The 57,671-nt window shown below is 34.5% G+C and carries 47 protein-coding genes (2 of these 47 running past the window's edge); 30 read left to right on the forward strand and 17 right to left on the reverse strand.

Features of this window, described 5'->3' with window-relative positions; translation table 11 throughout:
- The 4 genes in view from bioD to K7G76_RS01845 are tightly spaced (at most 17 nt apart) and all read right to left on the reverse strand, a layout consistent with a single transcriptional unit that may run on beyond the window.
- A protein-coding gene (bioD, locus tag K7G76_RS01830; RefSeq protein ID WP_223032496.1) for a dethiobiotin synthase crosses the window boundary here: on the reverse strand, positions 1-72 show its start. It extends 546 nt beyond the left edge of the window; only the first 72 of its 618 coding nucleotides appear in the window; its start codon is at positions 70-72; its stop codon lies beyond the left edge, outside the window.
- On the reverse strand, positions 69-482 hold the full coding sequence (locus tag K7G76_RS01835; protein ID WP_223032497.1) for a putative signal transducing protein: 414 nt from the start codon (positions 480-482) through the stop codon (positions 69-71). Before K7G76_RS01835 ends, bioD begins: the two co-directional genes overlap by 4 nt.
- Positions 479-1,636, reverse strand: coding sequence for an aminotransferase class I/II-fold pyridoxal phosphate-dependent enzyme (locus K7G76_RS01840; protein ID WP_223032498.1), 1,158 nt, complete (start codon positions 1,634-1,636; stop codon positions 479-481). Before K7G76_RS01840 ends, K7G76_RS01835 begins: the two co-directional genes overlap by 4 nt.
- A gap of 17 nt (positions 1,637-1,653) precedes the next feature.
- Positions 1,654-2,196, reverse strand: a complete 543-nt coding sequence (locus tag K7G76_RS01845; RefSeq protein WP_223032499.1) for a hypothetical protein — start codon at positions 2,194-2,196, stop codon at positions 1,654-1,656.
- 59 nt (positions 2,197-2,255) lie between these two features.
- Here K7G76_RS01845 and K7G76_RS01850 point away from each other — a divergent pair, with 59 nt between their 5' ends.
- From K7G76_RS01850 to K7G76_RS01860, 3 genes are read left to right on the forward strand one after another with little or no spacing between them, the layout of a single operon-like run.
- Complete coding sequence (locus K7G76_RS01850; RefSeq protein WP_223032500.1) at positions 2,256-3,515, forward strand: Y-family DNA polymerase; 1,260 nt, start codon at positions 2,256-2,258, stop codon at positions 3,513-3,515.
- On the forward strand, positions 3,509-3,949 hold the full coding sequence (locus tag K7G76_RS01855) for a LexA family protein (RefSeq protein ID WP_223032501.1): 441 nt from the start codon (positions 3,509-3,511) through the stop codon (positions 3,947-3,949). Before K7G76_RS01850 ends, K7G76_RS01855 begins: the two co-directional genes overlap by 7 nt.
- A 55-nt stretch (positions 3,950-4,004) precedes the next feature.
- A complete protein-coding gene (locus K7G76_RS01860) occupies positions 4,005-5,663 on the forward strand; it encodes an MFS transporter (protein WP_223032502.1) in 1,659 nt (552 codons plus the stop codon).
- A 78-nt stretch (positions 5,664-5,741) separates the two neighbouring features.
- Here K7G76_RS01860 and K7G76_RS01865 read toward each other — a convergent pair whose 3' ends face one another.
- The 4 genes from K7G76_RS01865 to K7G76_RS01880 form a co-directional block, all read right to left on the reverse strand.
- Complete coding sequence (locus K7G76_RS01865; protein WP_223032503.1) at positions 5,742-6,035, reverse strand: F0F1 ATP synthase subunit epsilon; 294 nt, start codon at positions 6,033-6,035, stop codon at positions 5,742-5,744.
- 53 nt (positions 6,036-6,088) lie between these two features.
- A complete protein-coding gene (gene atpD, locus K7G76_RS01870) occupies positions 6,089-7,597 on the reverse strand; it encodes a F0F1 ATP synthase subunit beta (protein WP_223032504.1) in 1,509 nt (502 codons plus the stop codon).
- Between the two features lie 169 nt (positions 7,598-7,766).
- Positions 7,767-9,257, reverse strand: a complete 1,491-nt coding sequence (locus K7G76_RS01875) for an SGNH/GDSL hydrolase family protein (RefSeq protein WP_255572897.1) — start codon at positions 9,255-9,257, stop codon at positions 7,767-7,769.
- A gap of 4 nt (positions 9,258-9,261) precedes the next feature.
- Entirely contained in the window at positions 9,262-12,015 is a 2,754-nt protein-coding gene (locus K7G76_RS01880; protein WP_223032505.1) for a TonB-dependent receptor, read from the reverse strand.
- A gap of 229 nt (positions 12,016-12,244) precedes the next feature.
- On the opposite strand from K7G76_RS01880, the gene K7G76_RS01885 reads away from it, so the two are divergent.
- The 3 genes from K7G76_RS01885 to K7G76_RS01895 are packed head-to-tail and all read left to right on the forward strand — an operon-like array spanning position 12,245 to position 15,098.
- A complete protein-coding gene (locus K7G76_RS01885) occupies positions 12,245-13,567 on the forward strand; it encodes an arylsulfotransferase family protein (RefSeq protein WP_223032506.1) in 1,323 nt (440 codons plus the stop codon).
- On the forward strand, positions 13,564-13,707 hold the full coding sequence (locus tag K7G76_RS01890; protein ID WP_223032507.1) for a hypothetical protein: 144 nt from the start codon (positions 13,564-13,566) through the stop codon (positions 13,705-13,707). Before K7G76_RS01885 ends, K7G76_RS01890 begins: the two co-directional genes overlap by 4 nt.
- A complete protein-coding gene (locus K7G76_RS01895; RefSeq protein WP_223032508.1) occupies positions 13,707-15,098 on the forward strand; it encodes a sulfotransferase domain-containing protein in 1,392 nt (463 codons plus the stop codon). Before K7G76_RS01890 ends, K7G76_RS01895 begins: the two co-directional genes overlap by 1 nt.
- 7 nt (positions 15,099-15,105) lie before the next feature.
- Here K7G76_RS01895 and glmS read toward each other — a convergent pair whose 3' ends face one another.
- The 3 genes from glmS to K7G76_RS01910 are packed head-to-tail and all read right to left on the reverse strand — an operon-like array spanning position 15,106 to position 19,382.
- Positions 15,106-16,953, reverse strand: coding sequence for a glutamine--fructose-6-phosphate transaminase (isomerizing) (gene glmS / locus K7G76_RS01900; protein ID WP_223032509.1), 1,848 nt, complete (start codon positions 16,951-16,953; stop codon positions 15,106-15,108).
- A 6-nt stretch (positions 16,954-16,959) separates the two neighbouring features.
- A complete protein-coding gene (locus tag K7G76_RS01905) occupies positions 16,960-18,549 on the reverse strand; it encodes a DUF4270 domain-containing protein (protein ID WP_223032510.1) in 1,590 nt (529 codons plus the stop codon).
- 23 nt (positions 18,550-18,572) lie between these two features.
- Entirely contained in the window at positions 18,573-19,382 is an 810-nt protein-coding gene (locus K7G76_RS01910) for a glycogen/starch synthase (RefSeq protein WP_223032511.1), read from the reverse strand.
- 108 nt (positions 19,383-19,490) lie between these two features.
- On the opposite strand from K7G76_RS01910, the gene panC reads away from it, so the two are divergent.
- The 10 genes from panC (at position 19,491) to K7G76_RS01960 (ending at position 30,106) form a co-directional block, all read left to right on the forward strand.
- A complete protein-coding gene (gene panC / locus K7G76_RS01915) occupies positions 19,491-20,339 on the forward strand; it encodes a pantoate--beta-alanine ligase (RefSeq protein ID WP_223032512.1) in 849 nt (282 codons plus the stop codon).
- A gap of 13 nt (positions 20,340-20,352) precedes the next feature.
- The gene (panD, locus tag K7G76_RS01920; protein WP_223032513.1) at positions 20,353-20,703 is read left to right on the forward strand and encodes an aspartate 1-decarboxylase; all 351 of its coding nucleotides are present in this window, start codon (positions 20,353-20,355) and stop codon (positions 20,701-20,703) included.
- Positions 20,704-20,719: 16 nt separating this feature from the next.
- Positions 20,720-21,676, forward strand: a complete 957-nt coding sequence (locus tag K7G76_RS01925; RefSeq protein WP_407927948.1) for a lysylphosphatidylglycerol synthase transmembrane domain-containing protein — start codon at positions 20,720-20,722, stop codon at positions 21,674-21,676.
- Between the two features lie 81 nt (positions 21,677-21,757).
- Complete coding sequence (locus K7G76_RS01930; protein WP_223032515.1) at positions 21,758-22,906, forward strand: alpha/beta hydrolase; 1,149 nt, start codon at positions 21,758-21,760, stop codon at positions 22,904-22,906.
- On the forward strand, positions 22,906-24,267 hold the full coding sequence (radA, locus tag K7G76_RS01935; protein ID WP_223032516.1) for a DNA repair protein RadA: 1,362 nt from the start codon (positions 22,906-22,908) through the stop codon (positions 24,265-24,267). The genes K7G76_RS01930 and radA overlap by 1 nt, the downstream gene beginning before the upstream one ends.
- Before the next feature lie 14 nt (positions 24,268-24,281).
- Positions 24,282-24,869, forward strand: coding sequence for a hypothetical protein (locus K7G76_RS01940; protein WP_223032517.1), 588 nt, complete (start codon positions 24,282-24,284; stop codon positions 24,867-24,869).
- A gap of 113 nt (positions 24,870-24,982) precedes the next feature.
- Positions 24,983-28,387, forward strand: a complete 3,405-nt coding sequence (gene ileS, locus K7G76_RS01945; RefSeq protein WP_223032518.1) for an isoleucine--tRNA ligase — start codon at positions 24,983-24,985, stop codon at positions 28,385-28,387.
- Between the two features lie 4 nt (positions 28,388-28,391).
- Complete coding sequence (locus K7G76_RS01950) at positions 28,392-28,772, forward strand: TraR/DksA family transcriptional regulator (RefSeq protein ID WP_223032519.1); 381 nt, start codon at positions 28,392-28,394, stop codon at positions 28,770-28,772.
- 58 nt (positions 28,773-28,830) lie between these two features.
- On the forward strand, positions 28,831-29,445 hold the full coding sequence (locus K7G76_RS01955; RefSeq protein WP_223032520.1) for a DUF4097 family beta strand repeat-containing protein: 615 nt from the start codon (positions 28,831-28,833) through the stop codon (positions 29,443-29,445).
- A 31-nt stretch (positions 29,446-29,476) separates the two neighbouring features.
- Entirely contained in the window at positions 29,477-30,106 is a 630-nt protein-coding gene (locus K7G76_RS01960) for a lipoprotein signal peptidase (RefSeq protein WP_223032521.1), read from the forward strand.
- Here K7G76_RS01960 and K7G76_RS01965 read toward each other — a convergent pair.
- Genes K7G76_RS01965 through K7G76_RS01980 form a run of 4 tightly spaced genes read right to left on the reverse strand, consistent with a single transcriptional unit; the run spans position 30,094 to position 32,915 of the window.
- Positions 30,094-30,657 carry a 5-formyltetrahydrofolate cyclo-ligase gene (locus K7G76_RS01965; protein WP_223032522.1) on the reverse strand — a complete coding sequence of 188 codons (564 nt, stop codon included), beginning with the start codon at positions 30,655-30,657 and terminating at the stop codon, positions 30,094-30,096. The two genes, K7G76_RS01960 and K7G76_RS01965, sit on opposite strands and share 13 nt — an antisense overlap.
- The gene (locus K7G76_RS01970; RefSeq protein WP_223032523.1) at positions 30,654-31,616 is read right to left on the reverse strand and encodes a succinylglutamate desuccinylase/aspartoacylase family protein; all 963 of its coding nucleotides are present in this window, start codon (positions 31,614-31,616) and stop codon (positions 30,654-30,656) included. The genes K7G76_RS01965 and K7G76_RS01970 overlap by 4 nt, the downstream gene beginning before the upstream one ends.
- A 4-nt stretch (positions 31,617-31,620) precedes the next feature.
- A complete protein-coding gene (rimK, locus tag K7G76_RS01975) occupies positions 31,621-32,493 on the reverse strand; it encodes a 30S ribosomal protein S6--L-glutamate ligase (protein WP_223032524.1) in 873 nt (290 codons plus the stop codon).
- Positions 32,490-32,915: an ATP-dependent zinc protease family protein gene (locus tag K7G76_RS01980; protein ID WP_223032525.1), complete on the reverse strand. Its 426-nt coding sequence runs from the start codon at positions 32,913-32,915 to the stop codon at positions 32,490-32,492. Before K7G76_RS01980 ends, rimK begins: the two co-directional genes overlap by 4 nt.
- 121 nt (positions 32,916-33,036) lie before the next feature.
- Between K7G76_RS01980 and uvrC the strand changes: the two genes are divergently transcribed.
- The 10 genes from uvrC (at position 33,037) to K7G76_RS02030 (ending at position 47,599) form a co-directional block, all read left to right on the forward strand.
- Positions 33,037-34,830 (forward strand): excinuclease ABC subunit UvrC, encoded by a 1,794-nt coding sequence (gene uvrC, locus K7G76_RS01985; protein ID WP_223032526.1) that lies wholly within the window; start codon positions 33,037-33,039, stop codon positions 34,828-34,830.
- Complete coding sequence (locus K7G76_RS01990) at positions 34,827-37,058, forward strand: patatin-like phospholipase family protein (protein WP_223032527.1); 2,232 nt, start codon at positions 34,827-34,829, stop codon at positions 37,056-37,058. Before uvrC ends, K7G76_RS01990 begins: the two co-directional genes overlap by 4 nt.
- Before the next feature lie 191 nt (positions 37,059-37,249).
- A complete protein-coding gene (locus K7G76_RS01995) occupies positions 37,250-38,407 on the forward strand; it encodes a homogentisate 1,2-dioxygenase (RefSeq protein ID WP_223032528.1) in 1,158 nt (385 codons plus the stop codon).
- A gap of 13 nt (positions 38,408-38,420) precedes the next feature.
- Positions 38,421-39,581, forward strand: a complete 1,161-nt coding sequence (gene hppD / locus K7G76_RS02000; RefSeq protein ID WP_223032529.1) for a 4-hydroxyphenylpyruvate dioxygenase — start codon at positions 38,421-38,423, stop codon at positions 39,579-39,581.
- 147 nt (positions 39,582-39,728) lie between these two features.
- A complete protein-coding gene (locus K7G76_RS02005; protein ID WP_223032530.1) occupies positions 39,729-40,511 on the forward strand; it encodes a DUF3108 domain-containing protein in 783 nt (260 codons plus the stop codon).
- Positions 40,512-40,519: 8 nt separating this feature from the next.
- Complete coding sequence (locus K7G76_RS02010) at positions 40,520-41,437, forward strand: tryptophan 2,3-dioxygenase family protein (RefSeq protein ID WP_223032531.1); 918 nt, start codon at positions 40,520-40,522, stop codon at positions 41,435-41,437.
- On the forward strand, positions 41,395-42,705 hold the full coding sequence (locus tag K7G76_RS02015; protein ID WP_223032532.1) for a peptidoglycan DD-metalloendopeptidase family protein: 1,311 nt from the start codon (positions 41,395-41,397) through the stop codon (positions 42,703-42,705). The genes K7G76_RS02010 and K7G76_RS02015 overlap by 43 nt, the downstream gene beginning before the upstream one ends.
- 3 nt (positions 42,706-42,708) lie before the next feature.
- On the forward strand, positions 42,709-44,352 hold the full coding sequence (gene pgi / locus K7G76_RS02020; protein WP_223032533.1) for a glucose-6-phosphate isomerase: 1,644 nt from the start codon (positions 42,709-42,711) through the stop codon (positions 44,350-44,352).
- A 162-nt stretch (positions 44,353-44,514) separates the two neighbouring features.
- Positions 44,515-47,058, forward strand: coding sequence for a TonB-dependent receptor (locus K7G76_RS02025; protein WP_223032534.1), 2,544 nt, complete (start codon positions 44,515-44,517; stop codon positions 47,056-47,058).
- Between the two features lie 100 nt (positions 47,059-47,158).
- Entirely contained in the window at positions 47,159-47,599 is a 441-nt protein-coding gene (locus K7G76_RS02030; protein ID WP_223032535.1) for a hypothetical protein, read from the forward strand.
- A 46-nt stretch (positions 47,600-47,645) separates the two neighbouring features.
- On the opposite strand, the gene K7G76_RS02035 is transcribed toward K7G76_RS02030, so the two are convergent.
- On the reverse strand, positions 47,646-48,698 hold the full coding sequence (locus tag K7G76_RS02035) for an endonuclease/exonuclease/phosphatase family protein (protein ID WP_223032536.1): 1,053 nt from the start codon (positions 48,696-48,698) through the stop codon (positions 47,646-47,648).
- Positions 48,699-48,839: 141 nt separating this feature from the next.
- Between K7G76_RS02035 and K7G76_RS02040 the strand changes: the two genes are divergently transcribed.
- Together K7G76_RS02040 and K7G76_RS02045 are read left to right on the forward strand one after the other, a co-directional pair.
- Entirely contained in the window at positions 48,840-51,605 is a 2,766-nt protein-coding gene (locus tag K7G76_RS02040) for a carboxypeptidase regulatory-like domain-containing protein (RefSeq protein ID WP_223032537.1), read from the forward strand.
- Positions 51,606-51,641: 36 nt separating this feature from the next.
- Positions 51,642-53,045: a DUF5689 domain-containing protein gene (locus K7G76_RS02045; protein ID WP_223032538.1), complete on the forward strand. Its 1,404-nt coding sequence runs from the start codon at positions 51,642-51,644 to the stop codon at positions 53,043-53,045.
- Between the two features lie 52 nt (positions 53,046-53,097).
- On the opposite strand, the gene K7G76_RS02050 is transcribed toward K7G76_RS02045, so the two are convergent.
- The gene (locus K7G76_RS02050) at positions 53,098-54,042 is read right to left on the reverse strand and encodes an endonuclease/exonuclease/phosphatase family protein (protein ID WP_223032539.1); all 945 of its coding nucleotides are present in this window, start codon (positions 54,040-54,042) and stop codon (positions 53,098-53,100) included.
- 113 nt (positions 54,043-54,155) lie between these two features.
- Here K7G76_RS02050 and hflX point away from each other — a divergent pair, with 113 nt between their 5' ends.
- A complete protein-coding gene (hflX, locus tag K7G76_RS02055) occupies positions 54,156-55,373 on the forward strand; it encodes a GTPase HflX (RefSeq protein ID WP_223032540.1) in 1,218 nt (405 codons plus the stop codon).
- A gap of 70 nt (positions 55,374-55,443) precedes the next feature.
- A protein-coding gene (locus K7G76_RS02060) for a penicillin-binding protein 1A (RefSeq protein ID WP_255572898.1) crosses the window boundary here: on the forward strand, positions 55,444-57,671 show its 5' portion. The gene runs 22 nt beyond the window's last position; 2,228 of the gene's 2,250 nt are visible here — the first part of the coding sequence; its start codon is at positions 55,444-55,446; its stop codon lies off the right edge, out of view.

Raw genomic sequence — 57,671 nt, forward strand, 5'->3', positions numbered from 1 at the left:
TTCGGTTATTATTGCAGAGGCAATGGTTTTACCTACATCGGTTGATATACCAGTGATAAATATTTTCTTCATTTTATAGGAAACTCGTTCTTACAATTTTCACATTTATAATTATGTCGTGTATGAAACGGTAAGGTGCCAAATAAAAATCCAAACAAAAAAGCAAAAAAGGCTTTGGTGTTTTTAATGGTTGAAAATAACTCTACCTTATCACTATTACATTTAGGGCAGGTAATAGGGTTGCCATCATCGTCCAATGAATATTGATGAATAGAATTTAGAATATGTTTTGCTTGTAGCACATCTTGCGTTAAGACTTTCAATTTAACGCCACCTATGGCATTACTCACCAACGGATCGGTATCAATCGTTAGATGGTCTTGTAAAAACACTTCAATACCTTCGGCTTCAAGACGTCCTTTTACAATCTGTGCTTCTGAAGAATATTGAAATCTAGCTATGGTTTTAAACATGTCGCTCATACATGTGCAAAAGTAGCGAACAACTGTAAGACTTCCGAAATTTCTTGTTTAGAATTATAACTATGAATACAGAATCGTAAGCGTTCATGACCTTTAGGGACGGTTGGAGATAAAATGGGTTTTACGCTAAACCCTTTTTCTTGAATTTTTTTGGCTACTAGTTTTACGTTTTCGTTTCCTGGAACTACCGCACAATGAATAGCTGAATCACTACTGATAAAATACGATGCTAAATCATGGTTATTGACTTCGCTTTTAAAGTGATTGATGTTTTCCTGTAATGATTTAATCGCATTGGTTTTTATTAATTCTAGATATGCCGAATTTATGGTAGCCAATGCATGAGGAGGTAATGCTGTTGTGTAAATCAAGCTGCGTGAAAAATTTACCAAATAAGTTTTAAGTTGCTCACTACACAAAATGACGGCACCATGAGCGCCTAGCGCTTTGCCAAATGTAACAATCCTAGCAAATATCTGTCGTTCAAGACCCAATTTTTGAATCAACCCTTTACCATAGTCGCCTAATACACCAATAGCATGGGCTTCATCCACTACTAGATGCGCATGATAATTGGTACAAAGCTGGGCTAGTGTCTCCAAATGTGGTGAATCGCCATCCATAGAAAACACAGATTCTGTAACCACATAAATAGTAATGTTAGAATCTACTACAGATTCAGAATGCCGTTTTAACAAGCCATCTAAATCACTTAAATCGTTATGTGCAAATTTATAAGCATGGGCATGGCACATACTAATACCATCACGAATAGAAGCGTGAACGTATTCATCATACAAAACAATATCGTGTCGTTGTGGGACACAAGAAAAGAATCCTATGTTAGCATCGTAACCTGAATTAAAAATAAGTGCGGCATCTGCTTTATGAAATTCGCGCAAAACTGTTTCAACAAGTTGATACAGTGCGTGATTACCAGATAGCAACCTAGAACCTGTCGCACCATTTTGCTTGATATGATGGCCCGCCAAATATTCATGAGTTTCATTGAAAATGTTCTCGTTTTTTGAAAACCCTAAATAATCGTTGGACGAGAAATCGACTAATTGATTTTGAACACCAAGTTCTCGTAACGCATTTTCTGTTTTGCGCTTTTCAAGTTTTTCGGTAAGTCGTTTTGGGAAGGTTTTCATAATGTAAAGATAGGATGTTAATCCTTGTAAACAATTTTACCAGAATCTTTAGTAGCTACTTTATCCACCCATTGGAAATTATTAGGAATGGTAGAGTCTAATAAAGGAAGTTTTAATTCTTCGGATAATTCAAAGGCGATTCTAAAAGCATCTTTAAGGTTAAACTCTTCGTATAAATCCCAATGTTTGTTTTTATTATTCCATAAGTTTACTTGAAAAGTACTTGCGTTTACTGCATAAAGTGAAACATAGTCAAATTTAGGCATGGGCTTCCACTTTCCGTACTTGAATACACCGACGGTATATTCTCTTTTAAAACGCTTTTTTTCAAAATCGAAATGACAATTGATTGTATAGGAAAAGTAGATAGCCAAAAATAAACATAAAAAAATGAGCTGCAGATAATCAAAGTGCGCATAGAAGTGTCTTTTTTTTAATGAAAAATCCATGGTTAAAATAAAATGAATAACTAGCCCTATAGCTACAGTATATAACAAAGCAGCAGCAATGCGAAAGGGTAAAGAGTTTTGTCTTTCTATGTAAGTTAATTTATTTGACATTGAAACAAATATAAATAATCACATACTATTTAAAACCGTTTTGTTTTATCTTTATACACATGTATGCTCTAGTCGATTGTAATAACTTTTATGCCTCTTGTGAACGGGTTTTTAACCCCAATTTGCAAGGGAAACCAGTTGCTATTTTAAGCAATAATGACGGTTGTGTTATTTCCATGAGTGATGAAGCTAAAGCTATTGAATTGCCATTTGGCGCACCTATTTTTAAATGGGATGGCTTTTGTAAAGCTAATAATATTCAGGTGTTGTCTTCTAATTATCCCTTGTATGGGGACATGAGCTCCCGTGTTATGGGCATACTTCACCAATTCACACCTGATGTTGAGGTGTACAGCATAGATGAGGCTTTTTTACAATTTAAGGGGTTTGATAATTATGATTTTAATGACTATGGAAATCAAATACGAAAGCGGATTCTAAAATGGACAGGCATCCCAACCTGTGTGGGTATTGCCCCAACAAAAGCGTTGAGCAAAGTGGCCAATAAGATCGCCAGAAAATTCCCCAATGAAACCAGAGGTGTGTATGTTATAAATTCTGAAGAAAGCCGTATAAAAGCTTTAAAATGGATAAAAATAGATGCGGTTTGGGGCATTGGCTATCGCTTGGCAAAACGGCTAAAAGCCAAAGGTTGTAAAACAGCCTATGATTTTACGCAGCTTTCTGATGACTGGGTAAGAAAAACGTTTTCTATAACCGAATGGAAACTCAAAAAGGATTTGGAAGGCAATGCTAAAATATTGTTAGATGAACCTAAAAATAAACGTGCCATTGCAACAACCAGAAGTTTTGATTACACCTATGATGACATTAATTATATAAAAGAACGGGTTTCAACCTTTGCAACCAGTTGTGCCGAAAAGTTACGTAAACAAGAATCCTATTGCCACATGATTATTGTAACCTTAAGTAGTGATAGGTATAAAAAGGATTTAGAACAACATCGAGCCAGTAAACATATTAGTTTACCTTACCCAACCGATTCGTCATTGACTATAAGTACTGAAGCAGTAAAAGCCGTTAATGCTGCTTTTAAAGCAGGAATTAAGTACAAACGCGCTGGTGTTATCGTGGCAGGAATTGTTCCAAGAGATAATTATCAATTGGATATGTTTGAAAGCGAAAACCCCAAGCATAAGCCATTAATGTCTGCAATAGACCGTATAAACAAGAAATATCATGCAGACAAAATAAAATTGGGGAATCAAGATTTAGAACGTACATGGAAAATGCGACAAGAACGATTGTCTCCAAGATATACAACCAATATAAATGACATAATTAAAGTAAAATGCTAACAAAAGAACCCCAAAAACTGACCTTTTTCATTCCAGAGTTTTTAGAAGACTCTGGAGCACTTTTTGTTGATTCAGGAATATCGGCTGGATTTCCATCTCCTGCTGAAGATTTTAAGGAAGAACGCTTGTCATTAGATGAGATGTTGGTTAAAAATAAACTCTCAACTTTCTATGCGCGAGTTTCAGGGCAAAGTATGATAGACGCAGGGTTGGATGATAATGACTTATTGGTGATTGATAGAAGTTTAGAACCTGAACACAATAAAATAGCCGTATGTTTTTTGGATGGTGAGTTTACCGTAAAGCGATTGCGCGTAGAGAACGATGGTGTATGGTTACAGCCCGAAAATGCGAATTACAGGCCCATAAAAATTACCGAAGACAATGAGTTTGTTATTTGGGGGATTGTTACCAATGTGATAAAAAAGGTATAGTAAAGAGTAACTAAAAAATATTATCTTACGGTCATTAAATTAACTAACTAGAACAATGACTGAACAAAAAAACTATAAACAAGCACTGTACACTTTGGTTACAGTGTTTTTCTTTTGGGGCTTTATTGCCGCATCTAATGGTGTTTTTATTCCATTTTGCAAAACCTATTTTGAAATTGATCAATTCCAGTCACAACTGGTAGAGTTTGCATTTTATGGCGCTTATTATGTGGGAGCACTATTATTATTTGTGCTATCTAATGCCAAAGGGAAAGATATTATGAACAGTTGGGGCTATAAAAACGGGATTATTTATGGTTTGATTTTGAGTGCTTTAGGAGCTGTAGTGATGTTTCCAGCCATAGAAGGTGCTCAACCAGGTGAATCTAATGTTTTTTATTATGTACTAGGTGCCTTATTTATTGTTGGTCTTGGATTTTCACTCCAACAAACAGCTGCTAATCCATTCGCCATCGCACTGGGTGACCCAGATAAAGGTGCGAATCGGTTGAATTTGGCAGGAGGTGTGAATTCATTTGGAACGATGATAGGACCTATAGTCATAGCATTAATATTATTTGGATCTACACCTAAGTCTCCCGATGAATTAAGGGAAATGATAGCTAATCAAACGATTACCTTGTCAACGGTTCAGTATTTATATTTAGCAGTAGGAGGGCTGTTTTTGGCAGCGGCAGCATTGTTTTATTTTTCGAAAAAACTACCACAGGCTAAAGCCAATCCAGAGATTATTAAAGCGCCAAAGGCTGTTGGGTCTTTGAGTATCATGACAATATTTTTGGTTATTTGTTTTTATTTGATTTTCGATCAGTATAAAGGAACTCCTGACAATAATTTTATTTTGAAATTATCTATTGTTGGATTGGTTGTAGTTGTTGGTATTTTGTTGATATCTAATATGTTAGCCAAAAAGAACCAAGACGGTTGGGGAGCTATGCGCTATCCACAACTGGTTTTAGGTATGCTAGCTATTTTTACCTATGTAGGTGTTGAAGTAACTATCCAAAGTAATTTAGGGGAATTGTTAAAACATGTAACAGAAACCATTAATAATGTTGACTATAATGCTTTGGGGCTGCCAGCTATGAGTGACTCTCAAATAACACCGTTAATTTCATTGTATTGGGGAGGACTGATGATAGGGCGATGGGCAGGAGCAATTGCTGTTTTTAATCCAGCTGACAAATGGAAAACATGGCTATATATTATTGTGCCTTATGTTGCTTTTGGAGTGGTATTATTTGTGAATTATATTTCAGGATTTGATGTTAGTAGTTTGTTTTTGTTTGCTATTTGTATTGCTATTCAAATTGGAGGCTTCTTCTTAGGAAAGGAAAAACCTGCATTAACTTTAAAAATATTTGGCTTTCTAGGTGTTTTAGCTATGTTGATTGGTTTGTTTACTACAGGAAAACTGGCCTTGTTCGCTTTTATTAGTGGCGGACTCTTCTGTTCAATTATGTGGCCTTGTATTTTCGCTTTAAGTATTCAAGGATTAGGGAAATACACATCGCAAGGATCTTCCTTTTTGATCATGATGATTTTAGGAGGTGCTATTATTCCACCTATACAAGGAAAGTTGGCAGATGTTATTGGTATACACCCATCATATTGGGTTGCGGTAGTATGTTTCTTGTACTTGGTATTCTTTGCACAACGCGTTCAGGGTATCTTGAAAAACCAAGTAGCCTAGTGTTGAATTTATTATTTAATATAAAAACGCCTAATTTAAAAAATTAGGCGTTTTTTATTTTTTGTAGTATTATGAAATTTAATCAGCTAAAATAATAGCTTTATTGTCTTTCATTTCTAAAGTCCCTGACTTTATTTTAAAAGTTAAAACCTTGTTATCCATCATATGAGGCTCCATTTCTGGATGTAGCTCATCATAATCTAAATGGGTTTGTGTATGTACTCTTATTTTTACTGTCCCTTCATTTAATAAAGATACTACAGGAGCATGGTCTTTCAACATTTCAAATTCACCATTAACTCCAGGCACAATAATGGCATCTACTTGAGAACTAAATATTGTCGCTTCTGGTGATACAATTTCTAAATACATCTTTCTTTTAAAATTTATTTGGTAAACTTTCTGTAAATGAAAGCATAATAATTTTAAGCTTCAGCTAACATTTTCTCTCCAGCTTCAATAGCCTCTTCAATAGTACCTTTAAGGTTAAACGCTGCTTCTGGCAAGTGGTCTAATTCACCATCCATAATCATGTTAAATCCTTTAATAGTTTCTTTAATATCAACTAATACACCTGGTATACCTGTAAATTGTTCAGCAACATGGAAAGGTTGTGATAGGAAACGTTGTACACGTCTTGCTCTACCTACAGCCAATTTATCTTCTTCAGATAATTCTTCCATACCAAGAATGGCAATAATATCTTGTAATTCTTTATAACGTTGTAATAACTCTTTTACACGTTGTGCACAATCGTAGTGTTCGTTTCCTAAAATATCAGCCGTTAAGATTCTTGAAGTAGAATCTAATGGATCTACCGCAGGATAAATACCAAGCTCAGCAATTTTACGCGATAATACTGTTGTTGCATCCAAGTGGGCAAAGGTTGTGGCAGGAGCAGGATCCGTTAAATCATCCGCAGGTACGTAAACTGCTTGTACAGATGTAATAGAACCTCTTTTAGTTGATGTAATACGCTCTTGCATCGCACCCATCTCTGTTGCTAATGTTGGTTGGTAACCTACCGCAGAAGGCATACGACCTAATAATGCAGATACCTCTGAACCAGCTTGTGTAAAGCGGAAAATGTTATCTACGAAGAATAATACATCTTTTCCTTGGCCATCTCCAGCACCGTCACGAAAATATTCAGCAATTGTTAAACCAGAAAGGGCAACACGAGCACGTGCTCCAGGAGGCTCATTCATTTGTCCAAATACGAAAGTTGCTTTCGATTCTTTCATTTTAGATTTGTCCACTTTAGATAAATCCCATCCACCTTCTTCCATAGAGTGCATAAAATCATCACCATAACGGATAATTCCAGATTCTAACATCTCTCTTAAAAGGTCATTTCCTTCACGTGTTCTTTCACCTACACCAGCGAATACTGATAAACCACCGTGACCTTTTGCTATATTATTAATTAACTCCTGAATCAAAACTGTTTTACCTACACCGGCACCACCAAATAATCCAATTTTACCACCTTTTGCATAAGGCTCAATTAAATCGATTACTTTAATACCTGTAAATAAAACTTCTGTAGAAGTTGATAAGTCTTCAAATTTTGGTGCTTCTCTGTGAATTGGTAAACCAGCATCACCAGCTTTAGGTAAATCACCAATACCATCAATGGCATCTCCAATTACGTTAAATAAACGCCCATAAACATCTTCTCCAATTGGCATTTGAATAGGTGCGCCAGTAGCAACAACTTCTGTTCCTCTACTTAAACCGTCTGAAGAGTCCATAGCAATAGTACGTACGGTATCTTCACCAATGTGAGATTGTACTTCAAGTACTAAAATAGAACCATCAGGTCTTTTAATTTCTAATGAATCGTAAATTTTTGGAAGTTCAGCATCCGTACCGAATTCTACGTCGATTACTGGACCTACTATTTGTGCAACTTTACCTGTAACTTTTGACATTACTTATCTGTTTTTATTTTGCTAAATTTTTAATCCGAAAAAACACCTCGTTTTTCGCGCTGCAAAGATATTATTTTAATTTAAAAACCACATGAATTTTTTAGGCTTTTTTAGACATAAAAAAATGCCCTCTAAAAGAAGGCATTTTAATTTTATTTTTCAGTCTAATTTATTGAAGCGTAGGCGAGTAATTTGTTGGGTATTGACCAACATCAACTAAATTACCAGAGGCTTCAAAGTTTGAGCCATAAGTGGCATCTATTGCTTTCATGAATTCATTTGCAGCAACAGCGTAACCCCTTGATGTTAAGTGTACACCGTCAAGAGAAAACATACCTCCTGTAACAAGCTCAGAAGTTAAAATAAAACTCCCAGAAGCAATACCGGTACTGTTTAATTCAGACAATAAAGCATTTGCATCTACAAAAGCTAAACCTGCTTGGTTTACAGCGGCTTGTATTGTTGCATTAAAACTATCTACAGCAGCTCTAATTTCATCTTGTTCACTAGGCAATAATACCCATTTATCTGCTAAAGGAACAGCAACACCATTTACAGTTAAAGGATTTCCTGGAACAGCTTCTGTACCTATAAAAGAGGCCGCAGGCAAAACAAATAAATCATCAGCAGTTGCTTGTCTGATACTAGGCAATCCTAAAGCAGACAAATCTGTCAAGCTTTCATCTTCAATAACAACTGCGTTAGTTTCAGACTCTTCAAACATTATAGTTCTTGCGGCAGCTTCATCAGCAGTAATAAAACCACCTCCTAAAGCCAATTGTAAACCACCATTGTATTGTGCGTATGCTTGATTAACAGCTCCTGCCGTTGCAGCATCTAAAGGAACTGGGTTATGCGGTACTGTAGTAAAATGAGCAATATCTGTTACATAAGGTATGTTGGCAACAACACCTTTTGCACCTTGTGATGTTAAAGTTGAAATTAAAGTAGATATTGCAAAATCAAAAGTTGGTTGGTCTGTTATTGGACTTGTTCCATCTCCGCCCGTTGTAGCATAGCCTAATACATCATTATTGCCTATCCATAGCGAGAAGAATGTAGGTGCTTGAGCCATTGAAAGTTCCAACACACTTGCATCTGGTGTAGTGCCTGTCATTCTAATAAAATAGGGGTTTGCAGCTGCAGGGAAATTAGCAATATTACCATAACCTGGGGCTAATAAATGAAAACTTCTTGCTCCGGGTACACCCATATTATTAAAAGGACCTACTGGATTATTTAAAGCTATATCTGTAGTTACTGTAACGGCACCTATAACTGCCTCAAGTGGTAAAGGACCACCACCAATAGTTACTAATCTTGGGTTAGCAATTCTATTTCCAGCTAAAGCTAAACCACCAAAATTATCATTTACAAGTGGTTGTGTAAAATTACCACCGCCAACTAAAGAAAACTGTTCTGATAAAATTTTAGGAAAAGAATTTTGTTGTGCAGCTAAAAAAACTGTGCCATCTGAAAATCCAGAAGTCAATGAATTTCCTAAAGAAACATAGGTTGAAAAATTGGCCTCTCCAGAAGTTAATGGAGGTAGTGGAGCTGATCCATTTGATGAATCATCATCATTACTACAAGCTGTAGTAAGCCCTAGGGCTATTAGTAATAGCCATAAATATTTTGTATTCATAATTATCTTTTTCATGTTCTTATAAATTGTTTATTACAATAGACGCATAATACATAGATCCAATATATCCTGTACCAATTGCAGTGAAGTAATCATCTCCCAAAAGGTTTGTTCCTCCAACCTTAATTACTGATTTTAATTTAGGAATAGTATAACTTAACTGAGCATCAAATGTATTGTATGAAGGAACTTGACCGTCTCCAAATGTAGCTTGCCAGAAATATGTGTCACTCCATCTCCATGCGGCATTGAACCCAAAATTTTTAAATACGTTAGTGTTGCCAAATGATACTTTTACTTTGTGTTCAGGAGTATTAAAGCTTGTTCTAAAATCGGGATCTGAAGCTTGATCAAAATCTTGTTTGGCAAAGGTGTAATTAGCACCTAAATCAAAATCACCTAACACTTTAGTTGTAAGCCCAATAGATCCACCATAAGAATTTACATTAGCATCTGAATTGGTATAGGTTTGATATTCTTGAGTATCATCAAAATTAATGGCGTTTACAGATAAAGAGTTATCCCCAACTTGTCCATATAATGGAGCAATAACACTTTCATTAGAGATAAAATTCTTATAAGAGTTATAATAAACACTAGCGTCAACAATTAAGCGATTTAATTTCCCACGGTAACCAACTTCAAACGAAGTAACCTGTTCTGGTTTAACCAATTCAGAATTACCAATTTGTAATAAACTAGCATCTCTCGATCCCGGCGTATTACCACTAGCTAAATAGGCTTCTACAGATGCCTTTGAATATGAATTAGTATATGCGCTTCCAGCAGACTGACTAATAGTATTAGGTTGAGAAGGGTTGTTTACACTGTACGATCTAACATATCGGTCTAAATTGTCTTCAGCAGAACCAATTAACACATAAGGACCGGCATCTAAACCAATAAATAAATCCTGTGTTGTTGGGTTTCTAAACCCAGTTTGAAAGGATCCACGAATATTATGATTGTCATTAACCGTAAAACCAGCTGCAATCCTAGGAGATACAAAACCATCAAACAATTCTGATTTATCATAACGAACAGATCCAGTTAGTTTTAAATCCAAACTTTCAGATAATTCAAAGTCCTTTTGAATTTGGGTATATACACCGTATTCGGAATAATTGATAGCTCCATCAGTGTCAGTATAAATCGTTCCTGATGAGTTTAAGCTATATCGTCTGTATGAACCACCAACTTGAATTTCAGCAAAATCAGTTAAATGACTAAAGTTGTAGTTAGCATCAGCATGGTAATATTTTGACGCATCTTGAAATTTAGATCCTGTAGCTAATTCCGGGTCATTTATACTACGATTGAAAGCTCTTTGAAATTCAGGAGTTCCAGGTAGATACCTGCCAGATTCAGCTGCTGCTCTTGCAGCTGCATGAGCCTGATCTTCAGTGGCACCACCTAAAGTCGCTGCGGCAAAAGTTTGGATATAGTCACCAAACCAATCTTCATCACTTTTCCAAGCTCGGTTAATTTGAATACCAGTAACTGTCATGTCGTAAGAGTCTCCAGCTTTATCAGCTACAACATATCCTCTTACAAAGAAGTTGTTATTCCTTACTTCAATTTTATGCTGCTGTTGTGTAAACCCATTAATATAATAGCGGTTAGAACCTTGATAAATTGTAGATCCCGTTCCAATCTTTCCAACATAAGCTATTTCCAAATCATCAGCCCAAGGTCTAAAATATAACCCCCAATCAGCTTTAACACTTTCTGCGTTATAGTCGGTTAAGTCACTTTCACTATATCCCGTTCTACTTACTGTCACATCGGGAATAATTCCTAAACCACCTGAAGCAGCTCTAATATTAGTTGCAACTTCATCACCATAAATATTATAGCCATCATAACCTAAACTAGCTCGAGTAGCTCCTGTTCCTGGTTTTCCATCAATATTATTAGCAACCCAATCGGTACCACTTAACCAACCAAAATTTACTTTTGCCGCAAAATGATCGGTGAATTTATGTGCCAATCTAATACCAACATCGGTATAGCTATTATCTCCACCCGCATCTTGCGATGTTATTCCTTGTTTAATATAACCGCTAATTCCTTCAAAATCAAATGGATTTTTACTCCTCATAAATAAAATACCATTAAAGGCATTTGCACCATACAAAGCAGATGCAGCACCTGGAAGGAGTTCGACACTTTGTACATCGGTTTCAACCATTCCAACCAAATTTCCAATAGGGAAGTTTAAAGCAGGAGTTGAATTATCCATACCATCAACCAACTGCATGAAACGGTTATTTGAAAATGTAGCAAAACCTCTTGTGTTTATAGATTTAAATGTTAAACTATTTGTGTTTATATCTACACCTTTTAAATTTTCTAATCCACCATAGAAATCGGCCGATGCGGTATTCTTTATTTCTTTAAGTCCAAAACGTTCTACGGTTACCGGAGATTCAAAGATACGCTCTGGTGTTCTGGATGCTGAAATAACGACTTCATCCAAAGATGTACCTTCTTTAAGTACAATACGAATCTCTTGATTATTAGAAGTTACTTCAACAGTTCCAGATTCAAAGCCAATATTACTAGCTTGAACTGAAAAAGGAGGGTCTTGATTTACAGTGAGGGAAAAGCCACCATCAAAATCAGTAATTGTTCCGGTAGCTGTACCAACTACTATTACATTAGCACCTGGAACGGGCTGTTCATTGTCATCCACAACTGTTCCTGAAATTGTTGTTTGAGCAAAAGTAATGGCGCCACAAAACAACAATAAAATTGAAAGAATTGATCTCATGTTTAAGATTTAGTTAATTATTACTTGAGCAATATAAATAATTCTTCCAAAACAGAATAAATTATTTATAAAAATTATGCATGCATAATATTAATTGTCTAAAAAATATAACGAAAAATGGTTATTTGATAAAATTATTAGACTGTAAAACATCTTTTATTAATCATACAAATGTTTATTTTTATTTTAGATTTGTTAAATAAGGAGATTCAAATTAATTTAAACTCGTATGAAAACAATAAGAAAAATAGCATTGTTTATAATAGCTTTATTCTTTCTCATGATCTGGAGTGGTGTAATAAGAAATGTAACATTGGGAGGAACTAGTATGGGACCATTAACCACTCCAATAAAATCGTTTTCTGAAGGCATTTCTAATATGAAAAGAACCTATGAGTATATAGTTAATGCTCCAGATTATTATATAAAAACCAAAGAAGAGGATCGTGAAGGCATAAACAATTTGGGTTATAATTTATATGGTTTGTATTCTTTTAGAAATGGAAACGAATATAAAATCCAGTTAAAGAACTTTAAAGATAATACAATAAAGTATGAATGGATAATTCCCGAAGACAGATTATCTAGCAGATATAGTGTTGATGAAAACGACAGATTATATCCTGCGATGCTTATGGACAATAAAGATGTAATTGTTTCCTGTAATGAAAGACCCGGGCTTTTTCGGGTTGATGCTTCATCTAAAGAAAAATGGTTTAATGGCGATTTTATTTATCATCACGCCATGAATACCGATTCGCTAGGTCATATTTGGATACCAGGAGCAAATCATGATAAGGGAAAGCTAGTACCAAGAAAAGTGTCTTTAGATGGAATGGAAACAGATTATAGAGATGATCTTATTGTTCAAGTAGATGCAGAAACTGGTAAAACCCTATATCATAAATCGCTAACTGAAATTTTTACCGAAAACAAGTTAGAATACCTAATCAATAAAAGTCCTTATACTAATGATCCATTTCATTTAAACGATATTCAACCAGCATTGTTTTCATCTTTATATTTTGAAGAAGGCGATTTGTTTTTGAGTTTTAGAAGCCCTTCATTAATAATTCAGTATCGACCCAAAGTAAACAAAGTAATTAAAATTTTTGAAGGCCCTTTTTTATTTCAGCATGATGTTGACATAATTTCACCCAACTCAATAGCAATTTTAAATAATAATACAATTGCAACTCAAATAATACAAAAGGAAATAGAGTTTAAACCTACAAATCAAACGGTTGACCGAAAAATAAACCATTCAAATGTACTTATTTATAACTTTGATGAAGATACCTATACGCCGCTTTATGAAGAACCGTTTAAAGAACATAGTATTTTTACAGATGCCGAAGGTCTATACCGTATATTGCCTAATGGTGATTTGTTTTTTGAAGAGCAAGGGTCAGGGATTCTTTGGGTTTTAAATGAAAAGGGTGTGGTTTTAAAAACAACTCTTGAGAGTAACATTAATGGGTATCATTATTTGCCTAATTGGACAACAACTTATTTGGATAACGAGTTGGAAGCCTTAAACTATAAGTTATGACATTGTATATTGGTCCTGGAATTGGTATTGGTACTTTACTAATTATTTTATTTATTGCCCTACTGGTTATTTTTGCCTTTGGTGTAGTTTTATGGATTCCTATTAAACGCTTTTTTCGTAAACTATTCAAAAAACAGTAATGGTTTATTATTTATTAGTAGGTCTTTCAGGATTTATTTTTATTGGCCTGTTAATCTATTTTCGCAAACATTTTTTTGCAGCTTTAGAGACAACACTAAGCTTGTCTAATGCAGTTTTGTCTAAAGAAGACGAACTTGTTAAGCAAAAAAAGTTAATTAAAGCATTGAAGAATATGTTATTGGATTTAGGCAAAAACATAGGTCTTTTGGCTGTTATAGCTCTTACAACATGCTTGCCTGTTTATTTTTACATACTTTTAGGAAATGTTGAGTTTCAAAGTTTAGACACTTCGTCAATTTGGTTTTTTGTAAGTATGTCCTTAGGGAGTATTATCCCATTTTTAATTAAAAGGAAAAAGCCTTCTGAAGATTATTCTGAAGCTTCAATTTTGTTTCACAAGCTTATTTTAAATAATTACAACATAGGCAGACTACTGTTTTCGTTTGACAGTAGATTTAAAAAAGAAAAGATCTCAGAAAAAAAAGAAACCTTTTTAATTATTTCTGGTCTGGCCCGGGCAGGAACCACTAGCCTAACCGACCAATTATTCAAAGCTGGTGATTTTAGTTCGTTAGATTATTCCAATATGCCATTATTGTTAGCGCCTAATCTTTGGAAAAAGATGTATAACCCCAAAAAGGCAAAACTAAAAGAGCGAAAGCATGGCGATAAAATGCTTTTTGGTTTAAATACTATTGAAGCACTTGAGGAATATTTTTTCAAAGTATTTTTAAACGATTATTTTATTTCCAAAAACCATTTAAATAAACACGAGATTACCGAAGAAGTTTATGATAATTATATGAAATATCAAGCTTTGGTAAGGCAAAACAATACCTCAACGTATTTATCAAAAAACAACAACCTTATTTTAAGGTATGAATCGTTACGTAAGTTTAATGAGTCATTTAAAGTTGTTTTTCTGTTTAGGAAACCGGAAGTACATGCATATTCTTTGTTAAATCAGCATAAACGGTTTTCTGAATTCCAAACAGATGATGAATTTATGCAAACCTATTTGGATTGGTTAGGCCATCATGAATTTGGAAACAATCAAAAAGTATTTAAATTTTCTGATAAAGATGTGACGATTGCTTGCGATAAATCTACTCTAAACTATTGGTTAGCGATTTGGCTAAATTATTACGATTATTTATTGAATATGGAAGATGAGAACTATATGCTTATTGAATATTCAGATTACCTAAATGAACCCCAAAAAGTAATGGAGTTTGTTGGAAATGAAATGAACATGTCTTTAGATTATTCTCATCTCATACCGTTTTCAAACCATCGAGAAATTGATACATCTGGGTGTGACAAACAATTATTGGAAGCCGTTAATACTGTTTATGATAAACTAAAATATAAAAAGGTCGTTTTTAAATAACAGGAGTCTATTCTACAGTAACCGATTTGGCTAAATTTCGAGGTTGGTCAACATTTTTACCTAGCATAACCGCAATATGATATGATAATAGCTGTAAAGGTATAGTAGTTAATAGAGGCGAAAGTGGTTCTAGCGTTTCCGGCACTTCAATAACATGATCGGCTAATTCTTTAACATGGGTATCACCTTCAGTAACAATTCCAATAATTTTTCCTTTTCTGGATTTAATTTCTTGAATATTACTTACTACTTTGTCATAATGTCCTTTTTTGGTTGCAATTACAATTACTGGCATTTGTTCGTCTATAAGTGCAATAGGGCCATGTTTCATTTCGGCAGCAGGGTATCCTTCGGCGTGGATGTATGATATTTCCTTAAGCTTTAAGGCGCCTTCTAATGCGACAGGAAAATTATATCCTCTACCTAAATACAAACAATTGCGAGCCTCTTTATAAGTGTCGGCAACAGCTTTAATGTGTGTGTCAGAAGTTAAAGCTTTTGTTACTTTTTCTGGAATAAGTTCTAATTCTTGTAAGTGATAGCGGTAATCAGAATTTGAAATAGCACCTTTTGCTTTAGCGAGTTTTAAGGCAATTAATGAAAGCACAGTTATTTGTGTTGTAAAGGCTTTTGTAGAGGCAACACCAATTTCAGGCCCAGCATGAGTATAGGCACCAGCATTGGTCTCTCTAGCGATAGAAGATCCTACAACATTACATACTCCAAACACAAAAGCACCATTGGCTTTTGCTAGTTTAATGGCAGCTAAAGTATCTGCAGTCTCACCAGATTGAGAAATGGCTATCACTACATCTTTATTTGTAATAACAGGATTGCGATATCTAAACTCTGAAGCATATTCAACTTCAACCGGAATTCTTGCTAAATCTTCAAATATATATTCGGCCACTAAACCTGCATGCCAAGATGTACCACAGGCAACAATAACTATACGATTGGCGTTAAGGAACTTTTCAATATTATCATCTACGCCAGACATTTTTATAATGCCTTTTTTTGCCAGTAAGCGCCCTCTATAAGTATCTTTAATGGCGTTAGGTTGCTCAAAGATTTCCTTAAGCATAAAGTGGTCGTAACCACCTTTTTCTATTTGCTCAAGGTTCATTTGTAATTCCTGAACATAGGGATCTACTAATGAATCATCTTTTATTTTCCTGATTTTTATATCTTTACCTGCACGGATAATCGCCATCTCTTCATCTTCAAGATACACCGCATTTTTAGTGTACTCAATAAAAGGCGATGCATCGCTGGCTATAAAAAATTCATTTTCACCAATACCAACCGCTAAAGGACTGCCAAGACGTGCAATAACAATTTCACCAGGTTTTGTTTTGTCAAATACAGCGATAGAATAGGCACCTACAACTTGGTTTAATGCAATTTGTACAGCTTTGCCCAATTTGACATCTTCTTTAATTTTTACGTCTTCGATTAAGTTTATTAAAACTTCAGTATCTGTTTCAGACTTGAATGTATAGCCTCTGGAAATTAGCTCTTTGCGTAAGGAATCATAATTTTCAATGATACCATTGTGAATTATTACCAGATTTCCGGAATTGGAATAGTGAGGATGAGCATTTAAATCGTTAGGAATACCATGTGTAGCCCAACGGGTATGACCAATACCTAAATTAGCATTAGTAGAGATTTCATCTGCGACACGTTGCTCTAAATCGGCAACCTTACCTTTGGTTTTAGAAACTTTTAAGTTTGTACCATCATAAAGTGCAATACCAGCACTATCATATCCACGATATTCAAGGCGCTTTAAACCTTCTATAATAATTGGATAAGCTTCTCTATGACCAATATAGCCTACTATGCCACACATATGATATTATTTATCGGGTTCAGTGTAATATAATTCGAATTTCACTTTTTTGTTATCTGGAACATTAGTATTTGACCCATAAAGAACAGTACCTCGAGGAGACATCACTGATCCAGAGTGGGTGTCCGTGTCATCATATTCAAGAGCAGTTGCTTGTTGAATCTCATTAACATTGGTCGAAACATAAACTCCTAGTTTTACATTTGTGGAATCGCGCAACAAAATGTTGTTTAAGTGTTCAGTTAAGCGAAATTTATATTTGAAACCTTCATCATTACCATCGCGCTCTAATGTTCTTGAATAAAAAGTTTTAGACAGCGAAGGGTTTGCATTGTTTGTTGATCCATCGAAAAAATAATCCACTATTGGGACGTTATTCTCTAAATCTATTAACATAATTCTATTAGGCTCTTCGCCGTTTACCTGATTTTGATCTACATAAAGTGTAAGATTAGCCTCATTTATAAGCCAAGAATCCTTTTTGCTCTTAAAGTATTCTAAAGCAGGAACATCTGACCCTGTTTCTGGATCTTCAACAGTACCATTAAATAAATCTATAACTGCCATTGAACCTTCGCCTCCTTTAATGTAAAGTGATTGATCGCCATCAATTGGGTCCGCATTAGCATCTGCATCGGCTATAGTAGTATTGGTTGGATCGTTTTCAAGAATGTTTAAACGATTACCAGTGAAATTCATTCTTAAGAAGCTGTCATCCTTTATTTCCAGTGGGTCACCATTTTCATCTATAGTAGTTTCAACTACCCAACTGTAATAAACAATTACATTACCTTGAGAAAAATTCAACATCATCATATGGCCGTTACCCGCCATGGCTTCTTCGACTTTAAAATAAAGGCCTCTAAAATAATCCTTAAAATTATTTTGATTGCTTATTTCGGGTTGAGATCCTGCATCTGGAGTATTGAAGAAAAATAAGTTGTCCCAAAATTCATTGTCATTGTTTAAATGTACTCTTAAACTAGGCGCTATAGTTTCTTCATCATTAATAACAACTTGTTGGTCGTTTGGCAAAAATTCGTCTTTTTGATATAGTGTTTCACCAATAAAATTGTCAAAATTGATTGTTTGATTTGAATTAGAATAATATCTCTGTGCTTCAGATAGATTACTATCTGGGTCAAAATCGCGTAAGAAATAATTATTTTGATATATAGATAATTTTACGGGTTCATTACCAAATAACGAATCTAATTCATACAAAGGGGTGCCTTCGGCATCAGTGCCAATATTTTTAGCGTAATACGGAATTGTTAAAATTACCGAGTCTACAGCTATATCTTCAGGAAAATTAAAGCCAAATGATGTTGGCACAATTTGAGTTACCACACTCCCTGTTGTTTTGCCATAAATAGGATCGTTATAGATACCCATTAAATTAGACGATAGGTTATTGGTTTGAACAGGGCCTAATTTTCTATTAAATGAAACAACAGGAAACTTAATAGAATCAGTGCCAAAATTCGTGATTCCTTCAATATCTGTTTCTACAGTTGCGTAATCGTCATCACAGGCAAAAAACATAATTAGTACAATACCTGATATATACTTTAAAGGGCTTAAAAATCTTTTCATAGTTATTTTTTCAAGAAATAGGCTTATCCTAAAACTTCATTATTGTAAAACTCGGTATAAGCTTCACTAAACTCATCTTTTGATTTGTATTTTAAAATTGGTTTTTGAGAATCTTTTAAATGCGTGGTTAACTCTTCTGGAATTTCTTCAGAACCAATAATTAATGCATCAGAATGATCAATGGCAATTTTCATTAAATTGTTATAGGTAGGCTTTTCTAAAGCCTTAATAGCCTCGCTATCTATGTTGTCAAATTTTATCTTGTCTTGCATATCTTTGTTTAACGTACCGTCAAAGCTTTGATTGTATATAGATGTAACTATTTTACTTTCGTTAAATAAAGGCTCGTCTTTATAGAACTGTTTTAAATACAGGGGCAATAAGGATGCTAGCCAACCGTGAACATGTATTATGTCTGGAGACCAGTTTAACTTTTTAACAGTTTCAATAACGCCTTTAGCAAAGAAAATAGCTCGTTCATCATTGTCAGGGAATAAATTTCCTTCTTCGTCTGTTAAAGTGGCTTTTCTTTTAAAATATTCGTCGTTATCAATAAAATATACCTGAATACGCTCTTTTGGAATTGAAGCAACTTTTATTATCAGCGGCATATCTAGGTCATTTATTACCAAATTAATACCTGATAGTCTAATTACTTCATGTAGTTGATGTCTTCTCTCGTTTATATTGCCATATCTTGGCATGAAAATTCGAATTTGACCACCAAGCTGATTAACCATTCTAGGCGCTTCAAATGACATGGATGAGATTTCGGTTTCCGGTAAATAAGGCACTACTTCAGATGATACATACAATATCCTCTTATCTTTCATATATTTTATTGTTTTGAAGATTCAAAATAAAAAACACGCAAAAGTACAAAAATTTATGCTAATTGCCTTTAAAATATTAAGTTTGCACGCGTTAATTTTTTATTAAAGGTGAAGGTTTTTACAGAAAAAGCTAAAATTAAAAATGAAATTTCTTTTCTAAAGAAAAAGAATCAATCTCTTGGTTTTGTCCCGACAATGGGAGCATTGCATGATGGCCACTTAAGTTTGGTAAAAGAAGCATTAAAAAGTAACGACCAAGTTGTGGTAAGTATTTTTGTTAATCCTACACAGTTTAATAACGCCTCTGATTTAGAAAATTACCCTAGAACTTTAGAGCGTGATATCAATCTTCTCGAAACTGTTTCAAACGAAGTTATGGTTTATGCACCAACGGTTGAAGATATTTATGAAGGCCAAACCAAATCTGAACAGTTTTCTTTTGATGGATTGGAGTTTGAAATGGAGGGTAAGTTCCGGGAAGGACACTTTGACGGGGTTGGTACTATAGTAAAACGATTATTTGAAATTATAAAGCCCGATAATGCTTATTTTGGAGAAAAGGATTTTCAACAGCTAGCCATAATTAAAAAGCTTGTTGAAAAACACAACATACCCGTAAACGTGCATGGTTGCAAAATACATAGGGAATCTAATGGACTGGCCATGAGTTCTAGAAACGAACGTCTTAAGCCAGAACATAAAAAAGAAGCGCCTTTTATCTACAGAATTTTAAATTCTGCCAAAAAAAAGTTTGGCACAAAAAGTGCTAAAGAAGTTACGGAATGGGTTGAAAAACAGTTTGCTAACAATACATTATTGCAATTAGAGTATTTTATTATAGCAGACACTTCAACCTTAAAACCAGTAATAAGAAAATCTCATAAAAAACAATACAGAGCTTTTATAGCTGTATATGCAGATGATATTAGACTTATAGACAATATCGCATTAAATTAATTATCTTTGCCGCATGCAAATTCAAGTAGTAAAATCTAAAATTCACAGAGTAAAATGTACAGGTGCAGATCTGAACTATATAGGGAGTATTACCATAGATGAAGACCTTATGGATGCAGCCAATATTATTCAAGGTGAAAAAGTGCAAATTGTTAACAATAATAATGGTGCGCGATTAGAAACTTATGCCATTCCTGGGCCTAGAAATAGTGGAGAAATCACACTAAATGGAGCAGCAGCTAGGCTAGTGTCTCCAGGTGATGTTTTAATTTTAATCACATATGCCTTTATGGATATTGAAGAGGCTAAAAAGTTTAAGCCATCATTAGTGTTTCCAGACGAAGCCACAAACAAACTTATTTAAAAATTTGAATCCATACGTGAAAAAAATATTAAAAATAGGGCTCCCAATATTGTTGGGAGTTTTTTTAGTATGGTATTCACTGTCCAAGGTGTCATTTTCTGAATTATTGGTTTACTTTAAAAAAGCCGATTATTTTTGGATAGTTCTGGGCATGTTATTTGGTTTCTTAAGTCACTTATCAAGAGCTTACAGATGGCGTTTTCAGCTCGAGCCAATGGGCTATAACATAAAATTGCCAAATAGTATTATGGCCGTGTTTTCGGCGTATTTAATAAACTACACTATTCCTAGAGCTGGGGAAGTAGCTAGAGCATCAATTATAACAACATATGAAGGTGTGCCTTTTGAAAAGGGGTTTGGAACTATTGTTGCTGAACGTGTTGCTGATTTGGTTGTTGTTATGGGGATTGTTATTATTACCTTATTTCTTCAGTTTGATTTCATAATGGCGTTTTTAACAGAATCTTTTAACCCAAAAAATTTAATTATTGCTGTTTTTGGATTATTGGTCTTAGGAGTTTTATTCATTGTTTACATAAAAAAAAGCCAGTCAGCTTTAGCGATAAAAATAAAGACATTTGTGTCAGGTTTGATCGAAGGTGTCTTGTCTATTTTTAAAATGAGAAAAAAATGGGCTTTTATTTTTCATACACTCTTCATTTGGTTTATGTACGTTATGATGTTTTATGTTACATCATTTGCCTTGGAAGAGCTACACGGAATCCCATTTGGAGCTGTTCTTATAGGTTTTATTTCGGCTAGTTTTAGTATTGCTGCCACAAATGGCGGAATTGGTTCGTATCCAGTTGCCGTTTATGCGGCGTTTTCAATTTTTGCTATTCCAGAAGATCCAAGCATCGCTTTTGGATGGATAGTTTGGACGTCTCAAACTATTGTGCTTGTTGGTTTAGGAGGATTATCATTATTGTTATTGCCTGTTTATAACAGAAACAAGGCATTAAAACCAGAATAAAAACAACTTTCAAACGGTAAATTTCTTTTATACTTATGGCTTAATTTCATAACTTGCCATGAATATATTAACCGTTTTAAAATGAAACAACTAATCTGTCTTTTCGCATTAATGGCATGTATGCAAAGCACTATTGCCCAGGTGATTTACGAACCGTTTGAATCAACAAAATTAGGTGAAACACGTGAAGTTAAAATTCAACTTCCTAGAGGCTATGATTCTAATGAAGATAAAGCCTACCCTATTATTTTGGTTTTTGATGGCGACTATTTGTTTGAAGCCGTTGCAGGTAATGTAGATTATTACTCATATTGGGAAGATATGCCAGAATCTATTGTTGTTGGTATTAATCAGGTAGATAGTCGCAATTCAGATATCAGCTATTCCGAACAAAACTCATTGCCTATTGAAAACGGTGCAGCATTTTTCGAATTTATAGGTATGGAGCTCCTTCCGTATCTTGATAGCACTTATAGAACGGTAGAATTTCGGGTAATAGTTGGGCATGGCGAAACGGCCAATTTCATAAATTATTTTTTACTTAAACCACAGCCTTTATTTCAAGCTTATGTTGCGATAAGTCCAGATTTAGCACCAGACATGACAAATTACTTGTCCGAAAAGCTCTCAAAATCCGAAGGAAAACTATTTTATTACATGACTACTTCTGATAACGATATCAAGCACATAAAATCAGGAGTAACAAAATTGAATGATGCTATAAGTGCATTAGAAAATAAAAATTTGCTGTATAGTTTTGATAATTTTGAGAAGCCTTCTCACTATGAGCTTCCAGCACATGCCATTCCAAACGCTTTAGAGGATATATTTTTGGTTTTTAAACCCATAAGCAAAACAGAATATAAAGAAACCATTTTAAAACTTGAAGGTTCTCCAGTTGAGTATTTAACTGAAAAGTATCAAACCATTGAAGATTTGTTTGGAATACAAAAGCAAATCCTTATCAACGATTTTAATGCTATTGAGGCTGCCATTGATAAAAATGAAAAGTTTGAGTATTTAGAAGAATTGGGAAAAATCGCAAGAAAGGAATATCCCGAAACACTTTTAGGAAATTATTATCTAGCGCGTTTTTACGAAGAAACAGGAGAACCGAAAAAAGCAATGAAAACGTATCAGTCTGCTTTTGTTTTGGATGAAATTGCAGGTATTACAAAAGATGAAATGTTACGTCGGGCAGATGCAATTAAAGCAGATTTCGGGTATTAATGGCTAAAGTAAAAACAACTTTTTATTGTCAAAACTGTGGTACACAATATGCTAAATGGCAAGGGCAATGTAACGCCTGCAAGGAATGGAATACTATTGCAGAAGAAGTTATTCAAAAGCCTGAAAAAAGTGATTGGCAATCGACATCTTCAGCTAAAACAAAGCGTGTTTCAAAACCGTTACTAATCAATGAAATTGATACTTCTCAAGATGCACGCATGCAAACCAACGATGCCGAGTTTAACCGTGTTTTGGGAGGAGGCATTGTTCCAGGATCATTAACACTTTTAGGAGGTGAACCGGGTATTGGTAAAAGTACCTTGCTACTTCAAATTGCATTAAAATTACCTTACAAAACACTTTATGTTTCAGGAGAAGAAAGTCAGAAACAAATAAAAATGCGTGCCGAACGCATAAATCCCAATAGCAATAATTGTTACATTCTTACTGAAACAAAAACCCAAAATATTTTCAAACAAATTGAGGATTTAGAACCAGATATAGTGGTGGTCGATTCTATTCAAACCTTGCATAGCGATTATATAGAATCTTCATCAGGCAGCATTTCTCAAATAAAAGAATGTACAACTGAACTTATCAAATTTGCTAAAGAAACTGCAACACCAGTTGTTTTAATAGGCCATATCACTAAGGATGGTAATATTGCTGGCCCGAAAATTTTAGAGCATATGGTTGATACGGTTTTGCAATTTGAAGGTGATCGCAATCACGTGTTTAGAATTTTACGAGCGAACAAAAACCGATTTGGATCGACAAACGAATTAGGTATTTACGAAATGCAAGGTTCAGGATTACGTGAAGTTTCTAATCCTAGTGAGATATTAATTTCTAAAAAAGACGAAGAACTATCCGGCAATGCCATTGCAGCCACTTTGGAAGGTATGCGGCCTTTAATGATTGAGGTCCAGGCCTTGGTAAGTACTGCTGTATATGGAACACCGCAGCGAAGTGCCACTGGATTTAATGCTAAGCGTTTAAATATGTTATTGGCCGTTTTAGAAAAACGAGCAGGATTTCGTTTAGGCGCCAAAGATGTCTTTCTAAACATTACTGGAGGCATAACGGTTGACGATCCTGCAATAGATTTAGCAGTAGTCGCAGCCATTCTATCATCAAACGAAGATGAAGCTCTGCAACGTGATTTTTGCTTTGCTGCAGAGGTTGGATTATCAGGTGAAATTCGCCCTGTGCAACGAGTTGAACAACGCATTTTGGAGGCTGAAAAACTTGGGTTTTCTACCATTTTTGTATCGAAATACAATAAAATTGCCTTGAAAAACACGGTCATAAAGATTCAAATGATTTCTAAGATTGAAGATTTGGTTGAATTTGTAGTTTAAATAAAACCTTTAGAATGAGTAATAAAATTAAATTTTCAGAGTATTTCATACAATTAGTATTAGTAGTAGTGGGTGTGTTTCTTGGAATTTTAGCTTCAGAATGGAATGCTTCAAACAATTTAAAAAGTAACCAGCGAGAAGTTTTAAATAACATAAAATTAGAAGTCCAAGCAAATTTGGAAACAGTTAAAAGAGCTCAAAAAAATCGAATAAAGTTTAATAAATCATTGGATAGTTTATACCCTCTTTTGACAGATGAGATAGTCAATGAACCTTTATTTGATAAGAATTTTAATGAACGCTTCCCAAATTGGAGAGGTGTTGGTGATGGTCAGCTTTCAAGTGCTATGTTTGAAATGGCAAAATATAGCAATCTGCTTTCAAGCATGGATATTGAAATTGCTTCTCAACTGTCAAAAACCTACACTGTGCAAAATGGACTGAATAAGACTAGAGACTCATTTCTTGAAAAGTTTTTTGATTTCAACTCTCAAACGACTTATAGTGATGCCTTAAGAATAATGTCTGCAATAAGGCAAGAATTAGGAAGCTTTGAAAACACTCTTCTAAAGGAATACTCTAAAACTTTAGAATTATTATAGCTTTTTTATTCAAGATCAAGATTTGCAAAGTTTTATTGTTTAAAAACCTCTAAACCAAGGGCTATTTTACTAAAATTCATTAATTTCGCAGGTCGAAAAGAATAAATGTACTTATGAGCACTAAATTTCCTGAATATAAAGGACTTGACTTGCCAAATATTGCTAACGAAATCAGCAAGTATTGGCAAGAAAACAACATATTTGAAAAAAGCGTTTCTACAAGAGAGGGTCATAAACCCTTTGTGTTTTTTGAAGGGCCTCCTTCTGCAAACGGTTTACCTGGTGTGCACCACGTTTTAGCTCGTGCCATAAAAGATATTTTTCCCCGTTACAAAACCATGAAAGGTTATCAGGTTAAGCGTAAAGCGGGTTGGGACACGCATGGGTTGCCAATTGAGTTGGGTGTGGAAAAAGAACTAGGTATTACCAAAGAAGATATTGGTAAAACCATTTCTGTTGAAGATTACAACGCTGCTTGCCGTAAAGCGGTTATGCGCTATACTGATGTTTGGAACGACCTTACGCAAAAAATGGGCTATTGGGTGGATATGGACAATCCATACGTTACCTACGAGCCTAAATACATGGAATCGGTTTGGTGGTTACTAAAACAGATATACAACAAAAGCCTGTTGTACAAAGGCTATACCATACAACCGTATTCGCCTAAAGCCGGGACAGGATTAAGTTCGCATGAGTTGAATCAACCAGGAACATATCAAGATGTTACAGATACAACAGTTGTGGCACAATTTAAAGCGAATCAAGAATCATTGCCAGATTTCCTAAAAGAAGAAGGTGATATTCACTTCTTGGCTTGGACAACCACGCCATGGACACTTCCAAGTAACACAGCCTTAACCGTTGGTCCAAGAATTGAATACGTTTTAGTTGAAACCTATAACCAATACACGTTTGAACCGATGAATGTGATATTGGCTAAAAAATTAGTGAATTATCAATTTTCTGGAAAGTATAACCGAGTTGAGGACAAGTCAGAATTACTAGAATATAAATCTGGTGATAAAAAAATTCCTTACTACGTTGTAAAAGAATTCAAAGGAGCTGATTTAGTAGGCATTACTTACGAGCAGTTATTGCCTTATGCTTTACCAAACGACAATCCTAAAAATGCCTTTAGAGTTATTGCTGGAGATTTCGTAACTACCGAAGACGGAACAGGAATTGTACATACCGCACCAACCTTTGGCGCAGATGATGCTTTGGTTGCTAAACAAGCGAAACCAGAAGTACCACCAATGTTAGTGAAAGATGAAAATGAAAATTTGGTGCCTTTGGTTGATTTACAAGGTAAATTCCGTCCAGAAATGGGCGAGTTTGCAGGTAAATATGTCAAGAATGAATATTACAATGAAGGCGAAGTACCTGAAAAATCTGTTGATGTAGAGCTAGCTATCAAATTAAAAATTGAAAATAAAGCCTTTAAGGTTGAAAAATACAAGCACAGCTATCCTAATTGTTGGAGAACCGATAAACCCATTCTATACTATCCATTAGATTCTTGGTTTATTAAAGTAACTGATGTTAAGGACAGAATGTTTGAATTAAATGAAACAATCAATTGGAAACCAAAAGCAACAGGAACGGGTCGTTTTGGAAATTGGCTTGCCAATGCTAATGATTGGAACTTATCGCGTTCGCGTTATTGGGGAATTCCGCTACCAATTTGGAGAACCGAAGATGGTAAAGAAGAAATTTGTATTGGTTCTGTTGAGGAGTTAAAAGCTGAAATGCAACGTGCCGTTGAGGCTGGCGTAATGAAAGCTGATATTTTTGCTGATTTCGAAGTGGGTAATAATTCTGAAGAAAACTATGCCAAAATAGATTTACATAAAAACATCGTTGATGAGATCGTTTTGGTGTCACCATCTGGACAACCCATGAAACGTGAAGCTGATTTAATTGATGTCTGGTTCGATTCTGGTTCTATGCCTTATGCACAATGGCATTATCCGTTTGAAAACAAAGAAAAAATAGATAAGCATGAATCATTTCCAGCCGATTTTATCGCAGAAGGTGTTGATCAAACACGTGGTTGGTTTTACACCCTTCATGCCATAGGAACCATGGTTTTTGATTCTGTTGCTTATAAAAACGTGGTGTCTAACGGATTGGTGTTAGACAAAAACGGACAAAAAATGTCCAAGCGTTTAGGAAATGCTACAGATCCTTTTGAAACCTTATCAACTTATGGTGCTGATGCCACGCGTTGGTATATGATTTCAAATGCAAACCCTTGGGACAACCTAAAATTTGATGTAGACGGTATTGAGGAAGTAAAACGTAAATTTTTTGGAACGCTTTACAATACCTACTCATTTTTCAGTTTATATACAAATTTAGATAGTTTCAATTATAGCGAAGCCGATATTCCGTTAGAAGAACGTCCAGAGTTAGACCGTTGGATTTTATCTGAATTACACACGCTTATCAAGAAGGTAGATGAATTCTATGCAGAATATGAACCTACCAAAGCCGCCAGAGCTATTTCAGACTTTACGCAAGAATATTTAAGTAATTGGTATGTACGACTTAGTAGAAGACGTTTCTGGAAAGGCGATTACCAAACCGATAAAATTTCGGCCTACCAAACCCTTTATACCTGTATGGTAACCTTGGCAAAACTAGGTGCGCCAATTGCACCATTTTACATGGATAAACTTTACCAAGACTTAACCCAAGTAACACATAAAGAAAATGTTGAGAGTGTACATTTGGCTGAGTTTCCAAAATATGACGAAAGCTTTGTAGATAAAAGTTTAGAGCGTAAGATGGAGAATGCCCAAACAATATCATCGTTAGTATTGTCGTTAAGAGCCAAGGAGAAGATAAAAGTGCGTCAACCCTTGCAAAAAATTATGATTCCTGTTGATAATAAACAACAAAAGGAGGAAATTTTAGCGGTTGCCAGTTTGATAAAGCATGAAGTAAATGTTAAAGAGATTGAGTTGTTGGAAGATGCTTCAGATATCTTGGTAAAACAGATTAAACCAAATTTCAAGGTTTTGGGTCCTCGTTTTGGTAAGGATATGAAGGTGATTGCTAGCACTATCATGCAATTTACAGCCGATGATATTAAAAAAATCGAGCAAAATGGAGAAATAGCGGTTGAAATTAACGGAAAAAGTCTTACTTTAGGACTCGAAGATGTAGAGATTACTTCTCAAGATATTGAAGGCTGGTTAGTAGCTAATGAAGGTAGTTTAACAGTAGCTTTAGATGTTACGATTTCTGATGATTTACGAAAAGAAGGGATTGCTCGTGAGCTCGTAAATCGTATTCAAAATTTACGTAAAGATTCAGGATTTGAAGTCACAGATAGAATTGATGTGATACTTCAAAAAGATGAAAAAATAGTTGAAGCAATAGAAACGAATATGGCCTATATTAAGGCAGAAACATTAACAAAGGAATTAGAAATAAAAGATCAAATAAATAATGGTATAGAAATTGTTTTCGATGATGTAAATACCAAATTATTTATTCAAAAACATTAAGATTATGGGTGTAGATACAAACGTAAGATATTCAGATAAAGATTTAGCTGAATTCAAAAAGCTTATTCAGGAGAAAATTGATAAAGCTCAGCACGATTTAGAACTTATCAAAAGTGCTTATATGAATGACCATAACAATGGTACAGACGATACCTCTCCTACATTTAAAGCTTTTGAAGAGGGAAGTGAAACCATGAGTAAGGAAGCCAATTCGCAATTGGCAATTAGACAAGAAAAATTTATTCGCGATTTAAAAAACGCCCTTATTCGTATTGAAAATAAGACCTATGGTATTTGCCGTGTTACTAAAAAGCTAATAAGTAAAGAACGTTTAAAGTTAGTGCCTCATGCCACTTTGAGTATCGAAGCAAAAAACATGCAATAAGCATTCTGCTACTATAAATCTAAACGCTTCGATATAAATTGGAGCGTTTTTTGTTTTTATGAGAACAGTTATTCTTTTCCTTTTTTTATCAGGTCATCTATTTGCCCAAAAAATAATCCAAGAACAAATAGATGCCTCACAAATAACTACGGTTTCTATTTCTGGAGACGGGATGTTTAAGATAAATATATCAACCCAAAAAACCAATGTTGCGGACGTAACTTTAAATATTGAAGGTGAGAATTTTGAACAAGTTATTCTTCAAGCTTATAGGAAACACGATACACTGTTTTTGGGAAGTGCATACCAACCTTTATTTACACCTCCAGATGATAAGTTAAGTGCCCATAAAAAAATATCAATAGAACTAACTATGGTAATTCCGGAACATTTGGCGGTTGATACATCGAGTGATATAGCTTCTGTTTTTGTAAATGGAATATACGAAAACTTAATAGCCCAATTACTAAATGGGCATTTTAATGCAACGGCTTTTTCAGGCAACTTATTGGTTAATACGTTGCACGGAAATATAGATGTAAATACTAATGCCGCTGAATTAAACTTAAAATCAAAAAACGGTAGTATTAAACAGCAGACCATTAATAATGGAATAAATAAAATAACGCTGCATACTGTTAATGGAAATATAAGCGTAACAAAAACCCAATAATATTTCTATTTTAGCGCGAAACAAAATCAACATGTCCCTAAAAAAATCCGTTTTATGTATTGTTATCGTTTTACTTATTGACCAAATAAGTAAAATATATATTAAAACCCATTTTGTTTTAGGAGAAGATGTTGAAGTATTTTCTTGGTTTAAACTCTATTTTGTGGAAAACGATGGTATGGCTTGGGGAACAAAAATTAGTGATTTTATTTCTTTTATAAGTGATCGTACCGCAAAGATATGTTTAACGGTTTTTAGAATTGTAGCTATTTGTGGTATAGGGTATTGGCTTTATGATGCCACAAAAAAACAAAGTTCAAGAGTATTGATTTGGGCTATAGCATTAATATTCGCTGGTGCATTGGGAAATATAATTGACTCGGTATTTTATGGTGTGTTATTTAATGACAGTCATGGGCAAGTTGCTTCTTTTTTATCTCCAGATGGTGGTTACGATACCTTACTACATGGTAAAGTTGTAGATATGTTATATTTTCCACTATGGAAGGGCTATTTACCCGAATGGTTACCATTTTATGGTGGTAAATATTTTACCTTTTTCGAACCAGTTTTTAATATAGCCGATGTAGCTATAAGCTCTGGATTTGGCCTTTTAATAGTGTTTAATAAAAGGGCATTTAAAGGGAATCAAAATTCGTAGATATTTTTTGGTGTTACACAATAATCCAAAGGAATATCGGTATCAATAATACCTTCTATAGTTTCTTCTGGTTCAAAAAATGACAACCCTATTTTTATGATTTCAGGTTTACACTGACTTAAAAACACATCGTAAAACCCTTTGCCGTAACCTACGCGATTTCCTCTCTTATCGTAAGCCAAAAGCGGTATAAAAGCAATATCAATTTCATTGTGTGCTATCTCTATTCCGTCAACCGGCTCTGGAACGTTAAAATTACTTTTCTTAATAACAGTCGAATCGGTCAATAAATAGTTGATCATAGATAAAGATTTTAATACCGTTTTAGAAACCACAATGTGTTTGTCTTTTCCAGATAAAATATTCAATATAAAATCGGTATTAACTTCTTTAAATTCTGGTATCGTTAAAAAAGTATGGTAGTACGATACATTCCAAATAGGTAATTTTAAAAGGTTATTGGCAATTTTCAGGCTTAAATCGTCAACAGTGTTAATGGTTAGTTCAGAGCGTAATGCTTTGTATTTTTTTCGTAGTTCGGTTTTGGTCATTTTAATGCTGTGGTTATGTTAAATAGAGCATCGCCTTGATAGACAATAGGCGATTCGTTTACATTAATAACATAACCTGTATGAGCCGCTTTCACAAAATGATTAAACTTACCGTAGGGGTCTGTTATGTTTCCAATAATATCATCTTTTTCGACTCGAGAGTTGATAGCTACTGAAGCCTTGAACATACCAGAATAATTTGCGCGTTGCCATTTACTTTGGGTAATAAACACACAATCTTTTTTAGGCGCTGAAACCTTAAATTTTGAATTTAGCATACCAAAATGATGTAGGATACGCTTGGCACCATTAACGCCTGTGTTGGTAACAGTAGCATCTATATGGTATGATTTTCCACCTTCAAAAAGTAGCATGGGAACACCTAATTTATAACAGGTATTTCTAAATGATTTTTTAAGGTTTTTAGAATACAAAACAAAAGGGGCGCCAAAAGATTTAGCCCAAGCATCTAATTTGGGGTTATTTTTTGCTATCCTAATTTGAGGGGCATTAAAACGTCCAGAACCACCTGTGTGAAAGTCTATTGCAAAATCAACTTGAGTAACTACTTCATTTACCAGTTTATAGGCAACGCGGCTTGCTAATGACCCTCTTTTAATTCCAGGGAAAACACGGTTTAAATCGCGTCCATCAGGGAATTCACGTTTCATATTAATAAACCCAAATATATTAATAACAGGAATGCAAATAATGGTGCCGCATTTGGGTTTGTTAATGCCCTTGGCAATTATTTGTCTCACGATTTCAACACCATTAACTTCATCACCATGAATACCAGCAGTAAATAAAATTGTTGGGCCAGGTTTTTTTGATCGCTCAACAATTATAGGGACATCAATGGTAGATGTAGTATGTAATTTTGCCACATCAAAGTTTAGTTCGTAGCTTTTGCCTGGTAAAATACGTGTTCCTAAAATAGTGATGGGTTTTGCTGGCATGGCGCTACTTGTTTCGTTCGATAAAAGTAATAATTGCTCTAGCTATATTTTTATGAGTTGCACCTTCTATACCTTCTAAACCTGGAGTGGAATTGACCTCTAACAATAGAGGGCCTCTAGCAGATTGAAGCATGTCAACACCGCAAACGGGAAGTTTTAAAGCACGCGAAGCGTTCATGGCCAAACGTAATTCATCTTCATTTAATTTAATAATGTTAGCTTTTCCACCTCTATGTAAGTTAGATCGGAATTCACCGTCTTTACCCTGCCGTTTCATTGCGCCAACAACTTGTCCGTCAACAATTAGTGCGCGAATATCGGCACCTTTTGCTTCTTTAATAAATTCTTGAACAATTACTCTTGCCTCCAAACCATTAAAAGCTTCCAATACTGATTCGGCAGCATTTTTGGTTTCGGCTAAAACAACACCTAAACCCTGGGTTCCCTCAAGTAATTTAATAATTACGGGAACACCACCTACATGCTCTATAACTTCTTCAACATCACGGGAATAATTGGTGAATACCGTTTTTGGCATACCAATTCCAGCTTTACTTAAACGCTGTAAACTACGAAGTTTGTCACGTGAGCGCTGAATAGCATCAGAAGTACAAATGGTAAAGACATTCATCATTTCAAACTGTCTGACTACCGCACAACCATAAAAGGTTACCGATGCCCCAATTCTAGGAATAATAGCATCAACATAATCCAAATAACGGTCTTTGTAATAAATTGTAGGTTTCTCCTTTTCTATGATAATATCACATTTTAAAGGATCAATCACTTCCATTTTATGATTGCGTTTTTCACCTTCTTCAACTAAACGCTGCGTAGAGTACAGATTTGGATTTCTGGAAAGAATAACAATATTCATGATTGCTTTTTGTTAAATGAAATATTTTGTTCGTCAACATCTACCAGAAATTTTTTGTTCAAAAACTGTCTGCCAATAAGAACAGGAAACTTCATATCATCCCGAGTGCTTAAAGTTAAGTTAATCTTATATGTTTTTCCAAAGAATATCACTTCAGATTTAATTTTAAATCTATTTTCTTTATAACCATTACTACTTTTTACATCGGTTCTGGAATATTGCTTGAACACAACCTCCTTGCCACTAAAGTTTGGGTGTCCTTTGCTATAGAATGTACATTTAAGCCCTGTTTCTTCTTCAAGAATTTGAGAACAGTGAATGGCCGATGTATAGGCACCAGTATCTATTTTGGCATCAATGTTATATAAATCCAATTTTGGAAAGTCAACTTTGTCAACGCGTCCAATAATTTGTTTTGTCATTAAAGTTTTTTTAAAAAAGCGGCGAAAGGTAGTAAATAGAATGTTCTAAAAATATACTTTTATTATAAATCTTTACGGTTAATTAATCTGCTAAAAAATAGAAATAATTACCTTTGAGGGAATGCCTAAAACCGAGTTGGACATACAATTAAAAACTCTGCCGAACGAACCTGGTGTGTATCAGTATTTCGATAAGGAAGGTAATATTCTATATGTTGGCAAAGCCAAAAATTTAAAAAAGCGGGTTAGTTCTTATTTCACTAAACAACACGATAGTGGTAAAACCCGTGTTTTAGTAAAAAAAATTGCAGACATTAAACATATTGTGGTCAATACCGAAACAGATGCGCTTTTACTTGAAAACAACTTAATAAAAAAGCATAGACCACGTTACAATGTATTGCTTAAAGACGATAAATCCTATCCATGGATTTGTATAAAAAAGGAACGTTTTCCTCGTGTATTTTCTACGCGACGTGTCATTAAAGATGGCTCTGAGTATTTTGGCCCTTACACGAGTATGAAAACGGTTTCAACCCTGTTAGAATTGATACGAGGCTTATTTTTACTGCGAACCTGTAATTACGATCTGTCGCAAGAAAAAATTGACGCCGGAAAATATAAAGTTTGTTTGGAGTACCATTTAGGAAATTGCAAAGGCCCTTGTGAAGGTCTAGAAACTGAAGCGGAATATCACAGTAATATTGAATCGATTAGAGAGATTTTAAAAGGAAATTTTAAATCGTCGCTTAATCAGTTTAAAGCTCAAATGAAAGCTTTTGCAGTAGATATGCAATTTGAAGACGCGCAAAGAATTAAGGAAAAGATAGATGTTTTAGAAAACTATCAAGCCAAGTCTACAATTGTAAACCCAAAAATTAGTAATGTAGATGTATTTTCAATAGTGACAGATGAAAGTTATGCATACATCAATTTTTTACAACTGTCCTACGGTTCAATTATTCGTTCGCACACATTGGAAATCAAAAAGAAATTGGATGAAACCGATAAGGAGCTTTTGGAGTTGGCCATTACCGAAATTAGACAACGATTTCACTCAAACTCCAAAGAAATTTATGTGCCTTTTAAAGTGGATTTGGGAGAAGATGTAAAAGTAACAGTGCCCAAATTGGGCGATAAAAAACGAATTTTAGAACTATCGGTTCGCAACGCTAAATATTACAGATTAGAACAATTAAAACAGGTTAAAATTGTAGATCCTGATCGCCATACCAATAGAGTTATGGCCCAAATGAAGGTTGATTTACGTCTATCTGAAGAACCACGACATATTGAATGTTTTGATAATTCCAACATACAAGGAACAAATCCGGTTGCGGCTTGTGTGGTGTTTAAAAATGGTAAACCCTCAAAAAAGGATTACAGACATTTTAATATTAAAACGGTTGAAGGCCCTGACGATTTTGCTTCTATGGAAGAAGTCGTTTACAGGCGCTATAAAAGACTGTTGGATGAAAATCAACCATTGCCACAACTCATTATCATTGATGGCGGAAAAGGACAATTGTCTTCAGCTTTAAAAAGCCTTGATGCACTCGATTTAAGGGGTAAAATAGCGATTATCGGAATTGCGAAGCGTTTAGAAGAATTATTTTATCCAGACGATCCAATTCCATTATATTTAGATAAGAAAAGTGAAACGCTCAAGATTATTCAGCAATTGCGTAATGAAGCACACCGATTTGGTATTGAGCACCATAGAAATAAAAGAAGTAAAAGTGCGTTAAATACCGAGTTGGAAACCATTCCGGGAATAGGCGAAAAAACTGTTGTTGAATTACTAAAACAATTTAAATCAGTAAAACGAATATCCATTGCAAGTTTAACAGATTTAGAGGCTGTTGTGGGATTGTCAAGAGCACAAAAAATACACGCATATTACAACAATAAATGAAGCGACTCATTTTAGGCATATTATTCGTTTTTTCATGCTTTGGTTTTTCCCAAGAAGACCTGAAAGGCGATCCTAAAGTTGGGTTAGTTTTAAGTGGAGGTGGCGCAAAAGGCTTGGCTCATATAGGGGCTTTAAAAGTCATTGATAGTTTAGGAATACGTGTGGATTATGTTGCAGGAACTAGCATGGGAGCTATAGTTGGAGCCTTATATGCTTCAGGGTATTCGGGTAATGAAATAGATTCTATATTTAAAGACGTAGATTTTGACAAAATTATAAATGATAACTTACCACGAGCGTCAAAAACATTTTATGAACGTGATAATTCTGAAAAATATGCAGTTTCATTACCGTTTGATAAATTCAAATTGGCATTGCCTTCTGGTCTGTCGCGAGGGCAAAATACGTTAAGCTTACTTTCAAAACTATTATTGCATGTAAGCAATGTCGACGATTTTAGTGAGCTTCCAATTCCTTTTTTTTGTATAGCAACCAATGTAGAAACAGGAGCGCCCGTAATTTTGGATAGTGGTAGTTTACCGCAAGCCATTGCTGCAAGTGGTGCATTTCCTTCTCTTTTTCAACCTGTTATTATAGACGATCAAATTCTTATTGATGGCGGTGTGGTCAATAACTATCCCATTGATGAGCTCAAGGCAAAAGGGTTAGACATTATTGTAGGGGTTGATGTTCAAGATGATTTGGCTACGCGAGAAGAATTAAAATCGGCACCAGATATTTTACTTCAAATTAATAACTATCGTACGATAAATGATATGAAAGTAAAATCTAAAAAAACAGATATTTACATTAAACCTGATATTAGGGATTATACGGTTGTATCGTTTAGCGAAGGTAGAAGCATAATTGAGCAGGGGTTTGTAGCCGCACAAAAAAAACAAGATGCTCTTGAGAAAATAGCTGAAATGCAAGTCGAAAAACCTACTGAAAGAAAGCGAATCCAACCTATTAACCGTGTTAAGATCAGTACCATTATTGTTGAGGGTAATGAGCTTTATACACGATCGTATGTTTTGGGTAAAATAAAAATAAAATCTGATGAAGAAATTGATTATATAGATTTTGTTAGAGGTGTTAATAATTTAGCAGCCACCAATAACTTTGAAAGTGTAATTTATGACTTGAAACCTTCTAGAATAGACGATGAATATGATTTATATATCAAAGTTAAAGAAACACCAATTAGAACTTTTTTAAAGCTGGGAATTCATTATGACGATTTATACAAGTCTGCAGCACTGGTTAACTTAACCCGAAAGAAAATATTATTTAAAAATGATGTAGCCTCGTTAGACTTTATTGTAGGAGATCATATTCGTTACGACTTCAATTATTTTATAGACAAAGGATTTTATTGGAGTATAGGGATATACTCACGTTATAATCATTTTGAAAAAAACATACCATCGGCTACAATCCTAACAGAGCAACAACGCTCTGATTTTAACGTTAATAAAATTGATGTTGGATTAAGTGATTTTACAAATCAATTTTATGTGCAAACACTGTTCAGAAAAGATTTTGCCTTAACATTAGGAGGCGAGTATAAGCGGTTAAGAATATCAACCGAAACTTTTATTGAAGATTCGGAATCAGAAGAAACGGTATTTGAAAACAGTGATTTTGTCAGCGTCTTTGGAAAATTAAAATTAGACACCTATGATAATAAGTATTTTCCAAATGAAGGGTTTCTTTTTGATGGTGACTTCCATTTATATTTATACTCTTCAGATTTTAACAATACATTTTCAGAGTTTTCAATTGCAAAGGCTACAATAGGATATTCGTTAAGTTTTTGGTCTAAATTTTCAGCAAATATAACCGCTCAAGGTGGATTTAAAATAGGGGAAGACTCAACACAATCCCTAAACTTCGTTTTAGGAGGATATGGTGATAATCTTATAAACAATTTCACGCCATTTTTTGGGTACGACTATATCTCGCTACCAGGTAATAGTTTTGTAAAAGGCATGCTTACTTTAGACTACGAAGTATTTAAAAAGAACCATATTATTTTTAATGCTAATTATGCTAATGTAGAAGACAATATTTTTGAGACAGGTGAGTGGATAACAACCCCAGATTTTTCAGGTTACGCTATTGGATATTCGCTTGAAACATTTTTAGGGCCAATTGAAGGAAAGTATTCTTGGTCACCAGAAGCCAACAAGGGGTATTGGTTTTTTAATGTTGGGTTCTGGTTCTAATTATTGGTAATTAGAAACGCATTGTTTTAACCTGAAGTCTAATAAATTTTCACGATATTTGTAAAGAATGAAATCTATTTGGGAAAATTTATTAACCGTTTTAAAATTTCTAATTAAACGAAATCCTGAATGATAATTAGGTAAGTAATTATCACTGTAAATTTTTGTTTAATTATCAAATTAATATTGTCATGCCTTTTTATCATAAATTAGGGAAAATACCTTCAAAAAGACACATTCAATTCAGAAAACCAGATGGCAGCTTGTACTACGAGCAACTATTTGGAACCATTGGTTTTGATGGCATGTCTACCAACAGCTATCACGAACAGCGACCAACGCAAGTAAAAGCTATTAAAAATCAATACAGCGTTGCCCCAAAAGTTGCAAAAGCAAACAACATACAATCTTATAGGCTTCATGGATTTAAAGTACCGCAAATAAACGACTATTTAGAGAGTCGTAAAGTGGTTTTGACTAATAGTGACTGCAACATTATACTAGCAGCGCCAAAAGAGTCTACAGCAAACTATTTTTACAAGAATACAGATGCCGATGAGCTAATTTTCATCCATAGAGGCTCTGGAAAATTACGAACCATGCTTGGCAATTTAGATTTTAAGTATGGCGATTATTTATTAATTCCAAGGGGAATAATCTATAAACTGGATTTTGATACCGATGATAACCGCTTGTTTATCGTTGAATCGTATTCGCCAATTTACACACCAAAGCGTTATAGAAATTGGTTTGGACAATTACTTGAACATTCACCATTTTGTGAACGTGACATCAGGCAACCTTATGAGTTGGAAACCTATGATGAAAAAGGGGATTTTCTCATTAAAGTTAAAAAGCAAAACGATATTTTTGATATGGTTTATGCAACACATCCTTTCGATGTAGTTGGATACGATGGGTTTAATTACCCTTATGCCTTTTCAATACACGATTTCGAGCCTATAACGGGTCGTATTCACCAACCGCCACCAGTTCATCAAACTTTTGAAACCAATGCGTTTGTAGTTTGTAGTTTCGTTCCGCGTTTGTATGATTATCATCCCGAAGCTATTCCTGCACCATACAACCACAGCAATATAGACAGTGATGAGGTTTTATATTATGTAGATGGTGATTTTATGAGCCGTAATGACATTGATGCTGGTCATATTTCGTTACACCCTGCTGGGATACCTCATGGTCCCCATCCAGGGGCAACTGAACGCAGTATTGGAAAAGTTAAAACAGACGAGCTAGCAGTTATGGTGGACACCTTTAAACCCCTACAAGTTACAGAAGAAGCATTAAAAATAGCAGACGAAGATTATTTTAAATCTTGGTTGGAATAAAAAATAAATAACAATGAGTAAAGAAATAAAATCGGTAGAATACGGACTAGAAAAAATATTTGAAGGCGCTGAAGACTTTTTGCCCTTATTAGGAACAGATTATGTAGAGTTTTACGTTGGAAATGCCAAACAAGCAGCACATTTTTACAAAACTGCATTTGGCTTTCAATCTTATGCCTACAAAGGTTTGGAGACAGGTTCTAAAGAAGAAGTGAGTTATGTTTTAAAACAGGATAAAATCCGATTAGTTTTAACCACGCCTCTAACTAGTAAATCACCAATAAACAACCATATTGTAAAACATGGTGATGGTGTAAAAGTTATTGCGCTTTGGGTTGAAGACGCAAGAGCAGCTTACGAGGAAACCACAAAGCGTGGTGCCAAATCGTACATGGAGCCTACCGTTGAAAAGGACGAAAACGGTGAAGTGGTTCGTGCAGGAATATACACCTATGGAGAAACAGTTCATATGTTTGTAGAACGCAAAAATTATAAAGGACAATTTATGCCTGGATTTGTAAAATGGGAATCCGATTACAATCCAAAACCAACGGGCCTAAAATATATTGACCATATGGTTGGTAATGTTGGATGGGGAGAAATGAACACTTGGGTAAAGTGGTATGAGGATGTTATGGGGTTTGTTAATTTCTTGTCATTCGACGATAAACAAATTCACACCGAATATTCTGCACTAATGAGTAAAGTAATGAGTAACGGTAATGGTCGAATTAAATTCCCCATTAATGAGCCAGCTGAAGGTAAAAAGAAATCGCAAATTGAAGAATATCTTGATTTTTATGAAGGATCTGGAGTGCAGCATATTGCAGTAGCAACAGATGATATAATTACAACGGTATCAGATTTGCGTTCCCGAGGTGTTGAGTTTTTATCTACTCCACCAGAGGAATATTATAGAGCTGTTCCTGGTAGGCTTGATGAGTTTAGTCACGAGCTTCGTGAAGATATTGAAACCTTAAAGCGATTAGGAATTATGATTGATGCTGATGAAGAAGGGTATTTGTTGCAAATTTTCACAAAACCTGTCGAAGATAGACCCACCTTATTTTTTGAAATCATTCAACGTATGGGAGCACGGGGATTTGGAGCAGGAAACTTTAAGGCGTTGTTCGAGTCTATTGAGCGCGAGCAGGCAAAAAGAGGTACTTTATAACAAATATTTAACTAAAATGAATTTAAAAACTCTATCAATCATGCTGATAGAGTTTTTTTGTTTTATACTTTTGGAATAGTAATTGTATTTAGTGTAGAAAAACAATAATCTGCTATGCAAAAAGTTACAGTTACAAAACTAAAAAACATGAAAAAAAGCCTTCTTATTATTGCGATATTGTTTTGCGCACAAGTTTTATTTGCACAAAAGAGCGATTCGTATGATGTAGGCGAATGGTTTCGTTTTGAAATGAGCTATAGTGGCTGGATGAAAGCTGGAGAAGCAACATTAACAGTAAACGAAAGCGTGTATAAAAATAAACCCGTTTATCATATTGTTGGTAAAGGTTGGACAACAGGTGCGGTAAGTTGGTTTTTTGAGGTTGAAGATCGTTACGAAACATATATTGATAAGCGAACCAATATGCCTTATAAATTTATAAGGGACATAGATGAAGGTGGTCATACAAAAAATATCGAGATAGAGTTCGATCAAGATAAAAACAAAGCCTATGTGCACAATATAAAACACAATAGAAAAGCTGTTTTTGATACAGAACCCAACATTCAGGACATGGTATCAACATTCTATTATTTACGAAATAATTTAGATGTTCAAAGTTTGAAAATTGGCGATGAGGTATTTGTTAACATGTTTTTTGATGAGGAAAACTATGGTTTTAAATTGAAGTATTTAGGAGAAGAAGTGATAAAAACCGAATTTGGTAAAATGAATGCTTTAAAATTTAGACCTTATGTGATGGCAGGACGAGTTTTTAAGGAAGAAGAGAGTTTAACACTTTGGGTTTCCAATGACAAGAATAAAATTCCTTTACGAGTGAAAGCAGATTTGGCAGTAGGATCGTTAAGGGCCGATTTAGATGCCTTTAAAGGATTAAAACATCCTTTTAAAATTATTGTTGATAACTAACTAGTATAATGACAAAAGATATAACTAACCAATTAAAAGAAAAATTTGATAAAATAGGCCAAGATTTAGACACCCATTTAGAAGGTCTTTTATACAGTAAACCCATAAACTATTGGGATTATATTCAAACCGACGCTTTGCTCGATTTGCAAACTCAACGTACTGTACTTCCTGATGAAATGGTTTTTATCATGTATCATCAAATAAACGAACTGTTGTTTAAAATGATACTATGGGAAATCGAGCAGGTGGCTAAAACAGAAAATCTGACCGTAGATTTATTTTCATCAAAACTTATGCGTATTAGTCGGTATTTTGATATGCTCACGTCTTCATTTGATATTATGAGAGAGGGCATGGAAGTTGAGCAATACAATAAGTTTAGAAATACACTCACACCTGCCAGTGGGTTTCAAAGTGCCCAATACCGTAAAATTGAATTCTCATCCACAGAACTGATTAATTTAATTGATAACCGTTTTCGGGAAACAATTGACAGAAATACGTCTTTTGAGCATGCTTTCGAACATTTGTATTGGCAAGCTGCTGGAAAAGATTATAAAACGGGTAAAAAAAGTTATTTATTAACAGTTTTCGAGGAGCGATACAAAGATGAATTTATTAGATTTGCGAAATTCTATAATACAAATAACTTGTGGACAAAATTTAAAGAGTTGCCGCAAGATGTTAGAGAAGATAAAGCTTTAATTAAAGCTATGCGTCATTACGATTATACAGTCAATATAAAATGGGTAATGGCACATTACAATACAGCTAACCACTATTTAAATATTGGTGGAGAAACTGCTGAAGCAACAGGCGGAAGTGAATGGACAAAATACATGCATCCAAAATATCAACGACGAATATTTTTTCCAGATTTATGGACCAAACAAGAATTAGAAGATTGGGGAAAGAATGTGTAATTCTTTTAATAGTTGCACTTTCCTTATTTAATTGTAAGAACGACAAAGAAGAAACTCCACAAGTTGAAGAGGTAGCGGTTATCGAACCGCAAGATGTTTATGAATTTGGGTTTAATTTAAACGACTTTGTTGTAAAACGTGATACCATTAGAAAAGGGGATAGTTTCGGGACGATCATGGAACGTAATAGAATAGGCTACCCTAAAATTTTCCAAATAGCAGAAAAAGCCAAAGATAGTTTTGATATTACTAAACTGAATATTGGGAATCCGTATACTATTTTGTGCTCAAAAGATTCGCTTCAAGAGCCAAAATGCTTTATTTACCAGCCTAATAAAGAAGAATATGTTGTAGTGAATTTTCTTGATTCCATTCATGCTTATACAAGCAGAAAGCCTATTAAGTATGTTGAAAAAATTGCAACAGGAACCATTGACAGCAATATTTCCGTGACCATGGAAGAGCTCGGTCTTAGCCCTAGATTAGCTTATAAAATGGCTGATGAAATCTATGCCTGGACAATAGATTTTAGACGTTTACAGCCAGGGGACAGATTTAAAGTAATTTATACTGATAAGTATATTGATGACAGTATTTATGCGGGTGTTCATAATATTAAAGCTGCTTTTTTTGAACATAACAAAGAGGCGTTTTATGCCTTTCAATTTGAAACAGATTCAGTAAAAGGTATCAAAGATTATTTTAACGAAGAAGCAAAAAACCTTCGAAGAGCCTTTTTAAAAATGCCTGTACAATTTGGTAGATTATCTTCTCGCTATAATTTAAAAAGACGTATAGCGTATTACGGCAATAAAATTAGACCTCACAAAGGAACAGATTTCGCAGCCCCTGTCGGAACTGAAATTATGGCAACAGCAAATGGTACTGTTACTAAATCAGCCTACACTCGAGGCAATGGGAAATATGTAAAAATACGCCACAACAACACCTATGAAACTCAATATTTACATATGAAAAAACAGAATGTAAAAGTTGGGCAGTATGTAAAACAAGGCGATGTTATAGGTTGGGTAGGAATGACAGGTAATACAGGTGGACCACATGTGTGTTATCGTTTTTGGAAAAACGGAAAACAGGTAGATCCTTTCAGGGAAAAATTACCTGAAGCTGAACCAATTTCTGATAGCTTAAAATCAAGATATTTAGAATATATTCAACCAATAAAAGTGCAATTAGATGACATTGAGTTTGAAAATGAGTTGGATATAGACATGCCTACAAATTCAGAAATTACAGATTTACAATAGTTTATGTCTTTTCCAAAAATTAATCCAACCGAAACTCTAGCGTGGAAAAATCTCCAAGAGCATTATTACAACATTGAACATCTTCACATGAAAAGCTTATTTGCAAATGATGTAAATCGAGCAGACAAGTTTACTGTACAATGGGAAGATTTTTATGTGGACTATTCAAAAAATCGAATAACCGAAGAAACTAAAACGTTACTATTACAATTAGCTCAAGAAGTAGAACTGGAAAAGGCTATTCAGTTTTATTTTTCTGGAGAAATTATAAATGAAACCGAAGGTAGAGCAGTCATGCATACTGCTTTGCGAAAACCTAAAGTATCTGAAGCTATTGTTAATGGAGAGAATGTTATTCCTGAAATTAACCAGGTTAAGCAAAAAATAAAAGCCTTTTCAGATCAAGTTGTTTCAGGAACTCTTAAAGGGTATACAGGTAAAGCATTTACAGATATTGTTAATATTGGAATTGGAGGTTCAGATTTAGGGCCAGCAATGGTTGTTGAATCCCTTCAATTTTATAAAAATCATCTAACTACACATTTTGTAAGCAATGTTGATGGTGACCATGTTAATCAAGTAATAAAGCATCTAAACCCTGAAACCACATTGTTTGTTGTGGTTTCAAAAACATTTACAACTCAAGAAACCTTATCAAACGCTAATACCATAAAGGCGTGGTTTTTAGAATCGGCTAATCAAGAAGCCATTGCAAAACATTTTGTTGCGGTATCAACAAATTTAGAACAGGTTAAAAACTTTGGAATTCACATCGATAATATCTTCCCAATGTGGGATTGGGTTGGAGGGCGTTTTTCGCTATGGAGCGCAGTTGGATTGTCAATAAGTTTATCAGTTGGTTATGAGAATTTTGAAAGATTGCTAGAGGGAGCTCATAAAATGGATGAGCATTTTAAAAACGAATCTTTTGAAAATAACATTCCGGTTTTATTAGCATTGTTGAGTATTTGGTATAATAATTTTTTTGGAGCAGAAAGTGAGGCCATAATTCCATATTCGCAGTACCTTAATCAGTTCGCAACATATCTTCAGCAAGGCATTATGGAAAGTAATGGGAAAAGTGTTGATAGAAACGGCAATACAATTAATTATCAAACCGGAACCATTATCTGGGGAGAGCCAGGCACGAATTCGCAACATGCCTTTTTTCAGTTAATTCATCAAGGAACAAAGTTAATACCTGCAGACTTTATTGGTTTTGCCAAATCGCTCCATGGTAATCAAGACCATCAAGATAAATTAATATCAAATTTTATTGCTCAAACAGAAGCCTTATTAAACGGTAAAGATGAAGACGAAGTTTTGTCTGAATTATTAAACCAAAATCTTTCAAAAGAGCAAATAGAAAAACTACTACCGTTCAAAGTATTTGAAGGCAATAAGCCAACAAATACCATTTTTATAAAAAAATTAACTCCAGAAAGTTTAGGAAAACTTATTGCCCTGTACGAACACAAGATATTTGTTCAAGGGGTTATTTGGAATATTTTTAGCTATGACCAATTTGGAGTGGAATTAGGTAAGCAATTGGCATCAAAAGTGCTAAAAGATATACAAAATTCAAAAATTACTAAACACGATAGTTCTACCTTAAATTTATTGCGATTTTATAAAAATTTAGCATAAAAATTGTTAAAAACCCTGTTGAAAGCTTTTTTTGTTAAAAACCTTATAAACCCTTTTTATTCAATACCTTTTGATTGGTTAAATTTCTTAATATTGAGTTAATGTTAGAACGATTTATTAATGTAATTTTGCCAAAAATTTGAAACAAATCTTATTAATACAATGAAAAAAATTACAAGATTATTTTTTGCAGTTACATTTATGTTTACTGCATTTGCAATGGCTCAAACTACGGTAACAGGTACTGTAATTGATGCCGAAATGAATGCACCACTTCCTGGTGCTAACATCATTGAGAAGGGTACAACAAACGGAACCTCTTCAGATTTTGATGGGAACTTTACTTTAACTACTGAGTCTGCTTCAGGAGAATTGGAGATTTCATATGTAGGTTATGGTAAGGTTGTTGTTAGCTTTAACGGCAACACAAATTTAGGAAATGTGCAATTAACTTCTGATAACTCTCTTGAAGAGGTTGTGATTATTGGGACAGGTGTAATTGACTTGGCAGAGGACAGAAAAACACCTGTAGCGGTATCAACTATTAAAGCAGAAGAGATTAGAGAAAAATCTGGTAACTGGGACTTACCTGTATTATTAAAATCTACACCATCTGTGCAAACTATCCAAGCAGGTGGATTTGGTGATGGTCAAATGTTTTTAAGAGGATTTGATCAAACAAACACGGCATTCTTATTAAACGGACAGCCAATTAATGGTATGGAAGATGGTAGAATGTATTGGTCTAACTGGCAAGGTGTTACAGATGTTGCTAATGCCATTCAGGTACAGCGTGGTTTAGGTGCTTCTAAATTAGCTATATCTTCTGTTGGAGGTACTGTAAATATTGTAACAAAAACGATAGATAATAAAGCAGGTGGGTTTGTTCAGCAGATGGTTGGAAATGATAATTATTTAAAATCTACAGCTTATTTTTCAACAGGGGTTAGCGACAAAGGATGGTCTTTTTCTGGATTGTTGGGGCACTGGCAAGGAGACGGTTATGTAGATAATACTCAAGGTCAAGGTCAAACGTATTTCTTTTCTGTTGGATACCAACCAAGTGAAGATCACTCATTAAACTTCTTATTAACTGGAGCGCCACAATGGCATGCAGCAGCTGGAGGTGCTTCTATTGGTGATATTTTAGACAGTGAAAGAGGAAGACGTTACAACCCTTGGAACTATGAAGGTGTTAATAGTCCAAATACTTTGCATGGAGGAGATTACCCTGGTGGGCGTAATATCTATCACAAACCAGTTGCTAATTTAAACTGGGATTGGACAATTAATGATAAGTCGTCGTTATCAACGGTTTTATATGGTTCAATGGGTAGAGGTAGTTTTGCCCAAGCTAGAACTTCAGGTGACGAAGTAACATATGCTCGTGGTTCAAATAATAATCATAACTGGTATGGTTTAGTTACAAACTATAATAATCAATTAACAGAAAATTTAAATTTTAATATTGGTGCTGATGTGCGTTTTTATAATGGAATCCATTTTAGAGATGTGAGAGAATTTATAACTATCGATACTATAGCGAACAGTTCAGGTTATAGTGGAGGTGAGACGTATTTCTTAACTGAAGCAGGTGGTATCAATCCTTGGGAAGTGTTTTTTGATCCAAACACAGATCATTTACAACGTTTTGGATATGATTACGAAGAGCAAATTAACTATCAAGGAATATTTGGACAATTAGAATATGCAAAAGATAATTTTTCAGCATTTTTCCAAGGAGCATTGTCTAACCAGTCACATGTAAGAACAGAATTTTTAAATACTTCAACGCCAGGAGAGGGTGAAGAAGGTGAAAAAGTTAATAACATTGGATATAATCTTAAGGCTGGTGCATCATATCAAATTGGAAATATGCACAAGGTTTTTGTAAATGCTGGTTTTTATTCTCGTCAACCTTTTCATGATAATTTGTATGTTAATGATAGAGGTAGTAATGAATTGTATAATCCTGCAATTGAGAATGAAGAGATTACAGGATTTGAGGCTGGATATCAATTTAATGGAGGTAGAGCAATTTCAGCAAACTTGAATCTATACCATACAACATGGGATAATAGAACTTTGGTAAATAATAATGGTGAGAATGATGAAGATTTTAGATCTTTTCAAACTTTCGGTGTAAAACAAGTGCATTACGGTGTTGAATTGGAGGTGTTTACACGACCATTAGATAATTTAAGGCTTAATGGTTACTTATCTTTAGGTGAATGGCAGTTTAAAGATAATGCCATAGAAAGAGAATTTGATCAAGATGGGACACAAGTGTCGCCCGATAAGGAAATTGTTATTGATGGCTTTAGTGTAGGTGGTGCTTCACAAGTAACAGCTGGAATTAATGGTATTTACGATTTGTGTCGTAATACAAGTATCGATGCTGCGTGGAACTGGTATAATGATATTTTTTCAACGGGCTCTTTAGACCAAGCACCATTGTCAATGCCTTCATATGATACGGTGGATCTAGGTTTTTCATATAAAATGTTTGTTGGTGAAGGAACAAATTCTGTTCAATTTCGTCTAAATGTTAACAACGTTTTTGATGAGGTTTATTTAGAATCTGTAAGAGGAAATACTCAAGCTTCAGCCAATCCTGAAGAGAATTATAAAGGAATTAATAGAAGTAATACGGGACGTTTTGGTTATGGTAGAACTTGGAACACAAGTATTCGTTTCAATTTCTAAACAAAAATTTATCAATACAAAAAACCTCTTCGTAACGAAGAGGTTTTTTTATGGCATTTATTCTTACATTTGTTTGTAACCAAAAAAGAAATTTAACATTATGTATAACACGGTAAAAATTCTACACTCCTATTGGGCTTATTTAGTACTTTTAATTATAGTTTTAGCTGTTATTAACAGTATAATAAAGCGTGTTGGTAATAAAGAGTATGGTGCAAAAGATTTTAGAATTGCACTTTTTGCACTAATAGTTTCGCATATTCAATTACTAATAGGATTTGTAATGTACTTTGTATCTCCAAGGTTTAGTTTGTTTAGTGAGTCTGGCATGGGTGAAATCATGAAAAATTCGGTAGACAGACTGTATTTAGTTGAACATCCTTTAGTTAATATCTTGGCCATAGTATTGATTACAATGGGCTATTCAAAACATAAAAAGAAACGTATCTCTAGTGCTAAATTTAAGACCATATCTATTTACTATACAATAGCGTTGGTTCTTTTGTTGTCTAGAATTCCATGGGACTCATGGATGGCTTAAAAAAAGAGCGACAATTTTGTCGCTCTTTTTTTTAACTCTTTTTACTTTATTCTATTTCTTTTATGAGATAGATGTAAACGGGAAAATGGTCACTAAATCCATCAGTAAAGTTCCCGTCAGCAAAGCTTCTTAAGGGATAGCCTTTATATCTACCGCGCTTATTTACTAAATAGTTTTTGTTATAAATACCTGCTCTGTAATATTGATAGGTAGAATAATCCTTTTCCAAAAATGGTTTTGTTATCATAATCTGGTCGAATAAACTCCAGCTATCACGATAGGCATTAGAACCAATTCCATTTTTAAAGAATTCCTCCATTGGATTATAGATGCCTTTTAAACCAACGTCTTCTTTATGTCTTTCGGCTTTTAGTACATCTTTTACACTAGCATTAATTGGGTCATCATTTAAATCGCCCATAATTATGACTTTGGCATACGGATCTATAGTTTGTAGAGAGTCAATAATTTTCTTATTCAATTTAGCTGCTGCAACACGTTTAGGTCTACTTCTAGCCTCACCACCTCTTCGCGATGGCCAATGGTTAACAATTACATGAATAAGCTCTCCATCTAGCTTTCCACTAACCAATAATTGATCTCTAGTATATATACGTTCTCTTGAACTATCGTCATAAATAACAAGTTCATGGCTACTTGTATTTATAGGTGTAAAAAAGCGTTTTTGATATAGTAGCGCCACATCAATACCACGTCTGTCTGGAGAATCGTAGTGAACAATACCATAGTCTTTTGAGATTAGCAATGGGTCATTTACTACGTCTTCAAGTACATCTCTGTTTTCAACTTCAGAAACACCAATAATTACAGGTGAATTTTTAGTGTCGTCTACACCAATATCTGAAATTACGCGAGCCATATTATGAACCTTCTTTTTGTAAATTTCACCAATTTCAGTGTTCATTTCCATTATTGGGCTGGCCTCGTCATTCTTAGACGGATCATTAATGGTATCAAATAAATTCTCTAAATTATAAAAGGCTACAGTATGTATCTTAAATTTTTTCGATTCTTGTGCTTGTACAGTTGTCACACATAAAATCAGGAGTGCAAAAGCACATATTTTTATAAGTCTCATTCAAATAGTATGTTATGTTTTCGTTACGATAATACAAATCTTGCGCCAAAAGTAGATATTTATTATAAATAATGTAAATTTGCTCGCTTATTTAATTAAGATTTAATATAGCGAATCAAATTTTTAACTATAAAATCAAACATGAAAAAACGATTAATTATTTTTTTAATTGGAATTTTCTCAAGTGCTACCATGTTTGCACAACAAACAATTGTAAAAGGTAGTGTGTCAGAATCCATAACACTTGAGCCCATTCCAGATGTAACTGTTACCATAGAGGGAACCGTAATTGAAACTCAAACTAATGCTTCTGGTGAATTTGAGTTTTCTGAAGAGTTACCATTAGGGGAACAAATTATTAGAATATCAAAACCAGGGTATGTGTTCAAAAGATATCCTATAGTAATAAACGAGGGGGAAACTGTAAATATAACGGATATGACTTTGGAGATTGATTCTGTTGAGTCTAACTTGTTTACAATTAACCTAACAGATGATGAGCTAAACACAGACACAAGTGGTTTAGATAACATTTCAGGTTTGTTGCAATCCTCTCAAGATGTTTTTCAAAGAACAGCTGCTTTTGAATGGAGTTCGTCATTCTTTAGAGTTAGAGGTTTAGATTCCGAAAACGGTTCGGTATTGATTAATGGGATTGAAATGAATAAACTATTTGATGGTCGCCCACAATGGAGTGATTGGGGAGGTTTAAATGATGTGCTTAGAAACCAAGAATTAACCTCTGGCCTTCAACCATCAAATTATAACTTTGGAGGTGTATTAGGTACAACTAATATGAATGTAAGAGCTTCGCAATATCGTGAAGGTGGTCGTGTTACCTATTCTACATCAAATAGAAGTTATACGAATCGTATTATGGCAAGCTATTCTTCTGGATTATCAAAAAATGGTTGGGCTTACACCTTTATGGCTGGAAGACGCTGGGGTAAAGAAGGGTACCAAGATGCAACACTTTATGATGCGAATTCATTTTTTGCTTCTGTTGAGAAAAAAATTAACGATAAGCATAGTTTAAACTTTACTGGAATGTATACTCCTAATCGTAGAGGGAAATCATCTCCTAATACACAAGAAGTTTATGACTTAAAAGATATAAGATATAATGAATATTGGGGCTGGTTAGATGGCGAGAAGAAAAACTCCAGAATTAAAGAGGTTGAAGAGCCCATATTTATGTTAAATCACTATTGGGATATTAGTGATAAAACCAGATTAAATACTAATGTAGGATATCAATTTGGAAAAATAGGTAATAGCCGTTTAGATTTTGCTGGAGGTGCAAATCCAAGCCCTGCCTACTATCAAAATCTCCCAAGTTATTTTTTAGCTGATGATGATGGTCCGGACTACGAAGGCGCTTATTTGGCAGAACAAGAATTCATTAATGATGGTCAAATAGATTGGGAACGCATTTTAGACGCCAACCTAACTAATAATACTGCTGGTTTACCAGGAGCTTACGTTTTGTATGAAGATAGAACAGATGATACACAACTAACATTCAACTCTATATTAAATACCGAAATTAACGAGAATATTTTGTTGAATGCTGCTTTTACGTATAAAGATTTTAAATCTGAAAACTTCGGTAACATCATTGACTTATTGGGTTCTACTGGATATTTAAATGTTGATAACTTTGATGGTTTTCAATTTGATGCCAGAAATCCTAACAGAATTGTAGGTGAAGGTGATAAATTCCGCTACAATTATGAGATTGATGCTTCGGTAATTTCAGGTTATGCACAAGCACAATTTAAATACAGCAAAGTTGATTTTTATGCATCAGCTAGTATTACAAGCACAACCTATCAAAGAAACGGCTTATGGGAGCATTCTGCTTTTGAGAACTCATATGGTAAAGGCGAAAAGTTAAGCTTTACCGGTGTTGGCGCTAAAGGAGGTTTAACTTATAAAATTACGGGTAAACACTTAATTGATATTAATGGAGGGTACTTAACTAAAGCGCCTACATTAAGAAACAGTTATTCTAATGTAAGAGAAAACAATGATGTGGTATCCAATATTACAGAAGAAAAAATTGCTTCAGTTGATGTAAGCTATATATACCGTTCACCAATTGTTAAGGCCAAATTAACGGGTTATTACACTAAAATTCAGGATGCTAACGAAATTGCTTTTTACTTTGCTGATGGTTTAGCAAATATTAATATAGAAAATGGTAACGAGTCTGTTTCAATAAACCAGACAACAGCTTTTGTTCAAGAGGTTTTACAAGGTGTTGATAAAAGACACATTGGTGCCGAGCTAGGACTTGAAGCGCAAGTCACACCAACCATAAAATTAAAAGGAGTTGCTTCTGTAGGGCAGTACACGTATGATAATAATCCTAATTTATACTTAACGTCATCACTTTTTGGACGTACAGACACCTACACGGCAAACATGAAAAATTATAAAGTTTCAGGTGGCCCTCAACAGGCCTATTCTGTTGGTTTTGAATACCGTGATCCAGATTACTGGTGGTTTGGCGCTACAGTAAATTATCTATCAAACACTTATGTTGATATTAGCCCTTTGACAAGAACTGAAAACTTCTATTTAGATAGAGATGGTTTACCTATAAATGATTATGACGAAGGCATAGCTCAAGAATTACTTAAACAAGAAGAGTTTGATGACTATTTTACAGTTAATTTAATAGGAGGAAAATCATGGAAAATAGGAGAATACTACATTGGCTTATTTGCTAGTATTAACAACCTGTTGGATGAAGTATATAAAACAGGTGGTTTTGAACAAGGTAGAAATGCTAATTACAGAGAGTTACTTGCTGACAATCAAAACCCTAAACGCGTTTTTGGACCAAAATATTGGTACGGACGTGGTGCTACTTATTTTGTAAACCTTAACTTTAGATTCTAAAAAGAAAAAGAAAAATAATTAAAAACATTATTGAACATGAAAACAAATAAATTTATATCAGGAATACTTGTGTTAATAGCTGCTTTTGCTATAACATCTTGTGTACAAGACGACGATTATACCGTTCCTAGTAGCTTAGGGGATGAAGAGAATGCCAGACTAAATGATTTAATTGCAAACTCAACAGCTATAACAGTTGCAGAAGCAAAATCATACTTTGTTCCTGGTGAAGTTACAGAAATAGTTACCGATGTGTATGTTAAAGGATATGTATCTTCATCGGACAGAACAGGGAATTTCTACAAGGAGTTCTTTATTCAAGATGCACCTTCTAACCCAACTGCAGCTATTAAAGTAGTTTTAAACCAAGTAGATTCATATAACCAATTTAATATTGGTAGAGAGGTTTACATCAACTTAAATGGATTATATGTTGGAGAGGTTCGTTCGGGCGATGATGTAATAGCTATAGGAGGCGTTACAAATGCTGATAATGAAGTAGAGGCCATGACAGCCAATATGGTTCCTCTTCATGTATTGAGATCTCAAGTTACCGAAACTATCGAACCACTTGTTGTGACATTTTCTCAAATAAATGACTCTCATATTGGTATGTTTGTTATGGTTGAAGATGCTCAATTTCCTGATAGTTTAGATGGTGAATTTTATGTAGATCCTTTAGATGATTTTGATACGTCAAGAACAATACAAAGCTGTGAAGGCTTTGGCTATTCATCATTTCCATTAGAAACAAGTTCTTTTGCAGATTTTGCTCAAATGCCATTGCCTACAGATGGAGGAGGAACAATTGCAGGTGTTATAACAAAAACATTTAACGGTAGTAACTTAGTTATGGCATTAAACTCTACAGATGATGTAGTGTTTGATCAGTCTAAATGTGAGCCATTGGATATTAATGACTTTGTTGTTATTATGGAAGAAGATTTTAACGATGCTGTAGATAATACAGATTTAGACTTACCAGGTTGGACTAACTTTGCAGAGCAAGGTGGAGAACATTGGACAGAGCAAGTATTTAGCGGAAATGGTTATGCTGAATTCAGCTCATACTTAACTGGTGATGATGTTAATATTGGATGGTTAGTGTCTCCAGGTATCGATATGGATGCGCAGGAGAATGAGTTCTTAAACTTTAAAACAGCACAACACCATTTAGACTCTCCAGATAATACATTAGAAGTATTTGTATCTACGGATTATGACGGATCGGATGTGTTAGGAGCAACATGGATTCCAATTTCAGCAACTTTAGCATCGCAATCAAATTCATGGTATGAGTTTGTAGATTCTGGATTAATTGATATTTCTGAATATACAGGAACACTATATGTTGGGTATAAAGTAACAGGTTCAGGTACTGATACGCAATTAGATGGTGCATACCACGTAGAAGACTTTGTAGTATTAGCTACAGAATAGTTTAACTTAAACTATAAGTTAAAAAGCCCACTATTTAGTGGGCTTTTTGTTTTTAGTTTTGTTCTAGTAAAATATATACCGGAAAATGATCGCTATATCCACCTTTATATTTTTTACCAACATAGGTTCTAAATGGAGCACCTTTAAAAGGGCCTCGGTATTGTTTTAAAAAATCTTCATCAAATAGAGCCGCACTACTAAAAGAAAGACGGTTAGGGATTGTTTCAAAGAAATTGGTGCTAAATAAAATCTGATCGAATAAATTCCATTCATCAAAATGACGTGTGGTTCCCGAATCATCAGATAACAACGTTGCCATTGGGTTATATAAGTCATTAGAATTCATAAGGTGTTTTATGCTGTTACTAAATGGGTCATCATTAAAGTCGCCCATGATGAGGATTTTAGCTTCAGCATTTTCATTTTTTATAGTTTGAATAATTTCACTCGCCTGTTCTGCTGCGGCAATGCGTTTAGGCTCTGTTTCCAATTCCCCATCATGTCTAGAAGGCCAATGATTTACCATTACATATACCATTTCATTATATAAAAACCCCTTTACCAAAAGGATATCGCGAGTATAGTCTATGCTGCCGTTTTCGTCATAAATATGTACCGGAAAAACTTCAGATACTTCAACTTCAAAAACAGTTGTATCATACAGTAAAGCGACATCAATACCGCGTTCATCAGGCGAATCAAAATGAACATAGTCATAAGGTTTGTCAGCTAAATGTTCCGAGTTTAACAAATCATCTAAAACCAAATTGTTTTCAACTTCAGCCAATCCAATTAATGCTGGTGATTCATTTGTTTCTGCTTTGCCAATATTTGAAATAGCAAACCCTAATTTCCGTATTTTATTATGGTAGCGTTTAGGGGTCCAACGTTTAACAGAATTAGGTAGAAAATCGTTGTCGTTTGTTAAATCGTCATCATAAGTATCAAACAGATTTTCAAGGTTATAAAAAGCAACTGTAAATAGTGATTTGGTCATTCTAAAATTTTCAATACAATTAATGGTTAAGATACTAATTTAGTAATAAGAATAGAGTAAATTAGAATACATTACATAATATCATTGTAACTTTGTATAATATTTTGATGATTATGATAGAAAAGAAAGACATAGATTTAGAACGCGCTGTTTTAATAGGAATAATTACAAAAAACCAAGATGAAGATAAATCTAAAGAATATTTAGATGAGTTAGAATTTTTAACATACACAGCAGGAGGTGAAGTTTTAAAGCGCTTCACACAAAAAATGGACATGCCCAATCCTAAAACATTTATAGGGACAGGAAAGATGCAGGAGGTTCAGGCTTTTATTGAGGAGCATGATATTGGAACAGCTATTTTTGATGATGAATTGTCACCTGCCCAAGAGCGCAATATCAGTAAAATACTGAATTGTAAAGTGCTGGACAGAACTAATTTAATTCTAGATATTTTTGCCCAACGTGCGCAAACCAGTTATGCGAGAACACAGGTGGAACTGGCACAATGTGAGTATTTGTTGCCACGATTAAAAGGTATGTGGACACACCTTGAGCGGCAAAAGGGGGGTATTGGTATGCGTGGTCCCGGTGAAACCGAAATTGAAACTGATAGGCGTATAGTACGTGATAAAATAGCTTTGCTCAAGGCTAAAATTAAGACCATTGACAAACAAATGGCGGTGCAACGTGGTAATCGTGGAAAAATGGTTCGTGTAGCACTTGTTGGGTATACTAATGTTGGTAAATCAACGCTTATGAATACCATTAGCAAGAGTGAAGTATTTGCCGAGAATAAGCTGTTTGCAACTTTGGATACTACGGTTAGAAAAGTGGTCATTCAAAATTTACCGTTTTTATTGACTGATACTGTTGGGTTTATTCGAAAGTTACCAACGCAGTTGGTGGAAAGTTTTAAAAGTACTTTGGATGAGGTTTGTGAAGCCGATTTGTTATTGCATGTTGTAGATATATCCCATCCTAATTTTGAAGAGCATATTGAATCTGTTAATAAGATTTTAGGTGAAATAGATAGTGCAGATAAGCCAACTATTATGGTATTCAATAAAATTGATGCTTATGAGGCCGAACCTTATGATGACACCGATTTGATGACAGAACGTACAAAAGCTAACTACAGTTTGCAGGAATGGAAAAAAACCTGGATGAACCGCATAGGTAATAACGCCCTGTTTATTTCAGCATTAAACAAGCAGAATTTAGAAGATTTCAAGAAGCGTGTTTACGATGAAGTTCGTGAAATACATGTTACGCGTTTTCCTTACAATCACTTTTTGTATCCAGATTACAATTATGAGGAGGAAGAGTAGGTCATAAAATTCTGTTAACCAACACCTCATATTTAATAAATCAAGTAATCTGTCGTTTGTAAAATTAACTATGGAAAAACTACGCATGTTACTCAATAAGAAGTGGATAAAGTGGCCAATCATACTATTGGTTATAGGAGTCTTTTTTGTGATACTGTTGTATGGATTTACCTATTTAGGTCTATTTGGGAAATTACCAACCAAGCAGGATTTAAGTTCCTTAAAACAAACTGAAGCTACACAGGTTTTGGATAGAAATCAAAAGCTCATTGGTAAATACTATGTTTATGATAGACAGCCTCTCAAGTATGAAGATTTCCCCCAACATTTAATAGATGCTTTGATAGCTACAGAGGATGTTCGGTTTTACGAACACAACGGTGTTGACAATAGAAGCCTTTTACGCGTTTTTTTTAAAAACATTTTATTGCAGGATGAATCAGCTGGAGGTGGAAGCACCATAACCCTCCAGCTGGCAAAAAACTTGTATGGTAGACAAGATTATATGCTGTTTGGCATTCTAATTAATAAATTTAAAGAGTCTATAACAGCTAGGCGTATTGAAACTATTTATTCCAAAAAAGAGATATTAACCCTATATCTCAATACTGTTCCGTTTCCCGATAACACTTATGGTATTGAAAGCGCCGCACAAAAGTTTTTTAATAAGTCGGCAAGGGAATTAACTGTTTCTGAAGCGGCTACTTTGGTGGGAACCTTGAAGGCAAACCATTATTATAACCCAAGAATTTCAGTAAGACGTAGTGAATTGCGTCGAAATGTGGTTATAAATCAAATGTTGAAATACAATTTTATAGATGAAGAACAAGCTGAAACAATAAAACAAGACTCCTTAATTTTAGATTACCACTCCTTTAATCACGATATGGGTTTGGCACCATATTTTAGAATGCAAGTCAAAAAAGAGCTTGTTGAAATGCTTAAGGCTATTAAAAAACCAAACGGAGAATCTTATGATATATATCGTGACGGTTTAATTGTGCACACCACATTAGATGCTACCATGCAAACCTATGCCGAAGAGGCTATGAAGGAACACCTTACAAACTTGCAAAAGGCCTATGAAAAATCTTATGGCAATCAAGCACCATGGAAGACATTATCAGCAACTTTTAATAAAGCCATGCAAAATCTTTCAGTTTATAAAAGACTAAAACGTAATGGTTTATCAGATAATGACATTTTAGATAGTTTGTCGAAACCACGAGATATGGAATTGTTTTCATGGGAAGAAACCAAAACGGCTAAACTTTCGGTTAAAGACAGTTTAGCATATTACTTAAAGTTTTTAAATACTGGAATGTTGTCTATTGAGCCATCAACAGGTGCTATTAGAACTTATATAGGAGGGATAGATTACCGCTTTTTTAAGTACGACCATGTGTCGCAAAGCGAACGACAGGTAGGGTCTACTTTTAAACCCATAGTTTATACCGCAGCTATTGAAAACGGCATGAAACCTTGCTCCTATTATGATGTAAAAGCCATTACCTATACCAATTACGATAATTGGACACCAACCAATTCTGGCCAAGAGGTTGATGAAAACATAAACTACAATCTAGAAAAAGCGTTAAGTCATTCTATAAATACTATTGCGGTAAAGGTTTTAAACGACACAGGTATTTCAGCCACCATAAACCAAGCCCAAAGTATGGGAATAACAAAGGACTTGCCTGAAGAACCCTCATTGGCTTTGGGTGTAGCCGAAATTAAATTAAAGGAATTAACAGGGGCTTATGCCAGTTATGTGAACCAAAGTAAAGCAGTAAAACCTTATGCCATAACTAAAATAACCGATAATAACGGAAAGGTAATTGCGGAATTTAAACCCGAATTTTCAGAGCACAAAGCCTACAGTGATTATACCAGACAGGTGCTTTTGGAAATGATGAAAGCCACTATCAATCAAGGAACAGCATCCAGATTACGAACCACGTATAATCTTAAAAATGCCATGGCAGGTAAAACAGGAACAACACAAGACAATAAAGATGGTTGGTTTGTAGGTATAACTCCAAATTTGGTAACCGTAACTTGGGTAGGGAATGATAATTACAATATAGGGTTTAAAACCACGGGTTTGGGTCAAGGTGCTAACTCGGCATTACCCATGTTTGCCAAATTTTATCAAAAACTAAATGCCGATTCAAAGTTTAATAATATAACGCATATCCAGTTTGAAAAACCAAGTCAAAAGGTTTTAGATGATCTGGACTGCAAATTAGAAAAAGAAGATAACTTTTTTCAAAGATTGTTTAAAAGTAAAAAGAAGAA

The organism is Hanstruepera marina (genome assembly GCF_019880635.1).
Classification (GTDB): Bacteria; Bacteroidota; Bacteroidia; order Flavobacteriales; family Flavobacteriaceae; genus Hanstruepera; species Hanstruepera marina.

What these genes read in the sequence shown, in the direction of transcription:
- K7G76_RS01835 (WP_223032497.1), bottom strand. Translation starts at nt 482, where the DNA reads ATGAGCGACATGTTTAAAACCATAGCTAGATTTCAATATTCTTCAGAA.
- K7G76_RS01840 (WP_223032498.1), bottom strand. Translation starts at nt 1,636, where the DNA reads ATGAAAACCTTCCCAAAACGACTTACCGAAAAACTTGAAAAGCGCAAA.
- K7G76_RS01845 (WP_223032499.1), bottom strand. Translation starts at nt 2,196, where the DNA reads ATGTCAAATAAATTAACTTACATAGAAAGACAAAACTCTTTACCCTTT.
- K7G76_RS01850 (WP_223032500.1), top strand. Translation starts at nt 2,256, where the DNA reads ATGTATGCTCTAGTCGATTGTAATAACTTTTATGCCTCTTGTGAACGG.
- K7G76_RS01855 (WP_223032501.1), top strand. Translation starts at nt 3,509, where the DNA reads ATGCTAACAAAAGAACCCCAAAAACTGACCTTTTTCATTCCAGAGTTT.
- K7G76_RS01860 (WP_223032502.1), top strand. Translation starts at nt 4,005, where the DNA reads ATGACTGAACAAAAAAACTATAAACAAGCACTGTACACTTTGGTTACA.
- K7G76_RS01865 (WP_223032503.1), bottom strand. Translation starts at nt 6,035, where the DNA reads ATGTATTTAGAAATTGTATCACCAGAAGCGACAATATTTAGTTCTCAA.
- atpD (WP_223032504.1), bottom strand. Translation starts at nt 7,597, where the DNA reads ATGTCAAAAGTTACAGGTAAAGTTGCACAAATAGTAGGTCCAGTAATC.
- K7G76_RS01875 (WP_255572897.1), bottom strand. Translation starts at nt 9,257, where the DNA reads ATGAAAAAGATAATTATGAATACAAAATATTTATGGCTATTACTAATA.
- K7G76_RS01880 (WP_223032505.1), bottom strand. Translation starts at nt 12,015, where the DNA reads ATGAGATCAATTCTTTCAATTTTATTGTTGTTTTGTGGCGCCATTACT.
- K7G76_RS01885 (WP_223032506.1), top strand. Translation starts at nt 12,245, where the DNA reads ATGAAAACAATAAGAAAAATAGCATTGTTTATAATAGCTTTATTCTTT.
- K7G76_RS01890 (WP_223032507.1), top strand. Translation starts at nt 13,564, where the DNA reads ATGACATTGTATATTGGTCCTGGAATTGGTATTGGTACTTTACTAATT.
- K7G76_RS01895 (WP_223032508.1), top strand. Translation starts at nt 13,707, where the DNA reads ATGGTTTATTATTTATTAGTAGGTCTTTCAGGATTTATTTTTATTGGC.
- glmS (WP_223032509.1), bottom strand. Translation starts at nt 16,953, where the DNA reads ATGTGTGGCATAGTAGGCTATATTGGTCATAGAGAAGCTTATCCAATT.
- K7G76_RS01905 (WP_223032510.1), bottom strand. Translation starts at nt 18,549, where the DNA reads ATGAAAAGATTTTTAAGCCCTTTAAAGTATATATCAGGTATTGTACTA.
- K7G76_RS01910 (WP_223032511.1), bottom strand. Translation starts at nt 19,382, where the DNA reads ATGAAAGATAAGAGGATATTGTATGTATCATCTGAAGTAGTGCCTTAT.
- panD (WP_223032513.1), top strand. Translation starts at nt 20,353, where the DNA reads ATGCAAATTCAAGTAGTAAAATCTAAAATTCACAGAGTAAAATGTACA.
- K7G76_RS01930 (WP_223032515.1), top strand. Translation starts at nt 21,758, where the DNA reads ATGAAACAACTAATCTGTCTTTTCGCATTAATGGCATGTATGCAAAGC.
- radA (WP_223032516.1), top strand. Translation starts at nt 22,906, where the DNA reads ATGGCTAAAGTAAAAACAACTTTTTATTGTCAAAACTGTGGTACACAA.
- K7G76_RS01940 (WP_223032517.1), top strand. Translation starts at nt 24,282, where the DNA reads ATGAGTAATAAAATTAAATTTTCAGAGTATTTCATACAATTAGTATTA.
- ileS (WP_223032518.1), top strand. Translation starts at nt 24,983, where the DNA reads ATGAGCACTAAATTTCCTGAATATAAAGGACTTGACTTGCCAAATATT.
- K7G76_RS01950 (WP_223032519.1), top strand. Translation starts at nt 28,392, where the DNA reads ATGGGTGTAGATACAAACGTAAGATATTCAGATAAAGATTTAGCTGAA.
- K7G76_RS01955 (WP_223032520.1), top strand. Translation starts at nt 28,831, where the DNA reads ATGAGAACAGTTATTCTTTTCCTTTTTTTATCAGGTCATCTATTTGCC.
- K7G76_RS01960 (WP_223032521.1), top strand. Translation starts at nt 29,477, where the DNA reads ATGTCCCTAAAAAAATCCGTTTTATGTATTGTTATCGTTTTACTTATT.
- K7G76_RS01965 (WP_223032522.1), bottom strand. Translation starts at nt 30,657, where the DNA reads ATGACCAAAACCGAACTACGAAAAAAATACAAAGCATTACGCTCTGAA.
- K7G76_RS01970 (WP_223032523.1), bottom strand. Translation starts at nt 31,616, where the DNA reads ATGCCAGCAAAACCCATCACTATTTTAGGAACACGTATTTTACCAGGC.
- rimK (WP_223032524.1), bottom strand. Translation starts at nt 32,493, where the DNA reads ATGAATATTGTTATTCTTTCCAGAAATCCAAATCTGTACTCTACGCAG.
- K7G76_RS01980 (WP_223032525.1), bottom strand. Translation starts at nt 32,915, where the DNA reads ATGACAAAACAAATTATTGGACGCGTTGACAAAGTTGACTTTCCAAAA.
- uvrC (WP_223032526.1), top strand. Translation starts at nt 33,037, where the DNA reads ATGCCTAAAACCGAGTTGGACATACAATTAAAAACTCTGCCGAACGAA.
- K7G76_RS01990 (WP_223032527.1), top strand. Translation starts at nt 34,827, where the DNA reads ATGAAGCGACTCATTTTAGGCATATTATTCGTTTTTTCATGCTTTGGT.
- K7G76_RS01995 (WP_223032528.1), top strand. Translation starts at nt 37,250, where the DNA reads ATGCCTTTTTATCATAAATTAGGGAAAATACCTTCAAAAAGACACATT.
- hppD (WP_223032529.1), top strand. Translation starts at nt 38,421, where the DNA reads ATGAGTAAAGAAATAAAATCGGTAGAATACGGACTAGAAAAAATATTT.
- K7G76_RS02005 (WP_223032530.1), top strand. Translation starts at nt 39,729, where the DNA reads ATGAAAAAAAGCCTTCTTATTATTGCGATATTGTTTTGCGCACAAGTT.
- K7G76_RS02010 (WP_223032531.1), top strand. Translation starts at nt 40,520, where the DNA reads ATGACAAAAGATATAACTAACCAATTAAAAGAAAAATTTGATAAAATA.
- K7G76_RS02015 (WP_223032532.1), top strand. Translation starts at nt 41,395, where the DNA reads ATGGACCAAACAAGAATTAGAAGATTGGGGAAAGAATGTGTAATTCTT.
- pgi (WP_223032533.1), top strand. Translation starts at nt 42,709, where the DNA reads ATGTCTTTTCCAAAAATTAATCCAACCGAAACTCTAGCGTGGAAAAAT.
- K7G76_RS02025 (WP_223032534.1), top strand. Translation starts at nt 44,515, where the DNA reads ATGAAAAAAATTACAAGATTATTTTTTGCAGTTACATTTATGTTTACT.
- K7G76_RS02030 (WP_223032535.1), top strand. Translation starts at nt 47,159, where the DNA reads ATGTATAACACGGTAAAAATTCTACACTCCTATTGGGCTTATTTAGTA.
- K7G76_RS02035 (WP_223032536.1), bottom strand. Translation starts at nt 48,698, where the DNA reads ATGAGACTTATAAAAATATGTGCTTTTGCACTCCTGATTTTATGTGTG.
- K7G76_RS02040 (WP_223032537.1), top strand. Translation starts at nt 48,840, where the DNA reads ATGAAAAAACGATTAATTATTTTTTTAATTGGAATTTTCTCAAGTGCT.
- K7G76_RS02045 (WP_223032538.1), top strand. Translation starts at nt 51,642, where the DNA reads ATGAAAACAAATAAATTTATATCAGGAATACTTGTGTTAATAGCTGCT.
- K7G76_RS02050 (WP_223032539.1), bottom strand. Translation starts at nt 54,042, where the DNA reads ATGACCAAATCACTATTTACAGTTGCTTTTTATAACCTTGAAAATCTG.
- hflX (WP_223032540.1), top strand. Translation starts at nt 54,156, where the DNA reads ATGATAGAAAAGAAAGACATAGATTTAGAACGCGCTGTTTTAATAGGA.